The sequence below is a fragment of the Hydrogenophaga sp. ZJX-1 genome, from assembly GCF_048590325.1.
Classification (GTDB): Bacteria; Pseudomonadota; Gammaproteobacteria; order Burkholderiales; family Burkholderiaceae_C; genus Hydrogenophaga.
Map to the genome: position 1 here is coordinate 167,869 of NZ_JBMBRA010000008.1, position 54,290 is coordinate 222,158.

61 protein-coding genes and 2 tRNA genes (2 of these 63 only partly in view) are annotated in these 54,290 nt (G+C 62.5%); 40 read left to right on the forward strand and 23 right to left on the reverse strand.

All coding sequences use genetic code 11. The annotated features are described in order from the left end of the window. The 11 genes from ACN5W5_RS20770 to hisF form a co-directional block, all read left to right on the forward strand. Window positions 1–906, forward strand: the 3' portion of a protein-coding gene (locus ACN5W5_RS20770; RefSeq protein ID WP_420050341.1) for an ABC transporter ATP-binding protein. It extends 114 nt beyond the left edge of the window; 906 of the gene's 1,020 nt are visible here — the last part of the coding sequence; its start codon lies off the left edge, out of view; it ends in the stop codon at window positions 904–906. Further along, window positions 903–1,658: an ABC transporter permease gene (locus ACN5W5_RS20775; RefSeq protein WP_420050342.1), complete on the forward strand. Its 756-nt coding sequence runs from the start codon at window positions 903–905 to the stop codon at window positions 1,656–1,658. Before ACN5W5_RS20770 ends, ACN5W5_RS20775 begins: the two co-directional genes overlap by 4 nt. Window positions 1,659–1,672: 14 nt before the next feature. Beyond that, on the forward strand, window positions 1,673–1,909 hold the full coding sequence (locus tag ACN5W5_RS20780; RefSeq protein ID WP_420050343.1) for a BolA family protein: 237 nt from the start codon (window positions 1,673–1,675) through the stop codon (window positions 1,907–1,909). Window positions 1,910–2,039: 130 nt separating this feature from the next. Then, the gene (gene murA / locus ACN5W5_RS20785) at window positions 2,040–3,308 is read left to right on the forward strand and encodes a UDP-N-acetylglucosamine 1-carboxyvinyltransferase (protein ID WP_420050344.1); all 1,269 of its coding nucleotides are present in this window, start codon (window positions 2,040–2,042) and stop codon (window positions 3,306–3,308) included. After that, complete coding sequence (hisG, locus tag ACN5W5_RS20790) at window positions 3,305–3,958, forward strand: ATP phosphoribosyltransferase (RefSeq protein ID WP_420050345.1); 654 nt, start codon at window positions 3,305–3,307, stop codon at window positions 3,956–3,958. The genes murA and hisG overlap by 4 nt, the downstream gene beginning before the upstream one ends. Continuing rightward, window positions 3,955–5,298 carry a histidinol dehydrogenase gene (gene hisD, locus ACN5W5_RS20795; protein WP_420050346.1) on the forward strand — a complete coding sequence of 448 codons (1,344 nt, stop codon included), beginning with the start codon at window positions 3,955–3,957 and terminating at the stop codon, window positions 5,296–5,298. Before hisG ends, hisD begins: the two co-directional genes overlap by 4 nt. Beyond that, on the forward strand, window positions 5,295–6,395 hold the full coding sequence (gene hisC, locus ACN5W5_RS20800) for a histidinol-phosphate transaminase (protein WP_420050347.1): 1,101 nt from the start codon (window positions 5,295–5,297) through the stop codon (window positions 6,393–6,395). The genes hisD and hisC overlap by 4 nt, the downstream gene beginning before the upstream one ends. A gap of 5 nt (window positions 6,396–6,400) precedes the next feature. Then, entirely contained in the window at window positions 6,401–7,018 is a 618-nt protein-coding gene (gene hisB / locus ACN5W5_RS20805) for an imidazoleglycerol-phosphate dehydratase HisB (RefSeq protein ID WP_420050348.1), read from the forward strand. 22 nt (window positions 7,019–7,040) lie between these two features. Beyond that, a complete protein-coding gene (hisH, locus tag ACN5W5_RS20810; RefSeq protein WP_420050349.1) occupies window positions 7,041–7,703 on the forward strand; it encodes an imidazole glycerol phosphate synthase subunit HisH in 663 nt (220 codons plus the stop codon). 26 nt (window positions 7,704–7,729) lie between these two features. Then, a complete protein-coding gene (hisA, locus tag ACN5W5_RS20815; protein ID WP_420050350.1) occupies window positions 7,730–8,470 on the forward strand; it encodes a 1-(5-phosphoribosyl)-5-[(5-phosphoribosylamino)methylideneamino]imidazole-4-carboxamide isomerase in 741 nt (246 codons plus the stop codon). A 2-nt stretch (window positions 8,471–8,472) separates the two neighbouring features. Next, window positions 8,473–9,252: an imidazole glycerol phosphate synthase subunit HisF gene (gene hisF, locus ACN5W5_RS20820; RefSeq protein WP_420050351.1), complete on the forward strand. Its 780-nt coding sequence runs from the start codon at window positions 8,473–8,475 to the stop codon at window positions 9,250–9,252. 11 nt (window positions 9,253–9,263) lie between these two features. On the opposite strand, the gene ACN5W5_RS20825 is transcribed toward hisF, so the two are convergent. Next, entirely contained in the window at window positions 9,264–9,761 is a 498-nt protein-coding gene (locus ACN5W5_RS20825) for a lipopolysaccharide assembly protein LapA domain-containing protein (protein ID WP_420050352.1), read from the reverse strand. A gap of 109 nt (window positions 9,762–9,870) precedes the next feature. Here ACN5W5_RS20825 and hisI point away from each other — a divergent pair, with 109 nt between their 5' ends. The 7 genes from hisI (at window position 9,871) to tatC (ending at window position 13,166) form a co-directional block, all read left to right on the forward strand. Next, window positions 9,871–10,269 carry a phosphoribosyl-AMP cyclohydrolase gene (gene hisI, locus ACN5W5_RS20830; RefSeq protein WP_177133164.1) on the forward strand — a complete coding sequence of 133 codons (399 nt, stop codon included), beginning with the start codon at window positions 9,871–9,873 and terminating at the stop codon, window positions 10,267–10,269. Between the two features lie 5 nt (window positions 10,270–10,274). Beyond that, entirely contained in the window at window positions 10,275–10,646 is a 372-nt protein-coding gene (locus ACN5W5_RS20835; protein WP_420050353.1) for a phosphoribosyl-ATP diphosphatase, read from the forward strand. Window positions 10,647–10,656: 10 nt separating this feature from the next. Then, window positions 10,657–11,046: a DUF4870 family protein gene (locus ACN5W5_RS20840; protein WP_420050354.1), complete on the forward strand. Its 390-nt coding sequence runs from the start codon at window positions 10,657–10,659 to the stop codon at window positions 11,044–11,046. 12 nt (window positions 11,047–11,058) lie between these two features. After that, on the forward strand, window positions 11,059–11,421 hold the full coding sequence (locus tag ACN5W5_RS20845) for a histidine triad nucleotide-binding protein (protein WP_420050355.1): 363 nt from the start codon (window positions 11,059–11,061) through the stop codon (window positions 11,419–11,421). A 124-nt stretch (window positions 11,422–11,545) separates the two neighbouring features. Continuing rightward, window positions 11,546–11,788, forward strand: a complete 243-nt coding sequence (gene tatA, locus ACN5W5_RS20850) for a Sec-independent protein translocase subunit TatA (protein WP_420050356.1) — start codon at window positions 11,546–11,548, stop codon at window positions 11,786–11,788. A gap of 89 nt (window positions 11,789–11,877) precedes the next feature. Then, window positions 11,878–12,372, forward strand: a complete 495-nt coding sequence (gene tatB / locus ACN5W5_RS20855; protein WP_420050357.1) for a Sec-independent protein translocase protein TatB — start codon at window positions 11,878–11,880, stop codon at window positions 12,370–12,372. Then, the gene (tatC, locus tag ACN5W5_RS20860) at window positions 12,372–13,166 is read left to right on the forward strand and encodes a twin-arginine translocase subunit TatC (protein ID WP_420050358.1); all 795 of its coding nucleotides are present in this window, start codon (window positions 12,372–12,374) and stop codon (window positions 13,164–13,166) included. Before tatB ends, tatC begins: the two co-directional genes overlap by 1 nt. A gap of 57 nt (window positions 13,167–13,223) precedes the next feature. Here the strand turns inward: tatC and ACN5W5_RS20865 are convergent, their stop codons facing one another. Then, the gene (locus ACN5W5_RS20865) at window positions 13,224–14,369 is read right to left on the reverse strand and encodes a S1C family serine protease (RefSeq protein WP_420050359.1); all 1,146 of its coding nucleotides are present in this window, start codon (window positions 14,367–14,369) and stop codon (window positions 13,224–13,226) included. Window positions 14,370–14,550: 181 nt separating this feature from the next. On the opposite strand from ACN5W5_RS20865, the gene ACN5W5_RS20870 reads away from it, so the two are divergent. The 3 genes from ACN5W5_RS20870 (at window position 14,551) to pdxA (ending at window position 16,678) form a co-directional block, all read left to right on the forward strand. Beyond that, window positions 14,551–14,700, forward strand: coding sequence for a DUF3149 domain-containing protein (locus ACN5W5_RS20870; RefSeq protein ID WP_420050360.1), 150 nt, complete (start codon window positions 14,551–14,553; stop codon window positions 14,698–14,700). A gap of 125 nt (window positions 14,701–14,825) precedes the next feature. Next, window positions 14,826–15,602: a Nif3-like dinuclear metal center hexameric protein gene (locus ACN5W5_RS20875; RefSeq protein ID WP_420050361.1), complete on the forward strand. Its 777-nt coding sequence runs from the start codon at window positions 14,826–14,828 to the stop codon at window positions 15,600–15,602. A 14-nt stretch (window positions 15,603–15,616) separates the two neighbouring features. After that, window positions 15,617–16,678, forward strand: coding sequence for a 4-hydroxythreonine-4-phosphate dehydrogenase PdxA (gene pdxA, locus ACN5W5_RS20880; RefSeq protein WP_420050362.1), 1,062 nt, complete (start codon window positions 15,617–15,619; stop codon window positions 16,676–16,678). 59 nt (window positions 16,679–16,737) lie between these two features. On the opposite strand, the gene mscL is transcribed toward pdxA, so the two are convergent. Continuing rightward, window positions 16,738–17,166 carry a large conductance mechanosensitive channel protein MscL gene (gene mscL, locus ACN5W5_RS20885; RefSeq protein ID WP_420050363.1) on the reverse strand — a complete coding sequence of 143 codons (429 nt, stop codon included), beginning with the start codon at window positions 17,164–17,166 and terminating at the stop codon, window positions 16,738–16,740. 250 nt (window positions 17,167–17,416) lie between these two features. Between mscL and petA the strand changes: the two genes are divergently transcribed. From petA to ACN5W5_RS20915, 6 genes are all read left to right on the forward strand, one after another. Then, on the forward strand, window positions 17,417–18,022 hold the full coding sequence (gene petA, locus ACN5W5_RS20890) for a ubiquinol-cytochrome c reductase iron-sulfur subunit (protein ID WP_226465289.1): 606 nt from the start codon (window positions 17,417–17,419) through the stop codon (window positions 18,020–18,022). A 36-nt stretch (window positions 18,023–18,058) separates the two neighbouring features. Then, complete coding sequence (locus tag ACN5W5_RS20895) at window positions 18,059–19,468, forward strand: cytochrome b (RefSeq protein WP_420050364.1); 1,410 nt, start codon at window positions 18,059–18,061, stop codon at window positions 19,466–19,468. Between the two features lie 31 nt (window positions 19,469–19,499). Then, window positions 19,500–20,258 (forward strand): cytochrome c1, encoded by a 759-nt coding sequence (locus tag ACN5W5_RS20900; RefSeq protein ID WP_420050365.1) that lies wholly within the window; start codon window positions 19,500–19,502, stop codon window positions 20,256–20,258. Window positions 20,259–20,379: 121 nt separating this feature from the next. Further along, a complete protein-coding gene (locus tag ACN5W5_RS20905; RefSeq protein ID WP_177132899.1) occupies window positions 20,380–20,991 on the forward strand; it encodes a glutathione S-transferase N-terminal domain-containing protein in 612 nt (203 codons plus the stop codon). A gap of 56 nt (window positions 20,992–21,047) precedes the next feature. Beyond that, window positions 21,048–21,569, forward strand: coding sequence for a ClpXP protease specificity-enhancing factor (locus ACN5W5_RS20910; protein WP_420050366.1), 522 nt, complete (start codon window positions 21,048–21,050; stop codon window positions 21,567–21,569). A gap of 19 nt (window positions 21,570–21,588) precedes the next feature. Continuing rightward, window positions 21,589–21,664, forward strand: a tRNA-Thr gene (locus tag ACN5W5_RS20915). Window positions 21,665–21,720: 56 nt separating this feature from the next. On the opposite strand, the gene ACN5W5_RS20920 is transcribed toward ACN5W5_RS20915, so the two are convergent. Next, window positions 21,721–22,035, reverse strand: coding sequence for a hypothetical protein (locus tag ACN5W5_RS20920; protein ID WP_420050367.1), 315 nt, complete (start codon window positions 22,033–22,035; stop codon window positions 21,721–21,723). A 45-nt stretch (window positions 22,036–22,080) separates the two neighbouring features. Between ACN5W5_RS20920 and ACN5W5_RS20925 the strand changes: the two genes are divergently transcribed. The 5 genes from ACN5W5_RS20925 to ACN5W5_RS20945 all read left to right on the forward strand — a co-directional run bounded on the left by ACN5W5_RS20925 (window position 22,081) and on the right by ACN5W5_RS20945 (window position 28,798). Continuing rightward, entirely contained in the window at window positions 22,081–23,031 is a 951-nt protein-coding gene (locus ACN5W5_RS20925) for a M23 family metallopeptidase (RefSeq protein WP_420050368.1), read from the forward strand. A gap of 169 nt (window positions 23,032–23,200) precedes the next feature. Continuing rightward, window positions 23,201–25,960: a preprotein translocase subunit SecA gene (gene secA / locus ACN5W5_RS20930; protein WP_420050369.1), complete on the forward strand. Its 2,760-nt coding sequence runs from the start codon at window positions 23,201–23,203 to the stop codon at window positions 25,958–25,960. A gap of 126 nt (window positions 25,961–26,086) precedes the next feature. Beyond that, window positions 26,087–27,334 carry a bifunctional glutamate N-acetyltransferase/amino-acid acetyltransferase ArgJ gene (gene argJ, locus ACN5W5_RS20935; protein ID WP_420050370.1) on the forward strand — a complete coding sequence of 416 codons (1,248 nt, stop codon included), beginning with the start codon at window positions 26,087–26,089 and terminating at the stop codon, window positions 27,332–27,334. 109 nt (window positions 27,335–27,443) lie between these two features. Then, complete coding sequence (locus ACN5W5_RS20940; RefSeq protein WP_420050371.1) at window positions 27,444–28,349, forward strand: ATP-binding protein; 906 nt, start codon at window positions 27,444–27,446, stop codon at window positions 28,347–28,349. Beyond that, window positions 28,346–28,798: an NUDIX domain-containing protein gene (locus ACN5W5_RS20945; protein WP_420050372.1), complete on the forward strand. Its 453-nt coding sequence runs from the start codon at window positions 28,346–28,348 to the stop codon at window positions 28,796–28,798. Before ACN5W5_RS20940 ends, ACN5W5_RS20945 begins: the two co-directional genes overlap by 4 nt. 27 nt (window positions 28,799–28,825) lie before the next feature. Here ACN5W5_RS20945 and ACN5W5_RS20950 read toward each other — a convergent pair whose 3' ends face one another. The 8 genes from ACN5W5_RS20950 to ACN5W5_RS20985 all read right to left on the reverse strand — a co-directional run bounded on the left by ACN5W5_RS20950 (window position 28,826) and on the right by ACN5W5_RS20985 (window position 35,543). Continuing rightward, on the reverse strand, window positions 28,826–29,023 hold the full coding sequence (locus ACN5W5_RS20950) for a DNA gyrase inhibitor YacG (RefSeq protein ID WP_210826778.1): 198 nt from the start codon (window positions 29,021–29,023) through the stop codon (window positions 28,826–28,828). 7 nt (window positions 29,024–29,030) lie between these two features. Then, window positions 29,031–29,786: a cell division protein ZapD gene (gene zapD / locus ACN5W5_RS20955; RefSeq protein ID WP_420050373.1), complete on the reverse strand. Its 756-nt coding sequence runs from the start codon at window positions 29,784–29,786 to the stop codon at window positions 29,031–29,033. Between the two features lie 43 nt (window positions 29,787–29,829). Further along, entirely contained in the window at window positions 29,830–30,429 is a 600-nt protein-coding gene (gene coaE / locus ACN5W5_RS20960; RefSeq protein WP_420050412.1) for a dephospho-CoA kinase, read from the reverse strand. A gap of 11 nt (window positions 30,430–30,440) precedes the next feature. Beyond that, window positions 30,441–31,301 (reverse strand): prepilin peptidase, encoded by an 861-nt coding sequence (locus ACN5W5_RS20965; RefSeq protein WP_420050374.1) that lies wholly within the window; start codon window positions 31,299–31,301, stop codon window positions 30,441–30,443. Further along, complete coding sequence (locus tag ACN5W5_RS20970; protein ID WP_420050375.1) at window positions 31,301–32,518, reverse strand: type II secretion system F family protein; 1,218 nt, start codon at window positions 32,516–32,518, stop codon at window positions 31,301–31,303. The genes ACN5W5_RS20965 and ACN5W5_RS20970 overlap by 1 nt, the downstream gene beginning before the upstream one ends. Before the next feature lie 30 nt (window positions 32,519–32,548). Continuing rightward, window positions 32,549–34,288, reverse strand: coding sequence for a type IV-A pilus assembly ATPase PilB (gene pilB / locus ACN5W5_RS20975; RefSeq protein WP_420050376.1), 1,740 nt, complete (start codon window positions 34,286–34,288; stop codon window positions 32,549–32,551). A gap of 162 nt (window positions 34,289–34,450) precedes the next feature. Further along, a tRNA-Pro gene (locus ACN5W5_RS20980) sits at window positions 34,451–34,527 on the reverse strand. Window positions 34,528–34,580: 53 nt separating this feature from the next. Beyond that, a complete protein-coding gene (locus ACN5W5_RS20985; protein ID WP_420050377.1) occupies window positions 34,581–35,543 on the reverse strand; it encodes a polyprenyl synthetase family protein in 963 nt (320 codons plus the stop codon). A 237-nt stretch (window positions 35,544–35,780) separates the two neighbouring features. Here ACN5W5_RS20985 and rplU point away from each other — a divergent pair, with 237 nt between their 5' ends. The 4 genes from rplU to proB all read left to right on the forward strand — a co-directional run bounded on the left by rplU (window position 35,781) and on the right by proB (window position 38,762). Then, window positions 35,781–36,092: a 50S ribosomal protein L21 gene (gene rplU / locus ACN5W5_RS20990; RefSeq protein WP_177133160.1), complete on the forward strand. Its 312-nt coding sequence runs from the start codon at window positions 35,781–35,783 to the stop codon at window positions 36,090–36,092. Between the two features lie 13 nt (window positions 36,093–36,105). Further along, complete coding sequence (gene rpmA, locus ACN5W5_RS20995; RefSeq protein WP_420050378.1) at window positions 36,106–36,363, forward strand: 50S ribosomal protein L27; 258 nt, start codon at window positions 36,106–36,108, stop codon at window positions 36,361–36,363. A gap of 123 nt (window positions 36,364–36,486) precedes the next feature. Further along, a complete protein-coding gene (cgtA, locus tag ACN5W5_RS21000; RefSeq protein WP_420050379.1) occupies window positions 36,487–37,560 on the forward strand; it encodes an Obg family GTPase CgtA in 1,074 nt (357 codons plus the stop codon). A gap of 38 nt (window positions 37,561–37,598) precedes the next feature. Next, a complete protein-coding gene (proB, locus tag ACN5W5_RS21005; RefSeq protein WP_420050380.1) occupies window positions 37,599–38,762 on the forward strand; it encodes a glutamate 5-kinase in 1,164 nt (387 codons plus the stop codon). 22 nt (window positions 38,763–38,784) lie between these two features. Here the strand turns inward: proB and ACN5W5_RS21010 are convergent, their stop codons facing one another. Next, window positions 38,785–39,447 carry an RNA pyrophosphohydrolase gene (locus ACN5W5_RS21010; protein WP_420050381.1) on the reverse strand — a complete coding sequence of 221 codons (663 nt, stop codon included), beginning with the start codon at window positions 39,445–39,447 and terminating at the stop codon, window positions 38,785–38,787. Window positions 39,448–39,631: 184 nt separating this feature from the next. On the opposite strand from ACN5W5_RS21010, the gene ACN5W5_RS21015 reads away from it, so the two are divergent. Together ACN5W5_RS21015 and ACN5W5_RS21020 are read left to right on the forward strand one after the other, a co-directional pair. Continuing rightward, on the forward strand, window positions 39,632–41,377 hold the full coding sequence (locus tag ACN5W5_RS21015; RefSeq protein WP_420050382.1) for a proline--tRNA ligase: 1,746 nt from the start codon (window positions 39,632–39,634) through the stop codon (window positions 41,375–41,377). Further along, a complete protein-coding gene (locus ACN5W5_RS21020; protein WP_420050383.1) occupies window positions 41,374–42,051 on the forward strand; it encodes a lytic transglycosylase domain-containing protein in 678 nt (225 codons plus the stop codon). Before ACN5W5_RS21015 ends, ACN5W5_RS21020 begins: the two co-directional genes overlap by 4 nt. A 37-nt stretch (window positions 42,052–42,088) precedes the next feature. Here ACN5W5_RS21020 and ACN5W5_RS21025 read toward each other — a convergent pair whose 3' ends face one another. From ACN5W5_RS21025 to hemA, 5 genes are all read right to left on the reverse strand, one after another. Beyond that, the gene (locus ACN5W5_RS21025; protein WP_420050384.1) at window positions 42,089–43,093 is read right to left on the reverse strand and encodes an AAA family ATPase; all 1,005 of its coding nucleotides are present in this window, start codon (window positions 43,091–43,093) and stop codon (window positions 42,089–42,091) included. 179 nt (window positions 43,094–43,272) lie between these two features. Next, window positions 43,273–43,596 (reverse strand): Grx4 family monothiol glutaredoxin, encoded by a 324-nt coding sequence (gene grxD / locus ACN5W5_RS21030; protein ID WP_177132856.1) that lies wholly within the window; start codon window positions 43,594–43,596, stop codon window positions 43,273–43,275. Between the two features lie 53 nt (window positions 43,597–43,649). Next, complete coding sequence (gene prmC, locus ACN5W5_RS21035; RefSeq protein WP_420050385.1) at window positions 43,650–44,495, reverse strand: peptide chain release factor N(5)-glutamine methyltransferase; 846 nt, start codon at window positions 44,493–44,495, stop codon at window positions 43,650–43,652. Beyond that, window positions 44,492–45,580, reverse strand: coding sequence for a peptide chain release factor 1 (gene prfA / locus ACN5W5_RS21040; protein WP_420050386.1), 1,089 nt, complete (start codon window positions 45,578–45,580; stop codon window positions 44,492–44,494). The genes prmC and prfA overlap by 4 nt, the downstream gene beginning before the upstream one ends. A gap of 87 nt (window positions 45,581–45,667) precedes the next feature. Then, entirely contained in the window at window positions 45,668–46,960 is a 1,293-nt protein-coding gene (gene hemA / locus ACN5W5_RS21045; protein WP_420050387.1) for a glutamyl-tRNA reductase, read from the reverse strand. A gap of 48 nt (window positions 46,961–47,008) precedes the next feature. On the opposite strand from hemA, the gene ACN5W5_RS21050 reads away from it, so the two are divergent. Beyond that, window positions 47,009–47,278 (forward strand): hypothetical protein, encoded by a 270-nt coding sequence (locus tag ACN5W5_RS21050; RefSeq protein WP_177132848.1) that lies wholly within the window; start codon window positions 47,009–47,011, stop codon window positions 47,276–47,278. A 25-nt stretch (window positions 47,279–47,303) separates the two neighbouring features. Here the strand turns inward: ACN5W5_RS21050 and ugpQ are convergent, their stop codons facing one another. From ugpQ to ugpB, 5 genes are all read right to left on the reverse strand, one after another. Beyond that, window positions 47,304–48,092 (reverse strand): glycerophosphodiester phosphodiesterase, encoded by a 789-nt coding sequence (ugpQ, locus tag ACN5W5_RS21055; RefSeq protein WP_420050388.1) that lies wholly within the window; start codon window positions 48,090–48,092, stop codon window positions 47,304–47,306. Further along, the gene (gene ugpC, locus ACN5W5_RS21060; RefSeq protein ID WP_420050389.1) at window positions 48,089–49,102 is read right to left on the reverse strand and encodes a sn-glycerol-3-phosphate ABC transporter ATP-binding protein UgpC; all 1,014 of its coding nucleotides are present in this window, start codon (window positions 49,100–49,102) and stop codon (window positions 48,089–48,091) included. Before ugpC ends, ugpQ begins: the two co-directional genes overlap by 4 nt. A gap of 34 nt (window positions 49,103–49,136) precedes the next feature. Continuing rightward, entirely contained in the window at window positions 49,137–49,988 is an 852-nt protein-coding gene (gene ugpE, locus ACN5W5_RS21065; protein WP_420050390.1) for a sn-glycerol-3-phosphate ABC transporter permease UgpE, read from the reverse strand. 62 nt (window positions 49,989–50,050) lie between these two features. Then, window positions 50,051–50,947 (reverse strand): sn-glycerol-3-phosphate ABC transporter permease UgpA, encoded by an 897-nt coding sequence (ugpA, locus tag ACN5W5_RS21070; RefSeq protein WP_420050391.1) that lies wholly within the window; start codon window positions 50,945–50,947, stop codon window positions 50,051–50,053. A 76-nt stretch (window positions 50,948–51,023) separates the two neighbouring features. Then, on the reverse strand, window positions 51,024–52,334 hold the full coding sequence (gene ugpB, locus ACN5W5_RS21075) for a sn-glycerol-3-phosphate ABC transporter substrate-binding protein UgpB (protein WP_420050392.1): 1,311 nt from the start codon (window positions 52,332–52,334) through the stop codon (window positions 51,024–51,026). A gap of 176 nt (window positions 52,335–52,510) precedes the next feature. On the opposite strand from ugpB, the gene ACN5W5_RS21080 reads away from it, so the two are divergent. Next, window positions 52,511–54,290, forward strand: partial view of a DUF3683 domain-containing protein gene (locus ACN5W5_RS21080; protein WP_420050393.1) — the 5' portion only. 2,114 nt of this gene lie beyond the right edge of the window; only the first 1,780 of its 3,894 coding nucleotides appear in the window; the start codon lies at window positions 52,511–52,513; its stop codon lies off the right edge, out of view.

A 54,290-nucleotide genomic window follows, 5' to 3' on the forward strand; every position in this document is an offset into this window, starting at 1 on the left:
CTGGGCCCCAACGGAGCGGGGAAAACCACCCTCATCAGCATCCTCGCCGGGCTGGCCAGCGCCACCGGTGGGCGCGTGCTGGTGAAAGGACACGATGTTCGAACCGACTACCAGGCTGCGCGCCGTGCGCTCGGTGTGGTGCCGCAGGAACTGGTGTTTGATCCCTTTTTCAACGTGCGTGAAGCGCTGCGTTTCCAGTCCGGTTATTTCGGCATCCGCCACAACGACGCCTGGATCGACGAGTTGCTCGCGGGCCTGGGCCTGACCGACAAAGCCGGCGCCAACATGCGCCAGCTTTCTGGTGGCATGAAGCGCCGTGTCCTGGTGGCGCAGGCACTGGTGCACAAGCCGCCGGTGATCGTGCTTGACGAGCCCACCGCAGGCGTGGACGTGGAACTGCGCCAGACCCTGTGGCATTTCATTTCCCAGCTCAACAAACAAGGCAGCACGGTGCTGCTGACCACCCACTACCTGGAAGAAGCCGAAGCGCTGTGCAACCGCATCGCCATGCTCAACCGCGGCGAAGTGGTGGCGCTGGACCGCACCTCCGAACTGCTCAGGCGTGCGGCGTCGAACGTGCTGCGTTTCAAGACGGATGACACGCTGCCCGACGATCTTGCGGCGATGGCCCGGGTCACCGGGCGCGTGGTGCAACTGCCCGCCAACGACGCGCAAGTGGTCGAACGCATTCTGGCCAGCGTGCGCGAAGCCGGTGTGCATGTGGACGACATCGAGATTCGTAAAGCCGATCTGGAGGATGTGTTCATTGAGGTGATCGAAGGCAGCAACTTGGCGCACCGTGCGCAGGAGGGGGTTACGCCGCCGGGCCGTCCCAAGGCGGAAACCGCCCCCATGGGGGGCAGCGAGGACACGCCAGTGCCGAGCGTGGGGGCGAATTCACCATGACCGGCTGGCAAATGCTGTTCTACAAAGAGATCCTGCGCTTCTGGAAGGTGGGTTTCCAGACGGTGGCCGCCCCGGTGATCACCGCCATCCTGTACATGATGATCTTTGGACACGTGCTCGAAGACCGCGTTCAGGTCTACGAGTCGGTCAGCTACACCGCGTTCCTGTTGCCCGGTCTGGTGATGATGAGCGTGCTGCAGAACGCGTTCGCCAACAGCAGCAGCTCGTTGATCCAGAGCAAGGTCATGGGCAATCTGGTGTTTTTGCAGCTCACGCCGCTGTCGCACCGCGCCTGGTTCGTGGCCTATGTGGGCTCGTCCGTGGCGCGCGGCCTGGCCGTGGGCGCGGGAGTGATGCTGGCGACCTGGTGGTTTGCCCGGCCCACCCTCGAGGCGCCGCTGTGGATACTCGTCTTTGCATTCCTGGGGGCTGGCCTGTTGGGCGCGCTGGGGCTGATTGCCGGTCTGTGGGCGGAAAAGTTCGATCAGATGGCCGCGTTCCAGAACTTCATCATCGTGCCCATGACCTTCCTCTCGGGCGTGTTCTACTCCATCCATTCCCTGCCGGATTTCTGGCAAACCGTGAGCCACCTCAACCCGTTTTTCTACATGATCGACGGCTTCCGCTATGGGTTCTTTGGCGTCAGCGACGTCTCGCCCTGGTTGAGTCTGGGTCTGGTCGGGAGTGCGTTTGTTCTGGTCAGTGCCGTGGCGCTGCACCTGCTGCGCATCGGCTACAAAATCCGCCACTGATTCCATCGAACGCCATGACCGCTGACCAACTGCAACAACTGATCGCCGCGGGCATGCCCTGCGAGCACCTTGAAGTCACCGGCGATGGCCGCCACTGGGCGGCCGTGATCGTTTCCCCGGCTTTCGAGGGCCTGCGCGCCATTGCCCGGCACAAGCGGGTGTACGCCACGCTGGGTGAGCGCATCCAGAGCGATGAAGTGCACGCGCTGTCGATGAAGACCTACACCCCCGCCGAATGGGCGGCGAAATGACCCCCCCGGCGCCGCTTCGCGTCACCCCCCAGGGGCGTCACCTGCTGCCCGGCGAAGCCGGTTCTGCGGTGATCTGGACCCGCGCGGTGCAGTGGTGGTTGTCCGGCACTAACTGAAAGACTTCTCTCCCATGGACAAACTGCGCATCACCGGTGGACGCCCCCTCAATGGCGAAGTGACCATATCCGGAGCCAAAAACGCTGCCCTGCCTGAGCTGTGTGCCACCTTGCTCACCGCCGAGCCGGTGACGCTGACCAACGTGCCGCGTCTGCGTGATGTGGCCACCATGCGGCTGCTGCTGGACAACATGGGTGTGCAGTCCGAAACGCACGGCGAGCGCGGTGGCATGAGTTTCCGGGCGCCCGACTCGCTGACACCCGAAGCACCCTACGAGCTGGTCAAGACCATGCGTGCTTCGGTGCTGGTGCTGGGCCCGCTGCTGGCGCGGTTTGGCCACGCCAAGGTGTCGCTGCCGGGTGGCTGCGCCATCGGCTCGCGCCCGGTGGACCAGCACATCAAGGGCATGCAGGCCATGGGCGCCGAGATCCTGGTCGAACACGGCTACATGGTGGCGCAGCTGCCGGCGGGCAAGACGCGCCTGCACGGTGCGCGTATCGCCACCGACATGATCACTGTGACCGGCACCGAAAACTTCCTCATGGCCGCGGCACTGGCGGAGGGCGAAACCCTGCTGGAGAACGCCGCCCAGGAGCCCGAGATCACCGATCTGGCCGAGATGCTGATCGCCATGGGTGCCAAGATTGAAGGCCACGGCACCAGCCGCATCCACATCCAGGGTGTCGACCGTCTGCGCGGCTGCACCCACCAGGTGGTGGCCGACCGCATCGAGGCTGGCACCTTTTTGTGTGCGGTGGCCGCCACGGGCGGTGACGTGATCCTGCGCCACGCGCGGGCCGAACATCTGGACGCGGTGATCGACAAGCTGCACGACGCGGGCGCTGAAATCGAGGCCGGTGACGACTTCATCCGCGTTCGCGCCTCGGGCCGCCTGAAGGCGCAGAGCTTCCGCACCACCGAATACCCGGGTTTCCCGACCGACATGCAGGCCCAGTTCATGGCGCTCAATTGCATTGCCACGGGTTCCAGCAAGGTCACCGAAACCATCTTTGAAAACCGCTTCATGCACGTCAATGAGCTGGTGCGCCTGGGTGCGAAGATCCAGACCGATGGCAAGGTGGCGGTGGTCGAAGGCATTGACAAGCTGTCAGGCGCCATCGTCATGGCGACAGACCTGCGGGCCTCCGCCAGTCTGGTGATTGCCGGTCTGGTGGCCGAGGGCGAGACCATCGTTGACCGCATCTACCACCTGGACCGTGGTTACGACCAGATGGAAGCCAAGCTGCGCGGCATTGGCGCAGACATCGAGCGCATCAAATGATCACACTCGCCCTCTCCAAAGGCCGCATCTTTGACGAAACCTTGCCGCTGCTCGCTGCTGCGGGTATCGAGGTGCTCGAAGACCCGGAAAAGTCGCGCAAGCTGATCCTGCCGACCAACCAGCCCGGCGTGCGCGTGGTGCTGGTGCGGGCCACGGACGTGCCCACCTACGTCGAGTACGGCGGCGCCGATCTGGGCGTGACCGGCAAGGACACACTGATCGAACACGGTGGCCAGGGCCTGTACCAGCCGCTGGATCTGCAGATCGCCAAATGCCGCATGAGCGTGGCAGTGCGCAACGACTTTGACTACGCCTCGGCCATGCGCCAGGGCTCGCGCCTGAAGGTTGCAACCAAATACACCACGATTGCACGAGAGTTCTTCGCCAGCAAGGGCGTTCATGTGGACCTGATCAAGCTATACGGCAGCATGGAACTCGCGCCGCTCACCGGCCTGGCCGATGCCATCGTCGATCTGGTGTCCACCGGCAACACGCTCAAGGCCAACCATCTGGTCGAGGTCGAACGCATCATGGACATCAGCTCGCGCCTGGTGGTCAACCAGGCCGCTCTCAAGCTCAAGCAGGCCGCCATCCGGCCCATCCTCGACGCATTCTCCAACGCCATTCCAAAGAACGCCGTTCTGTCATGAGCCCCACCGCCGCGCCCCTCCGTCTGTCCACCACCTCGGCCGATTTCGAGGCGCAGTTCGCGGCCCGGCTGCATTGGTCGGCGGACACGGACAGCGCCATCGAGCAGCGCGTGGCGGACATCCTGGCCGATGTGCAGCAGCGCGGCGATGCGGCGGTGCTGGCGTACACGGCGCGTTTTGACGGCCTGAGCGTGGACAGCCTGAAGGCACTGGAGCTGACCCAGGCCGAACTGAAAGCCGCGTTTGACAGCCTGCCCGCCGTCCAGCGCGACGCGCTGGAGTCCGCCGCGCGCCGCGTGCGCAGCTACCACGAGGCGCAGAAACGTGCCAGTGGCGAGAGCTGGAGCTACCGCGATGAAGACGGCACCCTGCTGGGTCAGAAGGTCACACCACTGGACCGCGTGGGCATTTATGTGCCCGGTGGCAAGGCGGCTTATCCATCCAGTGTGCTGATGAACGCCATCCCGGCACATGTGGCGGGTGTGGCTGAAATCATCATGGTCGTGCCCACGCCGCGTGGCGAGAAGAACCCTCTGGTGCTCGCAGCGGCCTATGTGGCCGGTGTCACGCGCGCCTTCACCGTCGGCGGCGCGCAAGCCGTGGCCGCGCTGGCCTACGGCACGGCCACCGTGCCCAAAGTCGACAAGATCACCGGCCCGGGCAACGCCTACGTGGCCAGTGCCAAGAAGCGCGTTTTCGGCACCGTGGGCATCGACATGATCGCCGGACCGAGCGAAATCCTGGTGCTGGCCGATGGCAGCACACCGGCCGAGTGGGTTGCGATGGACCTGTTCTCTCAGGCAGAACACGATGAGCTGGCGCAGAGCATCCTGCTCTGTCCGGACGCGGCCTACATCGAAGCCGTGCAGGCCGCCATCGACCGCCTGCTGCCCACCATGCCGCGCGCGGCCATCATCGCCAGGAGCCTGAACGACCGCGGCGCGCTGATCCAGACGCGCAACATGGAAGAGGCCTGCGCCATCAGCAACCGCATCGCGCCGGAGCATTTGGAGGTGTCGAGCAGTGAGCCGCACCGCTGGGAGCCGCTGCTCAAACACGCCGGCGCCATTTTCCTGGGGGCCTACACCAGCGAAAGCCTGGGCGATTACTGCGCCGGTCCCAACCACGTGCTGCCCACCAGCGGCACGGCCCGTTTTTCCTCCCCGCTGGGTGTGTACGACTTCCAGAAACGCAGCAGCCTGATCGAGGTCAGCGCCTCGGGCGCCCAGACTCTGGGCCTTATCGCCGCCGAGCTGGCCTATGGCGAAGGCCTTCAGGCCCACGCTCGTGCTGCGGAGATGCGCCTGAACGAAGTTCCCCCCATGCGAGTCGCGAAATGAACGCCATGAACATCCCGAACCCGCTGCGTTTCATCCGCCAGGACATCCAGTCCATGCACGCCTACGCCATCCAGGAGTCGGCTGGCATGGTCAAGCTGGATGCGATGGAGAACCCATTTTCACTCTCCCCCGAACTGCAGCAGAAACTCGGTGAGCGCTTGGGTGCTGTGGCGATCAACCGCTACCCCGGCGGCCGCATCGACGAGCTGAAGCAGGCGCTGGCGCGCTACGTAGACCTGCCCGAAGGCTGTGCCCTGATGCTGGGCAACGGCTCGGACGAGCTGATTTCTCTGCTGGCCATGGCCTGCGACGTGCCCGGTGCGTCCATCCTGTCGCCCATGCCGGGTTTCGTCATGTACGCCATGGGCGCACAGCTGCAGGGCCTGGCATTCCACGGCGTGCCGCTCACGGCCGACTTCGAGCTCGACGAGGCCGCCATGCTGGCCGCCATGCGCGAGCACCAACCCGCCATCACCTACATTGCCTACCCGAACAACCCCACCGCCAATCTCTGGGACGCAGGAGTCATCCGCCGCCTGATTGCCGAGGCCGCCACGTTCGGTGGTCTGGTGGTGATGGACGAGGCCTACCAGCCCTTCTCCAGCCGCAGCTGGCTCGACGAGATCCGCGCCAACCCGGTGGCGAACGCCAACGTGCTGCTCATGCGCACGCTCTCCAAGTTCGGTCTCGCCGGTGTGCGCCTGGGCTACATGCTCGGGCCCCAGACGCTGATGCACGAGGTGGACAAGCTGCGCCCGCCCTACAACGTGAGTGTGCTCAACGCCGAATGCGCGCTGTTTGCGCTGGAGCACGCCGATGTGTTCGCCCAGCAAGCCGCGCAGATCCGCGAGCAGCGGGCGGTGCTGCTCGATGCGCTGACCCGGATGCCGGGCGTGACGCCGTTCCCAAGCGACGCCAACATGGTGCTGGCGCGTGTGCCCGATGCACAACGCTGCTTCGACGGGTTGAAGGCGCGCGGCATTCTGGTCAAGAATGTTTCTAAAATGCACCCATCGCTGGCCAACTGCCTGCGTCTCACGGTGGGGACACCCGCCGAGACCGCGTTGCTGATCAGCGCCCTGCAACAAACCCTATGACCGTCATGTCCTCCGTTTCCCCTGCCGCTGCCGCCGACCGCGTGGCCGAGGTCCAGCGCAACACCGCGGAAACGCAGATCAGCGTGTGCATCAACCTCGACGGTTCGGGTGCGGCGAAGCTGTCCACCGGCATCGGGTTCTTCGATCACATGCTCGACCAGATCGCCCGCCACGGGTTGATCGATCTGGACATCCAGGCCCAGGGCGACCTGCACATCGACGGCCACCACACGGTGGAAGACGTGGGCATCACGCTCGGCCAGGCCTTTGCCAAGGCCGTGGGCGACAAAAAGGGCATCCGCCGCTACGGCCACGCCTATGTGCCGCTCGACGAGGCGCTGTCGCGCGTGGTGGTCGATTTCTCGGGCCGTCCTGGCCTGCACATGCGCGTGCCGTTCAAGAGCGGCATGGTCGGCGGCTTCGACACGCAGCTCGCCTTCGAGTTTTTTCAGGGTTTCGTCAACCACGCCGGCGTGACACTGCACATCGACAACCTGCACGGCGAAAACGCCCACCACCAGGCCGAGACCGTGTTCAAGGCGTTTGCCCGCGCGCTGCGCATGGCGCTGGAGCGCGACGCGCGCCTGGGTGACGTGATTCCCTCGACCAAAGGCTCGCTCTGAGTTTTTCTGCTCCCTCGCTCCGATGAAATCCAAGACAGTCGCCGTGGTGGACTACGGCAGCGGTAATCTGCGCTCTGTGTCGCAGGCCGTGGTGCATGTGGCCGCGGGCAGCGGTCTGGAAGTGCTCGTCACGTCCGATCCCCAGGCGGTCTTCGACGCCGAACGCGTGGTGCTGCCCGGGCAGGGCCACATGGCCGACTGCATGAACGAACTGGCGGCTTCCGGTCTGAAAGAGGCCGTGTTGCACGCAGCAGCGAACAAACCGCTCTTTGGTGTCTGCGTGGGCATGCAGATGTTGCTCGACCGCAGCGAAGAAGGCCCGACCGATGGCCTGGGTCTGATTCCGGGCGAGGTCGTGCGCTTCCGTCTTGAAGGCCGCCTGCAGGCCGACGGCAGCCGGTTCAAGGTGCCGCAGATGGGCTGGAACCAGGTGTTCCACAATCTGGGCCGCGGAGCGGCACATCCGCTGTGGGCTGGCATCGATGACGGCGCCTATTTTTATTTTGTGCACAGCTATTACGCGCACCCGGCCAGTCTGCGGCATTGCGTGGGCGAGGCCGACTACGGCGGGCGGTTCGCTGCGGCGATCGCCCGTGACAATATTTTTGCGACCCAGTTTCACCCCGAAAAGAGCGCCGATCAGGGGCTGGCGCTCTACCGCAACTTCCTCCACTGGAATCCCTGAGTCCTTCCGCTTGTATTGACACCATCATGTTGCTGATTCCCGCCATTGATCTCAAAGACGGCCAGTGCGTTCGCCTCAAGCAGGGCGACATGGACCAGACCACCGTGTTCGGCGAAGACCCGGCCGCCGTGGCGCGGGGCTGGGTCGACAAGGGCGCACGCCGCGTGCACCTGGTAGACCTCAACGGTGCCTTTGCCGGCAAGCCGAAAAACGAGCAAGCCATTCGCGCCATCCTCAAGAACATCGGCTCTGAGGTGGACGTGCAATTGGGCGGCGGTATCCGCGATCTCGACACCATCGAGCGCTACCTTGACGCTGGTCTGCGCTACGTGATCATCGGCACCGCTGCGGTGAAGAACCCGGGGTTCCTGCAGGACGCCTGCACCGCCTTCGGCGGCCACATCATCGTGGGCCTGGACGCCAAGGACGGCAAGGTCGCCACCGATGGCTGGAGCAAGCTCACCGGCCACGAAGTGGTGGACCTGGGCAAGAAGTTCGAAGACTACGGTGTCGAATCCATCATCTACACCGACATCGGCCGCGACGGCATGCTTTCTGGCATCAACATCGAAGCCACCGTCAAGCTGGCGCAGGCGCTGTCCATCCCCGTGATCGCTTCGGGTGGTCTGTCCAACCTGGAAGACATCCGAAAACTCTGCGATGTCGAGGACGAGGGCGTCGAGGGCGTGATCTGTGGCCGCTCCATTTACAGCGGTGACCTCGATTTCGAAGCCGCGCAGAATCTTGCTGACGAGTTGAACGGCTGAGCATGCTCGCCAAACGCATCATTCCCTGCCTGGACGTGACCGGTGGCCGCGTGGTCAAGGGCGTCAACTTCGTCGAGCTGCGTGATGCCGGTGATCCGGTGGAGATCGCGGCACGCTACAACGAGCAGGGCGCCGACGAACTCACGTTTCTCGACATCACCGCCACCAGCGATGGGCGCGACCTGATCCTGCACATCATCGAGGCGGTGGCCTCGCAGGTGTTTATCCCGCTGACCGTTGGTGGCGGTGTGCGCACGGTGGAAGACGTGCGCCGCCTGCTCAACGCGGGCGCGGACAAGACCAGCTTCAACTCGGCAGCGATTGCCAACCCGCAGGTGATCCGCGACGCGTCAGACAAATACGGTGCGCAATGCATCGTGGTCGCCATCGATGCCAAGCGCCGCCACGGCGACGATCTGGCTGCTCGCGGAGCGGGGTGGGATGTCTACAGCCACGGAGGACGCAAGAACACCGGGCTGGACGCCATCGCCTGGGCGAAGCAGATGGCCGATTTCGGTGCTGGTGAAATCCTGCTCACCAGCATGGACCGCGACGGGACCAAATCAGGGTTTGACCTGGCACTCACCCGGGCCGTGGCCGATGCGGTGGATGTGCCGGTGATCGCCTCGGGCGGCGTGGGCAACCTCGACCACCTGGCCGATGGCGTGCAGCAGGGCGGGGCGGATGCCGTCCTGGCCGCCAGCATCTTCCACTATGGTGAATACACCGTGGCCCAGGCCAAAGCGCGTATGGCCGAGCGCGGCATACCGGTGCGGATCTGACCGCAAGCGATTCAGGTGTTGTGCGGAGGGGTGTTCTGCCACTGCCGCTCCATCCGGTCTTCCAGTTCACCGATGCTCGCCTCCAGACCGTTGCCGGATTGTTCGATGACCCGGGTCAGCGCAGCCTGTGATTGCTCCATCTTCTGCTGCACTTTTTCCGACAGTTCCAGTTCGCGCGCGGCCGCGGCCTGCATCTCGGTTTGCAGGTACTGGCGCAGTTCGGTGAAACGGGACGCTTCGGCCTTGTCGGCGAGATGGCGCTGTTCGGTTGCCTCTCGCGTGATGCGTCGCACTTCCATGAGATGGACCGTCTGGTAATAAACCAGCGCGAGCAGAAAAACCACCAACACCAAGGTCAGCATGCCCAGCAGCACCAGTCCCAGTGGGGCCTGTACCTGGGTGAATCCGAAGTTGAGCGCCGTGGGTTGCAGAACCTGTTCGACATTGAGGGCCACGAAGCCGGCGATCAGCAGAATGAACAGGATGAGGATGAGCGTTCGGATCTTCATATCGGGAGCCTGTTGGTGAACCCGTTCCCGGAGTGGAGCAGGTGTTGATAAAAAATCCATCCTACCGTCATTCGGCCTGCGCCTCTGTCGGGTGCCGCACACATGGTAGATTCCCGCTATGAAATGGTTGGACGAAGTGAAATGGGACGCCCAGGGGCTGGTCCCGGTGATCGCGCAGGAAGCGACCAGTGGCGATGTGCTGATGTTCGCCTGGATGAACCGCGAAGCGTTGCAGAAAACGGCCGAACTCGGCCGCGCGGTGTATTTCAGCCGCTCACGCAACAAGCTCTGGTTCAAGGGCGAAGAGTCGGGCCATGTGCAGACGGTGCACGACATCCGCCTCGACTGCGACAACGACGTGGTGCTGCTCAAGGTCACTCAACTCGGCCATGAACCGGGCATCGCCTGCCACACCGGGCGCCACAGCTGCTTCTACCAACGCCATGAAAACGGGCAATGGCACGCGGTCGACCCGGTGCTCAAAGATCCCGAATCCATTTACAAATGATCCCCATGTCTTCCACCGATGCCTTGGCGCGCCTGGCCGCCGTGATTGAAAGCCGAAAACCAGCGAATGGTGGTGATCCCGAAAAGAGCTACGTCGCGCGCCTGCTGCACAAAGGTCCTGACGCCTTCCTGAAGAAGATCGGCGAAGAGGCCACCGAAACCGTGATGGCCGCCAAGGACTGCGACCACGGTGGTGACGGCCAGAAGCTGGTCAATGAAGTGGCCGATCTCTGGTTTCACTGCATGATCGCGCTCGCGCACTATGGCAAGACGCCCGCTGACGTGGTGGACGAGCTCTCGCGGCGCGAGGGCCTGAGTGGCCTGGAAGAAAAAGCGCTGCGCAAGGCGGTGGCGCGCGAAGCCGAGTCCAAATCCTGAAAGGTCCAACATGGGCGACATCATCGACGTCAAAACCGTCGACAGCAAGAAAGCCGAGTCGCTCAAGACGATCGGCTGGGTCAGCTACCTGCTGCATCTGATCGTGGCTGTGGCCGCAGTCATTCCTGGAGCGCAAGTGGGCGCTGGACTGCTGATCGTTGCGTTGATCATCGACCTGGTGAAGAGGTCCGACGCCGAAGGCACCTGGCAGGCCAGCCATTTTTCATGGCGCATCCGCACCGTGATCTGGGCTGGCGTGCTCTACGTGGTGACTTTCCCGCTGTTTCTGTTGTTGTACCTGCCTGGTGCGATCGCCTGGGCCATCATTTCCATCTGGTTCCTCTACCGCATCGTCAAGGGCATGGTGCGCATGAACGCCAGCCAATCCCTGCCCGACTGACCATTCCTGCCCATGAGCACGCACGACCCGGACTGCATTTTCTGCAAGATCATCGCTGGCCAGATCCCCTCGAAGAGGGTGTACGAAGACGAGGACTTGCTCGTTTTCCATGACATCCATCCGTGGGCGCCGGTTCATTTTCTGATGGTGCCCAAAACGCACATCGCTTCGATGGCTCAGCTCACACCCGAGCACGAGCGTCTGATGGGGCGCATGATGGTGCTTGCACCGAAACTCGCTCTGGAGCAAGGGTGCAATCCGTATCCCGATGGCGGATTCCGCATGGTGTGCAACACCGGCACCGAAGGTGGACAGGAAGTGCGGCATCTGCATGTGCACATCATGGGCGGACCACGTCCCTGGTTGCGGGGCTGACAACGGCCGGGGGGGTATTTGGCGGAGGCGCGGGAATTCCCTTTGAGGGACTTCTGAACTCTGACCCGGGCTTAGAATCCCACCCACAGCGTCCAACGCTCTATTTCAATATCTGGAGAAAATTATGGGTTCCTTCTCGATTTGGCACTGGCTGATCGTGCTGCTGATCGTCGTGATGGTGTTCGGGACAAAAAAGCTCAAGAACATCGGCTCCGACTTGGGTGGTGCCGTCAAGGGATTTAAAGACGGCATAAAGGAGGGCGGCCAGAGCGCGAACGACGCCGCCTCGACGCCTCCCGGCCAAGTGACGCAAGACACTCGGACCGACAAGAACACCATCGACGTCGAAGCCAAGCAAAAAAGCTGAAGTTGTGACACCCGCGGTTGTTCTCTGAACCGCTGTGACCTTGGCGCGGGGCATACCCGCGCCAGCCTTGATTTCCGGATGACCGATACATGATTGATCTGGGCATTTCCAAGCTCGCCCTCATCGGGGCGGTGGCGCTGATCGTCATCGGTCCTGAGAAGTTGCCCCGCGTGGCGCGCACCGTGGGCGCCCTGCTGGGCAAGGCCCAGCGTTACGTTTCGGACGTCAAGGCGGAGGTGAGCCGCTCGATGGAGCTTGAAGAGCTCAAGAAAATGAAGGAGTCGGTCGAGAGCGCGGCCCGCGATGTCGAATCGTCGGTGCAGACGGGTGCCGGTGATTTCGAAAAATCGTGGTCCGAAGCCACCGCCGGCCTGGACGGCAGTACGGCCTCTTACGACGATGCGCTGGGCTCCATCGGCTCCGACCTGCACCCGGTCTACAAGCACCCCAAGAAGAACTGGCGCATCAAGCAGAAGGCCATGCCCCAGTGGTACAAGGCCCGCACGGGCATCCGTACCCGCACCCAGTCGGGTGCCGCGCGCGTGGCGCGCTTCCGTCCTCGCTCCACTACCGCTCCCCGTTGATGTCCGACCCCAAAGATTCCACCGACGAACTCGCCGGTTCCGAGCAGCCTTTTGTCCAGCATCTGATGGAGCTGCGTGATCGGCTGCTCTACGGCATTGTGGGATTGGCCATCTGCATGGCGCTGCTGGCCTTCTGGCCGGGCCCCAGTGGGCTGATCGACCTGATCGCGACGCCGATCAGGGCCCACATGCCCCCGGGTGCCAAGCTGATCGCGGTGGGCGTGTTTTCCCCGTTTTTCGTGCCCATCAAGGTGCTGGCCATGGCGGCCCTGCTGCTGTCGTTGCCGTGGTGGATGTACCAGATCTGGGCCTTTGTGGCTCCGGGCCTTTACAGCCATGAAAAGCGCTTTGCCATCCCACTGATCGTGCTGGGCAGCCTGCTGGCCTACGTGGGCATTGCCTTTGTGCAGTTGTTCGTGCTTGACAAAATGTTTGGCTTCATCCAGCAGTTCACCCCCGCCAGCGTCGCGGCCACGCCCGACATTGCGTCGTACGTGGAAGCCATTCTGTCGCTTTACCTGGCCTTCGGTCTGGCGTTCCAGGTACCTATCGTGGTGGTGTTGCTGGTGAAGACAAACATGGTGACGGTGCAGAAGCTCAAGGCGTTCCGCGGCTATTTCATCGTCGTCGCATTTGTCATCGCCGCTGTGGTGACGCCGCCCGATGTCATTTCACAGCTCGCTCTGGCGGTGCCCATGTGCCTGCTGTATGAAGTGGGCATCTGGGGCGCGCAGTGGTTCATCAAGAACACCGCTGCGCCTGAAACGCCAGCTGAAGATGCACCGGCCAAGTGATTTGATTTTCTGCTTGGTGGCCCAGTCTGATCAGTGAGGCCAGTGCCAAGCTGGAATTCACTCAACCTGTCGGGGTGGCGGGGTGCGCTTTCCAGGGGTGATGTCAATGCTGCTTTTTCCGTCTTTGCGCACGACATCCAGCGTGGCCGGCGTGCCCGGCTGAAGCGAGGCGACGGCAGACAGCAATTGCGCCACATTGGTGACACTGCGACCCGCGACGCCCACGATCACGTCCCCAGGCCGGATGCCAGCCTGTGCAGCCGGCCCATTCTGCAACACGCCGGTGATGATGACGCCCGTGCCTGATGCCAAGCCAAAGCTCTCGGCCAGTTCCGGCGTCAGGTCCTGCGGCTCCACGCCGATCCAGCCGCGAGTGACCTGACCATCGCGCACGATGGCGTCCAGCACGCTGCGCGCGGTCGACGTCGGGATGGCAAAACCGATGCCCATGGAGCCACCTGAGCGCGAGTAGATGGCGGTGTTGATCCCCATCAGGTGGCCATTGGTGTCCACCAGCGCACCGCCCGAGTTGCCCGGGTTGATGGCCGCATCGGTCTGGATGAAGTTCTCAAAGGTGTTGATGCCGAGCTGTGTGCGTCCCAGCGCGCTGACGATGCCGCTGGTCACGGTTTGGCCCACACCGAAAGGGTTGCCGATGGCCAGCACCTGATCCCCAATGGCAAGGGCGTCGGAATCGCCCAGCGTGATCACTGGCAGATCCTTAAGGTCGACCTTCAGAATCGCCAGATCGGTTTCGGGATCTGTGCCGATTACTTGAGCTGCACTTTTGCGACCATCGTTGAGGATGACCTCGATCTGGTCGGCTTCTTCGATCACGTGATTGTTCGTCAGGATGTAGCCTGCGGGGCTGACAATCACTCCGGAACCCAGACCCGCCTGGGGCTGAGCTTTCCCCTGTTCGCCGAAAAAGAAGCGGAACCAAGGGTCTGCATTCTGGCTCCCGGCTTCCGCGGCTTTGCTGGTGTTGATGCTGACCACCGCAGGTGAGGCCGCGCGTGCGGCAGCGCTGAAACTGTTGGTCGCTGGGAGGGCATTTCTCGGTGCGGGGGCTTCCAGCACAGGGACCACCGAGGTGAAGGTGGGTTTGCGGTTCAGCCACTCGGGCTTCAGCGTGGCGACTACAAAAAAGGCCGCCAGCAACACGGTCACGGATTGGGCAAAAACCAGCCAGAGTCGTTTCATTTCGGATCAGGGAGTTCAGGTCTAGGGTTGCGGCCACTGGGGAGCGGATGAGGCCGCTTGACCTCATTGTGCTGCATATGGCATCTTGTGTTCAGAGTTCAACCCGCTTGATGCACGTCAATGCGGGTGATGCCCACACCGGTTGCAATGGCGGTCTATCAAGCAAGGAATGGAATACCCAATGAAAGCCATGACGGATCTTTTTTCAACCGATTACGGCCTGTTCAGCATTGCCGGCATCCTTTTCATGATCGGTATGGCGATCTGGTTTTACCGCTTTTTCATGCGAAAGATGGCTGAATCCGAGCGCGCCCAAGGCGCTCAGCGCTGAGTTTTGCGCTCTGGAGTGGGCCCGCATCAGGGTGCCGCTTGACACAGGGGCTGTCAGAATAAGGCCAGTACTTGGCAGGCGTATCGTGCGTTTGTCAGACAGGTACCTTTGTTGGCTCCTTGCTCATGAACTCCCCAGAATCTCACGTCACTCGCACGACCCTGCTGTCATCCTTTGACGAGTTGTTGCAGCCCGCATTGTTTCGCGACCATGGTCCCAATGGACTGCAGGTGGAGGGGCGGGACGAAGTGAGGAAGCTGGTTTCCGGTGTCACCGCGAGCTTGGCTTTGATCGATGCCGCCATCGCGGAGAACGCCGATGCCATCCTGGTCCACCATGGTCTTTTCTGGCGAGGGCAGGATGGGCGGGTCACCGGATGGATGAAGCAACGCCTGGCGCGCTTGCTGGCGCACGACATCAACTTGTTTGCCTACCATCTGCCGCTTGATGCCCACCCCGCGCTGGGCAACAACGCGCAGTTGGCCCGACACTTGGGCATTGAACTGCATGCGGGCCCCGAGAGCCGGTTCGGTGAGCAGTCTCTGGGCTTTCTGGGGCGGCACTCCATGGCTTCTGCGTCCGCGCTGGCTGAGCATGTCGCCCAGGCGCTGGGTCGGCCGGTGACCATGGTGGCCGAGCCGGACCGGCCCATTGAACGAATCGCCCTGTGCACTGGCGGTGCTCAAGGGTATTTCGAATCAGCCATCGCGGCAGGCGCCGACGTCTTCATTACCGGCGAAATCTCAGAACCACAAGCCCACTATGCCCGGGAATGCGGCGTGGCTTATATCGCCTGCGGGCACCATGCCTCCGAACGTTACGGCGCACCGGCAGTGGCAGGCCATGTGGCCGCAGAGCTGGGTCTGCAACACGTCTTTATCGACATTCCCAATCCAGCCTGAGCCATGGTGGCGGTATGAATGCATCGGAGCAAGTGTCAACCACGCCGCACATTCCTGTGCTGGTGACCATGGGCGATCCGGCGGGCGTTGGCCCCGAGATCATTGCAAGAGCTTTGCGCGAGCGGCCAGAGCTGCAGCGTCAACTGGTGGTGGTGGGCGACATGGCGACGCTGGAACGCGCGGCGCTGGCAACCGATGCGAATGATGATCGTGCGACGCTGGGTTTTGTCCAAATTCCCGACCTCTCGCACTGGGGTGAAATGACTGAGAATCATGTGTCTGTCATTCAGGCCTGCGAGTTGAAGCAGCCCGTAGCCTGGGGGCGGATAGACGCACTGGCGGGCAGGGCAGCGGCTGATTGCATCCGGTTTGCTGCCGAAGCGGCGCTCAAGGGAGAGGCCAGGGCGGTGGTGACCGCGCCCATCCACAAGGAGGCGCTGGCCGCGGCTGGGGTCTCGCACCCGGGCCACACAGAGTTCCTTCAGGCGCAGGCTGCCGCGCACCAGGGGGTGTCCGTTGACGCCTTGCCAGTGCGCATGATGCTGAGTTGCCCCGGGCTGAGCACGGTGCTCGTGAGCATTCATGTTTCTCTGCGGCAGGCGCTGGAGGCGGTGACGGTTGAGCGCATCTTGCAGACGCTGAGAATCACGAGTGCGCATTTCCACCGGTGTGGCCTGCCACTCGCGCGCATCGCTGTGGCGGGGCTCAATCCGCACGCGGGTGAAGGCGGACTGTTTGGGCGGGAAGAGCTGGACATCATCTCGCCGGCCGTGCAACAAGCGGTGCAAGAAGGAATGCAGGCCAGCGGGCCGCACGCACCCGACACGGTGTTTATGCGGGCTCGTCAAGGCGATTTTGATGTGGTGGTGGCCATGTACCACGACCAGGGACTCATTCCGGTGAAGTTGCTGGGGCTGGAGCACGGGGTGAACACCACTTTGGGTCTGCCGTTTGTGCGCACCAGTCCCGACCACGGCACGGCCTTCGATCTGGCCGGAACCGGGCGTGCAAGTGCCGCCAGCCTGTTGGCAGCGATCGACGCCGCGCTGCAGATGACTGCGTCAAGTTCCACATGAAAAAAGGAGAGAAGCCGCGCCAACGCGGCTTCTCTCCTTTTGCGCTTACCCGCGGCCGTTTACTTGCGCAGGCTGTCGCGGATCTCGCGCAGCAACACCACATCTTCAGGGGTGGGTGCAGGTGCTGCTGGAGCAGTTGGTTCGTTGCGCTTCAAGCGGTTGATCTGTTTGACCATCATGAAAATGATGAACGCAAGAATCAAGAAGTTGATGGCGACGGTGATGAAGTTGCCGTAGGCCAGGGTAGGCACGCCCGCCTCCTTGAGCGCAGCCAGCGTGGGTGCTGTGCCTTCAGGGACAGTGCCCAGGGCGACGTAGAGGTTGGTGAAATCCAGTTTGCCGAAGATGGATCCCACGATGGGCATGATCACGTCCTCCACCAGAGAGCCGACGATCTTGCCAAACGCGCTACCAATGATCACGCCGACCGCCAAGTCGATCACGTTGCCTTTGACGGCAAATTCCCTGAATTCCTGCATCATGCCCATGCCGCTACCTCTGAAGATGGTTGAACAACTGCCTGGCCGCTTCCTGCGCCAGCGAAACCATTTTCCCATGGGCGCGTAGGTACGGGTCTTTCAATTCCAACCACTGACTCAGGTCAACAGCCGGGTTCCGGCGCCAAGCCACAATACGGCGCGAAGTGCCACGGGCAACCAAAAATGGCCTTGTTACGCTCCGGTACAATGCAGGGTTGCCCCTAGTATTTCCGTCACGAACCGTCATTGAAAGATCCTCATGAGTGAAGCAACCGTTGATGCGACTGTGGACAACAGCCGCCGCACGTGGCTGATCACATCCTGCGCCATGGGTGGTGTGGGAGCAGCTGCCGTCGCCGTTCCTTTTGTGAGCACGTTTCAGCCTTCCGAACGAGCCAAGGCGGCAGGGGCGGCTGTTGAAGTGGATATTTCCGGCCTGTTGCCCGGCACCAAGATGGTGGCCGAATGGCGCGGCAAGCCTGTCTGGATCATGCGCCGCAGCGAACAGCAGCTGGCCGATCTGGAGAAAATCGAGCCGCAGCTGGCCGATCCCAATTCGGAGCGCAAGTCGGTTCCGACGCCTGCGTACGCGCTGAACCGCCACCGCTCTATCAAGCCCGAGGTCTTTGTCGGCGTCGGTATCTGCACCCACCTGGGCTGCTCGCCCGGCGACAAGTTCACGCCCGGCCCGCAGCCATCGCTGCCGGATGACTGGGTTGGCGGCTTCCTGTGTGCCTGTCATGGTTCCACTTTCGACGTTGCTGGTCGCGTGTTCAAGAACAAGCCGGCTCCTGACAACCTGGAAGTGCCGCCCCACTACTACCTTTCAGACACAACGCTGCTGATTGGCGAAGAAAAGGCCTGACCGGCACCCGCAGGCAACCGACCACAGAGGCAATCCATGGCTGAATTCAAAGAAATTTCCCCCGACGCCCCGCTGGGCCAGAAAGCACTGAACTGGGTCGATAACCGGTTCCCGCTGTCCAAGCTCTTCAATGAGCACATGGCCGAGTACTACGCACCAAAAAACTTCAACTGGTGGTACATCTTCGGCTCGCTGGCCCTGCTGGTGCTGGTGATCCAGATCGTCACCGGCATCTTCCTGGTGATGCACTACAAGCCCGACGCCAACCTCGCATTCGCCTCGGTCGAGTACATCATGCGCGACGTGCCTTGGGGCTGGTTGATCCGCTACATGCACTCCACAGGTGCGTCGGCGTTCTTCATCGTGGTCTACCTGCACATGTACCGGGGCCTGATTTACGGCTCGTACCGCAAGCCACGTGAACTGGTGTGGGTGTTCGGTTGCGCCATCTTCCTGGTGCTGATGGCTGAAGCGTTCATGGGCTACCTGCTGCCCTGGGGTCAGATGTCCTACTGGGGTGCCCAGGTGATCGTGAATCTGTTCTCGGCCATTCCCTTTGTTGGTCCTGATCTGGCTTTGCTGATCCGCGGTGACTTTGTGGTCGGTGATGCCACGCTCAACCGCTTCTTCAGCTTCCACGTGATCGCTGTGCCGCTGGTGCTGCTGGGCTTGGTGGTGGCGCACATCATCGCGCTGCACGAAGTGGGATCCAACAACCCGGACGGCGTAGAGATCAAGGGCCCCGGCGCACCGAGAGACGCCCATGGCCATCCGGTCGACGGCATTCCCTTCCACCCCTATTACAGCGTGCACGACATCTTTGGCGTGTCGTTGTTCCTGATGGTGTTCTCGGCGATCGTGTTCTTTGCGCCCGAGTTCGGCGGCTACTTCCTGGAGTTCAACAACTTCATCCCCGCCGATCCGCTGGTGACACCGCTGCACATTGCGCCGGTCTGGTACTTCACGCCGTTCTACTCGATGCTGCGTGCAATCACCAGTGAAATGATGTATGCCCTGATTGCCTGCGTGTTGCTCGGCGCGTTGCTGGGCGTGGCCAAAGCCAAACTCAGCCTCGTCATGAAGGGCGCAGTGGTGGGCGGTGCCGTTGTGCTCGTGGCGCTGATGATGGCCATTGACGCCAAGTTCTGGGGTGTGGTCGCCATGGGTGGCGCCGTGATCATCCTGTTCTTCTTGCCTTGGTTGGACAACAGCCCCGTCAAGTCGATCCGCTACCGCCCGAACTGGAACAAGTGGTTGTATGCCGTGTTTGTCGTCAACTTCCTGATCCTGGGCTATTTGGGTGTGTTGCCACCGTCGCCCGTGGGTGAACGTGTTTCGCAGGTCGGTACCCTGTTCTACTTTGGCTTCTTCCTGCTGATGCCTTGGTGGAGTCGGCTCGGCGAGTTCAAGCCGGTGCCGAACCGCATCAACTTCAAGCCTCACTGAGACACACCAGCACAAGCGGAGAATCAAGCAAATGAAAAAAATCCTTCTGGGCTTTGCACTGGCTCTGGGGCTTTCGGCCAGCGCACTGGCTGCAGGCGGTTTTGGCGTACCAATTGAAAAGGCGCCCAACCGAACCAACGACGTGGCGGCCCTGCAAAACGGCGCCAAGATCTTTGTCAACTACTGCCTGAGCTGCCATTCGGCATCCTTCATGCGCTACAACCGTTTGCGCGACATTGGCCTGACCGACAAGCAGATCGCGGAGAACCTGACTTTTGCCACCGACAAGATCGGTGACACGATGAAGGCCTCGATCAATCCCCGCCAGGCGAAAGAGTGGTTCGGTGCCAATCCGCCCGACCTGACCGTGATCGCGCGCTCGCGTTCCGGTGCTGGTTATTCGGGTGCGGACTACCTCTACACCTTGCTGCGCAGCTATTACCGCGACGAAACCAAGCCGACCGGCTGGAACAACCTGGTGTTTCCGAACATCGGCATGCCCCATCCGTTGTGGGAGCTCCAAGGCGAGCGCAAGCCCGTCATGGAAAAAGTGAGCAGCCATGGCCACGAAGTGGACGTCCTCAAGGGCTGGGAGCAAGGCAAAGCGGGTCGTTTGAGCGCAGCTGAATACGATCAGAACGTGGGTGACCTGGTGGCCTACCTGCAATGGATGGGCGAACCAGCCCAAAATACCCGGGTGCGCTTGGGCGTCTGGGTGATGCTTTTTCTGGCGCTGTTCACCCTTGTGACATGGCGTCTGAATGCCTCTTTCTGGAAAGACGTCAAGTAACTCACGCACCGCTTCGGGCTTCCGGTTTGATCCGAATGGCCTGAAAATCCACAGTGGTTGGCCTGTTGCCGTACACGAGCGGTCAGGTCGGCCACTGTTTTTGCATTAAGGAGACTCCTCTATGATGGTTTTGTATTCGGGAACGACTTGTCCCTATTCCCACCGCTGCCGCTTCGTCCTGTTTGAGAAGGGCATGGATTTCGAGATCCGCGATGTGGACCTGTACAACAAGCCCGAAGACATCAGCGTCATGAACCCTTATGGCCAGGTGCCCATTCTGGTTGAGCGTGACCTGATCCTGTACGAATCGAACATCATCAATGAGTACATTGATGAGCGCTTCCCCCACCCCCAGCTGATGCCCGGTGACCCCGTGGACCGTGCACGCGTGCGGCTGTTTTTGCTGAACTTCGAGAAGGAGCTGTTTGCCCACGTGTCCGTGCTGGAATCTCGCAGCACGAAAGGCAATGACAAGGCACTGGAAAAGGCACGGGCCCACATCCGTGACCGCCTGACCCAACTCGCGCCGGTGTTCCTGAAGAACAAGTTCATGCTGGGTGACAACTTCTCAATGCTCGATGTGGCCATCGCGCCGTTGCTCTGGCGTCTGGACTTCTATGGCATCGAACTGAGCAAGAACGCAGCGCCGCTGCTCAAGTACTCCGAGCGGATTTTTTCGCGTCCAGCCTACATTGAAGCACTGACGCCTTCTGAAAAAGTCATGCGCAAGTGATGGGTCGTGGCGGCTTTGCCATGACCTGTTGACGAGACACAGACCTTCATACATCCATGAGCCTCCCTGATCAGGACACCCCTTCCACCCGTCCTTACCTCATCCGCGCGTTGCACGAGTGGTGTGTCGACAACGGATTGTCGCCCTACATCGCCGTCCAGGTGGATGGGTCTGTGAAGGTGCCTTTGGAGTTTGTGAAGAATGGCGAAATCGTCCTCAATGTGAGTTTTGACGCGACCAGTTCGTTGCACTTGGGCAATGAGTTCATCGAGTTCAAGGCCCGGTTTGGTGGCGTTGCTCGGGAGATCGTGGTCCCCATCGATCACGTTGTTGCGATCTATGCGCGCGAAAATGGACAAGGCATGGCGTTTCCGGCACCTGCTGCGGGTAGCTTTGCCGGCCTCTCGTCTTCGGATGCGGTGTTGGCGCCTGTTCGAGCCGACGACGCCGAGCGGGCCAATCTGCGCGCAGTGCCCAGTGATCAAACGGCAGAGGCCAAGTCTGCGGCGACGGATGAACCGCCACCCCGTGGTCCGAACCAGGGTGGTGGGCGTCCAACGCTCAAACGGGTCAAGTAAAATCAAACGTTAGCTATCCGCCGCTTTAGCTCAGTTGGTAGAGCACTCGCCTTGTAAGCGATAGGTCGTCTGTTCGAGTCAGACAAGCGGCACCATTTGATGGATGTTCGGGTTGCAGTGTTTGGGGGCAGGGCTACTCTCTGCGCACGATTCAGCGTTGAGGTGTCTGTACCTTGATGCGAATATTGCTGACGCGTGCGCCTTGGTGCGTGAGGGTTTGCTGCAGGGCGGGAAGCAACTGACGCAATTTGGTTGAGGCGGCGGCGCTGCTGACCAGCAGGCACCATTCGGTTTCATGTATGGGGCCGGCCTGAACCTGACGCCGCAGAGCAGCCGGAATCAGGTGCTGGATCTGTTCCAGGCACCGTTGGGATTCGCGGATTCGTTCACGCAACGCGGCCAGCGTGGGGGCGGCACTGGCAGCCTGTTCCAGGCTGAACTGGGTCTGATATCGGTGTTCGGGCATGGGGTGTCTCGGGGCTGACCCGTTACCGTCAGAAAGGTTTGAAACGTGCACATCATTATCACGGATGCCTGGCTCGCCAAGAGTCGGGCGTTGCATCTGAACGGTATCAGACTCGTTGCCATGGGAGCGTTCGCGTCGCTCTTGATGATGTTGGGCGCGGTGGCTGCTTACCACTGGGTCTTTCTGGAAGGTGTTCGCCAGGGTTGGCCCGGTTTTGGTTCTGTGGCCCGTCTGGTGACGCAAGGCGAACTCGACTCCAAGGAGCTCTACATGCGCGAGAACCTGGATGCGATGGCTCGCAAGCTGGGCGAGATGCAAGGTCGCATGGTGCAAATTGAATCGCTTGGCGAGCGTGTGGCGGGATTGGCAGGCATCAATCCCCAGGAATTCAAGATTCCCGCGGGTTCCGGCGGTGCGCTGGTGGGCGGGCGAGATCTGACGGTCGATGAACTGATGGCTGCCATGGACCAACTCGACCGCAACACCGGTTCGAGAGTCGATTGGTTGACGGTGGTGGAATCTCGCCTGTTTGATCAGAAGATCCTGCGCACCATGGTGCCCACCGAGGAGCCTGTGCAGGGGGTCCGGGTGGGTTCTCCTTTCGGTTTCCGCATTGATCCCATCACCGGGCGTTCGGCCATGCACACGGGACTGGATTTTCCCGCGGACACGGGAACCCCGATCCTCGCTGCCGCAGGCGGTGTGGTGGTGGTGCAGGAGGTCCACCCTGCCTATGGGAACATGGTGGAAATCGATCACGGCAACGATCTGATCACCCGCTACGCACATTCCTCCCGCGTGCTGGTCAGGAAGGGCGATATCGTCAAGCGGGGGCAGAAGATCGCAGAGGTTGGCTCTACCGGGCGATCGACAGGACCTCATTTGCATTTTGAGGTCTGGGTATCAGGGGTTGTGCAAGATCCCAGGCGTTTCCTGGACGCGGGCGAAAACCTCGCGGCAGCGCAGCTGGCACCGAGAGGTCCGCGCAGGCAGTGAGTGCGCCTTGGTGCGCCAGTTAAAATCCCCACTTTGCTCTTGAAAGAGCAGCATTTGCAGGCACATCAGGGGTTTACCGCCTTTGTGCAGCAACCGCTGGCAAGAGCCCTCCGATTCCCTTTTGCCTGTCCGGCACGTCTTGGCACGTTGTCGGTGCAGGCCCGCATGTATGGCCACAAACATTCTCACCAAAATATTTGGTAGTCGCAACGACCGCTTGCTCAAGACCTATCGCAAAACGGTGGAGCGGATCAATGGCCTTGAACCGCAGTTCGAAAAACTCAGTGACGAAGACATCAAGGCCCAGACCGAAGTTTTCAAGCGCCGCATAGCGGATGGTGAGGCGCTGGAGTCGGTGTTGCCGGAGGCGTTTGCGTTGGTGCGTGAAGCCAGCAAGCGTGTGATGAAGATGCGCCATTTCGATGTGCAACTGGTCGGTGGCCTGGCATTGCACCATGGCAAGGTGGCTGAAATGCGCACGGGTGAGGGCAAAACGCTGACTGCCACGCTGCCGGTGTATCTGAACGCGCTCACCGGCAAAGGTGTGCACGTGGTGACGGTCAACGACTACCTGGCCAGCCGCGATGCCCAGTGGATGGGCCGGCTCTACACCTTTCTCGGACTCACAGTGGGTATCAACCTGCCGCAGGCGCCGCGCGAAGAGAAGCAAGCTGCCTACCGCGCCGACATCACCTACGGCACCAACAACGAGTATGGGTTCGACTACCTGCGCGACAACATGGTCTACGAGGCCGGTGATCGCGTGCAACGGGGGCTCAACTACGCCATCGTGGACGAGGTGGACTCGATCCTGATCGACGAGGCCCGCACGCCGCTGATCATCAGCGGCCAGGCGGAAGATCAGACGCAGGTTTACATGGCGATCAAGCAATTGATTCCGCACCTGACCCGCCAGGAGGGCGAGGCCGACCCGCGCACCGGTGAGGGCGTGACCAAGCCGGGTGACTTCACGGTTGATGAAAAATCGCACGCGATCCACATGACCGAACAGGGCCACGAGAACGCCGAGCGCCTGCTCAGCCAGGCCGGCCTGCTGCCCGAGGGCGCATCGCTCTACGACCCGGCCAACATCGCCCTGATGCACCACCTGGTGACTTCGCTGAAAGCACACCACCTCTATCACCGGGACCAGCACTATGTGAACCAGGGTGGCGAGATCGTTATCGTGGACGAGTTCACCGGGCGACTGATGTCGGGCCGCCGCTGGAGCGATGGCCTGCACCAGGCGGTGGAGGCGAAGGAGGGCGTCGCGATCCAGCCGGAAAACCAGACGCTGGCGTCCATCACGTTCCAGAACTATTTCCGTCTGTACGGCAAGCTCTCGGGCATGACCGGTACGGCCGACACCGAAGCCTACGAGTTCCAGGAAATCTACGGCCTGGAAACGGTGGTGATTCCACCCAACCGCGTCAGCAAACGCACCGACCAGCTCGACCGCGTGTACAAGACGACACCGGAAAAATACGCCGCAGCCATCGAAGACATCCGCGAGTGCCATGAGCGTGGCCAGCCGGTGCTGGTGGGGACTTCGTCGATCGAAAACTCGGAAATCATTGCCGCGCTGCTGGTGAAGGAAAACCTGCCTCACGAGGTGCTCAACGCCAAGCAGCACGCCCGCGAGGCCGACATCATTGTCCAGGCCGGGCGCCCCGGTGCCATCACCATCGCCACCAACATGGCGGGTCGCGGCACCGATATCGTGCTCGGCGGCAACCTGGAGAAGATGACCGCAGCCATTGAGGGCGACGAGTCGCTCGACGAAGCGACCAAGGTCTCGCGTATCGAAGCTCTGCGCCAGCAGTGGCAGCTGGACCACGAAAAGGTCAAGGCGCTGGGTGGTCTTCGCATCATCGCCACCGAGCGCCACGAGAGCCGCCGCATCGACAACCAGTTGCGCGGGCGTTCGGGCCGCCAGGGTGACCCGGGCTCATCGCGCTTCTACCTGAGCCTTGACGATTCGCTGATGCGGATCTTCGCTGGTGACAAGGTGCGCGCCATCATGGAGCGCCTGAAGATGCCTGAGGGGGAGGCGATCGAGGCCGGTATCGTAACGCGCAGCATCGAAAGCGCGCAGCGCAAGGTTGAGGCGCGCAACTTCGATATCCGCAAGCAGCTGCTCGAATACGACGACGTGTCGAACGACCAGCGCAAAGTGATCTACCAGCAGCGCAACGACATCCTCGACGCGGAAAGCCTGCGCGCCCAGATCGATTCGCTGCGCGATGGCTGCTTCACCGACCTGGTGCGCGAATACGTGCCCGAAGGCAGTGTGGAAGAGCAGTGGGATCTGCCAGGCCTGGAGCGCGTTTTGCGCGAGCAATGGTCGGTCGATGCGCCGGTGGCTTCGTGGGTTTCTGATGCCGAGTCCATCGATGCCGAAGAAATTGTCGAGCGTGTGCTGGTCGCGGCCAAGGGGGTGTTTGATCAGAAGGTCGGCATGGTGGGTGAGGAGAACTTCACTCAGTTCGAGCGCATGGTGCTGCTGCAGACCATCGACAGCCAGTGGCGCGAACACCTGTCTGCGCTGGACTATCTGCGTCAGGGCATTCATCTGCGCGGCTATGCGCAGAAGCAGCCAAAACAGGAATACAAGCGCGAAGCCTTTGTGCTGTTTGGTCAGTTGCTCGACAGCGTGAAGAACGATGTCAGTCGCATTCTTATGAACGTGCGTGTGCAGTCGGCAGAGCAGATCACCGAAGAAGCCGAGCAGATGGAAGCACGGGGTGAACAGATTGCCAATGTGACCTACACCGCGCCCACCGAAACGGGCGAGGTCGAGAGCCGGTCGGGCGCCGGTGATACAGGTCTTGCAGGCAGTGATCCCGCCGTGGCGCGTGTTGGGCGCAACGACCCATGTCCGTGTGGCAGTGGGAAAAAATACAAGCACTGCCACGGTTTGCTCACTTGATCCTCCTTGCGCCGCTGACGCCGCCTCTCAGGGGGGCAGCGCCCGCGGCCTGACCAAGCCAGTTCCTTGGAGTTGTGGCTTGAATGCCCTTCGATCTTTGCGTTTCTCAATCTGGAGTCTGTTGCCATGGCTGTGAACTACACCGCGCCCCAAGCCGAGGATCTGTTATCGGTTGCCGGTGTGCGCATTGGCGTGGCCGAAGCGGGGATCCGCAAGACCAATCGCAAAGACCTGACCGTGTTTCTTCTTGATGAAGGATCTGCAGTTGGGGCTGTTTTCACGCAAAACCGCTACGCAGCGGCGCCAGTCCAGGTGTGTCGGGATCACTTGGCGGCGGGGCAGGGCATCCGTGCCATGGTCATCAACACGGGCAACGCCAATGCCGGGACGGGGGAGCCGGGGCTGCAGAACGCGCGCCAGACCACCAACGCCCTGGCGCTGGCTCTGGGCGTGCAGCACGAGCAGGTGCTGCCGTTTTCCACTGGCGTGATCATGGAGCCCTTGCCCCTGGACCGTCTGCTGGCCGGCCTGCCTGCTGCGTTGTCAGATGCTGGTGGCGCGGAGGGTGCCACCGGTTCGCAATGGCTCAAGGCGGCGGAGGGGATCATGACCACCGACACCCTGCCCAAAGCCATCAGCCGCCAGGCTGTGGTGGGTGGCAAGACCGTGACGGTGAGCGGCATTGCCAAGGGTGCGGGCATGATCCGACCCAACATGGCGACCATGCTGGGCTACATGGCCACCGACGCAGCCGTGGCGCCTGCCTTGATGAACTCGCTGGCCAAGCGCTTGGCCGACAGTTCGTTCAATCGCGTGACGGTGGATGGAGACACCTCCACCAACGATTCCTTCGTGGTGGTGGCCACGGGCCAGGCCGGCAATGCCTTGGTGACTTCGCTGGACAGCCCCGAGGGGCAGGCCTTGCTGGTGGCAATGACCCAGGTGGCCCAGTTTCTGGCCCACGCCATCGTGCGAGATGGCGAAGGTGCAACCAAGTTCATCACCGTGCGGGTGGAAGGTGGGGGCTCATCGGCCGAATGTTTGCAGGTCGCTTATGCGGTGGCCCATTCGCCGTTGGTCAAAACGGCCTTTTTTGCCAGCGATCCGAATCTTGGCCGCATCCTGGCGGCGGTCGGGTACGCCGGCATTGCCGATCTGGATGCCACCCGGATCGAGTTGCATCTGGGTGACGTGCACGTGGTCACGGCGGGCGGCCGCCATCCGGACTACCGCGAGGAAGACGGCCAGCGTGTGATGAAGGATGCCGAGATCCTGGTCCGCATTGGTCTCGGCCGTGGGACGGCGGTGGAGACGGTCTGGACTTGCGACTTCAGCCACGACTACGTGACGATCAACGCCGACTACAGATCTTGACCCCTTCCGCCGCGCCGTGCGCGGCCCCCTCCGGGGGCGACGTCTGCAGCCTGGCAAGGCCGGTTCTGCGATGTCTCCGGAAGGTTTCCTTGTGCGCTGAGGGCTTGCGATGAACGAAAAATTTGAACGACTGATCGAACGGGCCGAACAGCTGATCACCCGCATCGAAACGGTACTGCCCCAACCGCTGGGTGCGCCGGACTGGAAGGCATCGGTGGCCTACCGCTACCGCAAACGCAGCAGTGGCCATGGTGTGCTGGAGCCGGTGCGGCATGTGGCCCACATGCGCCTGGACGATCTCCAGGAAATTGACGGCCAGAAAGACAAGATTCAGCGAAACACCCTGCAATTCGTGAAAGGCCTGCCGGCCAACAACGTGCTGCTGACCGGGGCACGTGGCACCGGCAAGTCGTCGCTGGTCAAGGCCTGTCTCAATGAGTATGCGGGTCAGGGCCTTCGACTGATCGAGGTGGACAAAGCCGATCTGGTGGATCTGCCCGATATCGTCGATGTGGTGGCCGATTGTCCCGAGCGCTTCATCGTGTTTTGCGATGACCTCAGTTTCGAAGATGGGGAGCCCGGCTACAAGGCGCTCAAGTCGATTCTGGATGGCTCGGTATCTGCCGCCGGGCAGAACGTCCTGATCTACGCCACCAGCAACCGACGCCACCTGCTGCCCGAGTACATGAAGGAAAACCTCAGCTACACGCACACACCCGACGGGGAAGTGCATCCGGGCGAGGTGGTGGAAGAAAAGATTTCTCTGTCGGAGCGCTTTGGTCTCTGGGTGAGCTTCTACCCGTTCAGTCAGGACGAGTACCTGAGCATCGTGTCTCAGTGGCTCGCAGCGTTCGGCATTTCGTCCAGTGACACTGAGGCGGCACGGCCTCAAGCGCTGGTCTGGGCATTGGAGCGCGGGTCCCGCAGTGGCCGCGTGGCGTACCAGTTTGCCCGCGACTATGCGGGCACCCATGCCGCAGGAAATGCCCGACCTGTGCCCGGGCTAAAACCATGAACGATCCGGTGCTGGTGGTGGATGCGGAACACACGCGCGACACGTCGCCCGAACGTCCGATCGTTGATGTGGCTGTCGGGGTGTTGATTGCGCCCGGCGGTGAGTTTCTTCTCACGAGTCGCCCAGAAGGCAAGGTGTACGCAGGGTATTGGGAGTTTCCGGGCGGCAAGCTGGAGGCAGGGGAAACGGTGGAGCAGGCCTTGCGCCGCGAGTTGATCGAAGAGATTGGTTTGACGATCGGCGCCGCATTGCCCTGGCGCGAAAAACTGGTTGACTATCCCCATGCCCTGGTGCGGCTGCACTTCTGCAAGGTGCATGACTGGTCGGGTGAGTTGCAGATGCACGAGGGACAGACGTTTGCCTGGGAGCGTCTGCCCGTTCGCTGCTCACCGGTGCTGCCCGGCACGGTACCGGTGCTGGAATGGCTGATGGAAGAGCAGGTCACCTGAGTCGGTCAGACGCGGCGTCAGCCCAGGTCAGCTCTGCTCAAAATCGGGATCTGTGTTGGGGGTTTGTTCAGGCAGTTTGAAGCGTTCGCTGGCCCAGGCTCCGAGGTCCAGGTTCTTGCAGCGCTCACTGCAGAACGGTCGGTAGATGTTGCTGGGAGCGTAGATGCTGGGACCTTTGCAGGCCGGGCATGCAACGGTTTTCACGGTGAATTCGGGTTCCGGCATCAATGCTTCAGGCGCAGAGCGTCAACTCGAAAGATGCATCTTCTTGGGCCAGATGCAGGCGTTCGTCGTCGCCCTGGCGCATCAATCGAACCGACAGCAACAGCCGGTTGCCGCTGATTTCCGGAATCAACCCGAATGAGGGATTGATGCCGAGACGCAGCAGCTGAAAAGTTCGACCCTGGGGCAGATTCTGTTGAAATTGACCACCCGGAGCCACCACCTTTTGTGGTGAACCTGAATCGCGCAGCATCTTCAGCAGCAGCACAACCGCTTCTGCCAGGGGGGCCAGTGTCTGGACCCAACGCTGCAGATCGGCTTGACGCTGTTCGACGCTGTGGTGTTGCCAGTGGAAGTAGGCTGGGAGGTCGAATTCGCAAGTGCCACCGGGGATGCCGATGCGGCTTCTGATGCTCATCAACCAGTCGTTTTCGGTCAGGGACAGACCGGTTTTCCCCGGCAGGTTGTTGAGCTGGGCGAAGCAGGTGTCGAGCTGCGCAATGACTTCGTTCAGAGCGCGCTCAGAGATCGCCGGGTTGCCTCGGTAGCTATTGAGCTGCTGTTTGTGCCGTTCGATGTCTTTGAGCACATCCGACTTCATGTCGACCCGGGAGGCGACATCCATGATCTCGAAAATGGTCTGGATGGCAAAGTGATGGTCCAGTGCGTGCGTGCGGGGCAGCAGTTCCGCCAGTCGCCGGAACAGGTGCTCCAGCCGCAAATAGGTGCGAATGCGTTCGTTGAAAGGATATTCGTACAGGATCACGGCGGCAAGGGTTCGCAGAGGGCGTTGGTATGCAGGCCTTTCATCATAGCCCGATCTGGTCAGCGAGCTGCCCGACGATTCGTCGCAAAGGCTGTATCTCATTGCCATTGTTGAAGATCACCAAGTCTGCCGCGGCGAGTCGCTTATGCCGCGGACTCTGACTGTTGATGATGCCTTCGATCGCCGTCCGGTCCAGGCCGCTGCGCGAAGTCACCCGCCGAATCTGCGTCGCTGTCTCGCAATCCACCACGAGCACGAGGTCCAGCTGGGGCCTCCAGCGAGGCGATTCCACAAGCAACGGCACGTCAAACACCAGGCCGTGGGCTGTGGCGGTCTTCGCCTGGCGCTGGATTTCCTGGGCGACCAGCGGGTGCACGATGGACTCCAGCAACCTTCGGGCATCCGGATTCGTGAAGACATGGTCACGCATGCGTTGGCGGTCCAGTGAACCGTCTTGCGCTATGAAGGCTGGGCCGAACGATTGCGCCACGGCGGGCATGGCGCTGCCTCCGGGTTGGGTGCACGCTCGTGAGATGGCATCGGCATCGATGACAGTGGCGCCGCGTTCACGCAACAGCTGTGCCACTGTGCTCTTTCCGCTGCCGATACCGCCCGTCAGCCCGAGTCGCAGCGCTGGACGCATGGCCGCCATGGTCAAAGTCCGATGGTGGCGAGAATGGACGAGGGGCCGAAAATCATGGCCGTCAGCCCGGCAAGCGCCAGAAAGGGACCGAACGGAACGTAGCCACCCTCGCGCAGCTGGCTGGACACTTTGAGTGCGATCCCGATGGCTGCGCCGATGAGCGATGCCATCAGGATGACGGGGATCAGCGCCTGCCAGCCAAACCACGCGCCGAGCGCGGCAAACAACTTGAAGTCGCCATAGCCCATGCCTTCTTTGCCCGTGGCCAGTTTGAAGGCCCAATACACCATCCACAGGGAGAGGTAGCCAGCCACCGAACCCCAGAGTGCATCGGTCAGGGTGGTGCCGCTCAACCCCAACGCTGCCGCGCAAAGACCGGCCCACAGCAAGGGCAGGGTGATGTCGTCTGGCAACAGGGTTGTGTCCCAGTCGATGCAGGCCAGCGCCAAAACGGCCGCTGCAAAACCACTCCAAGCCAGCGCGGTCCAGCCCAGCCCCCAGCGCCAGCCACACCAGGCAAACAGTGCTGCGTTGAGCAATTCGATCAGGGGGTACCGTGGGCTGATACGGGCTTCGCAGCTGGCGCATCGACCACGCAAGGCGATGTAGCTCAGGACCGGGATGTTCTCGAACCAGCGGATCTGGTGTCCGCAGTGCGGGCAGCGCGAACGGGGCACCATCAGGTTGAAGCGCGGCGGCGCTTCCGCCGTCGGAGGTGCCTCGGATGAATGGCCTTGAAGCCCGGCACATTCGGCCGCCCACCGCAGCTCCATCATTTTGGGCAGACGGTGGATCACCACGTTCAAAAAACTGCCCACGAGAAGCCCGAGCGTGCCCAGCGCCAATGCGTCGAGCGCCTCCACCATCGGCATCAAATCACTTGACCCAGTTTGAAAATCGGCAGGTACATCGCCACCACGATGCCTCCGATGATAGTGCCCAGGATGACGATGATGATGGGCTCCATCAGGCTGGACAGTCCTGCGACCATGTCGTCCACTTCCGCCTCATAGAAGTCGGCTGCCTTGCCCAACATGTGGTCGATGGAGCCGGACTCTTCACCAATGGCGCACATCTGCAGGACCATGGAGGGAAAGATGTTGGCGTTGGTCATGGCGTTCGTCAGACTGGTGCCGGTGGAAACTTCCTGCTGGATCCTTTCGGTGGCAATCGCATAGACCGAGTTCCCCGATGCACCGCCCACCGAATCGAGCGCTTCGACCAGCGGGACGCCAGCCGCAAACATGGTGGACAGGGTGCGTGTCCATCGGGCGATCACGGATTTTTCGACCAAGGTCCCGAAAATCGGCATTTTGAGCATCAACCGATCCATGAAACGCTGCACCTTTTCATTGCGTCGCCAAGCTTGCATGAAAAAATAGAAGCCGCCACCCAGACCGCCAAAAATCAGCCACCAGTACTCGGTGAAGAACTCGCTCATGGCGATGACGACCAGCGTAGGCCCCGGCAGATCGGCGCCAAAGGAAGAAAAGACATCCTTGAATGCCGGGATCACGAAGATCATGATCACGGCCACGACCACAAAGGCGACGATGACCACCGAAATGGGGTACATCAATGCCGACTTGATCTTGGACTTGATGGCCTCGGTTTTTTCCATGTAGACCGCCAACCGATCCAGCAACTCTTCCAGAATACCGGCAGCTTCGCCCGCTTCGACCAGGTTGCAATACAGGCTGTCGAAATAGAGCGGGTTTTTCCGAAATGCCGCGCTCAGTGATGTACCGGTTTCGACGTCGGACCGGATGTCATTGAGCAACTTCGAGACACTGGGGTTGGGGTTGCCCCGGCCGACGATATCGAAGGCTTGCAACAGGGGAACACCCGCTTTCATCATTGTGGCCAGTTGCCGGGTGAAGACGGCTATGTCTTTGGGCTTGATGCGCTTGCCGGAGCTCATCCGCCGCTTTTTGATCTTGCCGGGGACAATGCCTTGCCGCCGCAACGCAGCAAGAACCTGGTTTTCACCCACGGCTCTGGTTTCTCCCCGCACCTGCTTGCCGTTGCGGTCCTTGCCTTCCCATTCAAAAACAAAGTCCTTGACGCTTTTGGATGCTGCGGTTGCCATGTGGTCCTCGGATTGTGGGTCTGTACTGGCTTATTCGTTGGTGACGCTCAAGACTTCTTCCAGAGAAGTCATGCCTTGCCGTACCTTGAGCAACCCCGATTCACGCAGGGTACGCACACCTTCTTTGCCTGCTTGCTGCGCGATATCAAGTGCACTGCCACCCTTGAGGATGATGCGCTGGATTTCCTCAGAGATGGGCATGACCTGGTAGATGCCCACCCGACCTTTGTAGCCGTTGTTGCAGGCAGAGCAGCCTACAGGCTTGTAGGGTGTCCAGGTGCCATCCAGGTCTTCCGGCTTGAACCCCGCATCGATCAGCGCCTTGCGTGGCACGTCGAGCGGCGCTTTGCATGTCGGGCAGAGCCGGCGGGCCAGACGCTGCGCCGTGATCAGGATCACGCTGGAGGCAATGTTGAACGTGGGGATGCCCATGTTCATCATGCGAGTGAGTGTGGTCGGGGCATCGTTGGTGTGCAGGGTCGAAAGCACCATGTGACCCGTTTGCGCAGCCTTGATGGAGATGTCCGCCGTTTCCAGGTCTCGGATCTCACCAACCATGATCACATCAGGATCCTGTCGCAAGAAGGCCTTCAGCGCTGCAGCAAACGTCAGGCCTGCTTTTTCGTTGACGTTGACCTGGTTGACGCCTGGCAGGTTGATTTCCGATGGGTCTTCCGCCGTGGAAATGTTGATGCCCGGCTTGTTCAGGATGTTCAGGCAGGTGTAGAGCGACACGGTCTTGCCCGAGCCGGTCGGACCGGTGACCAGGACCATGCCGTAGGGTCGACCGATCGCCTCCATCAGGCGCTTTTTTTCTTCTGGTTCGTAACCCAAGGCGTCGATGCCCACCTTGGCGCTGCTGGGATCCAGGATACGGATCACGATCTTTTCACCAAACAGGGTCGGCAAGGAGCTGACCCGGAAATCGATCACCCGATCAGGACCGACCTTGAGCTTCATCCGCCCATCCTGAGGCACACGCTTCTCGGATATGTCCATGCGGGAAATCACCTTGATGCGCGAAGCCAGCTTGTCTTTGATGGCAATGGGCGGTGAAGCAATCTCCCTGAGCTCTCCATCGATGCGAAATCGCACCCGATAGTTGTGCTCATAGGGTTCAAAGTGCAGATCGGAGGCGCGCATGTTGAATGCGTCCAGCAGCATCTTGTGAAGAAATTTAACAACGGGGGCGTCATCGACTTCAGACGACAGGGTCTTGTCGCTGGCTTCGGTGACAGCCGCATCGGCTGTCATCTCGTCGAACTCGAAATCACCGCCGATGATGTTGTCCATGGCCTCGTTGGCCGTGGTCGACTGGGATTCCACCAGTTTGCTGAGCTTGTCAAATTCGGCAATCACCCAGTCGACACCCATCTGGGTGGCAAACTTGATTTTTTCGGCCGCCTGTTGATCTGCTGGGTCGGCGGTGGCCACCATGAGGCGGTTGTTGCGCTTGCTGAGCACAACGATGCGAAAGTCCGCACAAATTTTGGCGTCCAGCAAGTCCTTGGGCAGGCGCTGCACGTCAATGGCGTCCAGATCCAGCAGCGGGGCCGCAAACGCAGTCGACATGGTGTGCGCCAGATCGTAGGCAGACACCGCACCAGAACCGGTCAGTTCAGCAATGAACGTGGTTCGGCCACTTTGCGCTTTCTTGTAAAGGTCTTCAGCAGCCTTTTGCCCCAGCTTTCCTGCGGACACCAAGGCGCGCCCCAAGCCTGGCAAAGCCATGGTGGAGGTATCCTGGATCACTGTATCAACAGACGCCATAGAGCCGTAATCTATCGTAAATCAATGACTTGGCGGCCAATATTGACGCAACTTGTGCTGAATTCGCCGATTCAGGCATTGTGGTCGTTGTATCCAGGTTGCGAAACGGCCAGCAGCGACCCTTGAGGAGGTTGCTGTGGCGGTTGGTGCCGATACCGAATGTGGTCGGGGTGAGAGGATTCGAACCTCCGGCCTCTACGTCCCGAACGTAGCGCTCTACCTGGCTAAGCTACACCCCGATGGACCTGTCAGGTCAATCTTCCGGCGGCTGCGATACCGCCGTTCGCTGTGATCAGGAGCGTCGCTCCATCAAGCCAGCGGGCAATTGTAGCAAAGCCGCACTGTAGTCATTGACGGGCAGCATGCGCGCCGCGTCCATGGCTCTCTGGGCTTCAATCATGGCGCTTTGGCGCGCGGATTCCAGGGCGCCGTTTTTCTCGATGATGGTCAAAATATCAGTGAGGTGGGTGAGGTCGCCCTCTTCGATCGCCTTGCGGAGCACCGCTTTCTCGGCAGTGCTCGCTGTACGCAAGGCGCAGATGATGGGCAACGTGACTTTGCCCTCGCGCAGATCGTCGCCAAGGTTTTTGCCCAGCTGGTCTGCGCTGCCTTCGTAGTCCAGGACATCGTCAATGACCTGAAAAGCAGTGCCCAGTGCTTGTCCATAGGTGGCGCACAACGCCTCGACCCGGGCATCCGAGCTTGCGAGAATGGGTGCGAGTCGCGCGCTGGCTTCGAAAAGTTTGGCTGTCTTTGATCGGATGACGCGCAGGTAGGCTGCCTCGTCCAAGGAGGCATCGCGCATGTTCACCAGTTGCAGCACCTCCCCCTCGGCAATCACGTTGGTGGCATCCGAGAGCACTTGCATCACGCGCATGTCGTTGACATCCACCATCATCTGAAAGGCGCGTGAGTACAGGAAGTCGCCCACGAGCACGCTGGGGGCATTGCCGAAGCGTTCGTTGGCCGTTGCTCGACCACGCCGCAGGGTGGATTCGTCCACCACATCGTCGTGCAGCAAGGTTGCGGTATGGATGAATTCCACGACGGCCGCCAGTGTGTGGCGATGGGGGTGCTGACTGCCCAAGGCGCCGCTGATCAACAGCAGTAGCGCGGGACGCAGGCGCTTTCCTCCCGCTGAAATGATGTACTGGGCGACTTCCCTGACCAAGGGCACTTCGGTTGTCAAGCGTTCGCCAATCACCTGGTCGACCCGTTGCATGTCTCCCTGGATGATGTCCAGCGGATTTTTCATGGAGATTTCAGAGTGGGTCAAGATATGAGCGGGCAGTGATCTGGGTGCGGGATGGCGGTGGCAGGGATTATAGGAACCGAGCAGGGGCTGTTTCTCGTGTTTGAGGACGTCATGATCGCCGTGCGTCCGTTCTGGCTGGAGCCGCTTGATTGAGTGGGCTGGTCATGCTAAAATATTTGGCTTGGTGGAATTTCGTCTACCAAGATTCCATTCGTGGAAATTTTTCAAGAGGTTCATATGTACGCGGTCATAAAAACCGGTGGCAAACAGTATCGTGTTGCTGCTGGCGAAAAAATTAAAGTAGAACAGATTGCTGCGGATGTGGGTCAAGAGATCGTGTTTGATCAGGTTCTGGCAGTCGGCAACGGCAGCGAGATCAAGGTTGGCACTCCCTTGGTTTCCGGCGCAACGGTCACAGTCACGGTTCTGGCTCACGGCAGGCACGACAAGGTTCACATCTTCAAGATGCGCCGTCGCAAGCACTACCAGAAGCGCCAGGGTCACCGTCAGAATTTCACCGAACTGCAGATCTCGTCGATCGCAGCCTGAGGAGTAGGTCAGCATGGCACAGAAAAAAGGCGGCGGCTCAACGCGAAACGGGCGCGATTCCAAGCCCAAGATGCTCGGCGTGAAAGCGTTTGGCGGGGAACTGGTCAGTGCCGGTTCCATCATCGTGCGTCAGCGCGGTACCAAGTTCCACCCCGGTGTGAACGTGGGCGTGGGCAAAGACCACACCCTGTTTGCCACGGCAGACGGTCATGTCAGCTTTGCCATCAAGGGCGAGTTGAACCGTCACGTGGTGAGCATCACGCCCGTCTGAGGCGGGGTGTCCTGGTGCTGCCGGATTGATTCCAGGCGGTGCTCCAGGCGCAGGTGATGTCCTGATTGCAGAAGGCCCGCCCATGCGGGCCTTTTGTGTTTGTTTATCGCAGGAATACAGATCATGAAATTTGTGGACGAAGCCACGATCGAAGTCGCCGCCGGTGATGGCGGCAACGGCTGCGCGTCGTTCCGGCATGAGAAGTACAAAGAATTTGGCGGCCCCGACGGCGGTGATGGCGGCCGCGGCGGCCACCTGCTGGCGGTTGCCGATGCCAGTCTCAACACCCTGGTCGATTTCCGCTACACGCGCCGCTTTGAAGCCGGGCGGGGTGAACACGGCAAGGGTTCGGACATGTTCGGCGTCAAGGGCGACGACATCGTGCTCAAGATGCCGGTGGGCACCATCATTGCGGATGCCGAAACCGGCGAGGTGCTGCACGAGTTGCTGGTGCCGGGTGAGGTGATCACGATTGCCAAAGGCGGCGACGGTGGTTTCGGTAACATGCACTACAAAAGCTCGACCAACCGTTCGCCGCGCCAGAAGACGCCGGGTTGGGCCGGTGAACGCAAGGTCCTGAAGCTGGAGCTCAAGGTGCTGGCCGATGTGGGGCTGCTCGGCATGCCCAACGCGGGCAAATCGACCTTGATCGCAGCGATCTCGAACGCGCGCCCCAAGATTGCCGACTATCCGTTCACCACGCTCTATCCCAATCTGGGGGTGGTGCGTGTGGCGCCCGAGAAGAGTTTTGTTGTCGCCGACGTGCCCGGTTTGATCGAAGGCGCTTCAGAGGGAGCAGGTCTCGGTCACCAGTTCCTGCGCCATTTGCAGCGCACGCGCTTGCTGCTGCACATTCTCGACGTGGCACCGTTTGACGCCGGCGTCGATCCGGTGGTGCAGGCCAAGGCCATCGTCGCCGAACTCAAGAAGTTCGATCCCAAGCTGCATGCCAAGCCGCGCTGGCTGGTGCTCAACAAGCTCGACATGGTGCCCACGGACCAGCGCGAAGCCTTGGTTAAGGACATCGTCAAGCGCCTCAAGTACAAAGGCCCGGTGTTCGAGATTTCTGCGCTGACGCGTGAGGGATGCGAGCGCCTGATTCAGGGTGTCTACGAGTACCTGGCCAAGGAATTCCAGTCACACCAGGCACCGGTGGACGTGGATCCCCGATTCGTTGAAGATCCCCGCGGTCTTTGAGACCGCGCCTCCGCCACAGCAATGGATGAAGCGAGCCCATGGCAGCAGTTGAAACCCGTTTGAACCCCAGTCTCGATCAGTCCGGGGTCTTCAAGTCCGCCCGGCGCATCGTCGTCAAGGTGGGCTCCAGTCTGGTCACCAACGAAGGCCGGGGCCTGGACGAAGAGGCCATTGGCCAGTGGAGCGACCAACTGGCTGCCTTGGTGCAGCAAGGCCTTGAGCTGATCATGGTCAGCAGTGGCGCTGTGGCCGAAGGCATGAAACGTCTGGGCTGGAGCGAGCGCCCGAGGGAGATCAACGAATTACAGGCGGCAGCCGCCGTGGGCCAGATGGGCCTGGTGCAGATGTACGAGAGCAAGCTCAGCGCCTGCGGCGTGGGCAGTGCCCAGGTGCTGTTGACACACGCCGATCTGGCCGACCGTGAGCGTTACCTCAACGCCCGTTCAACCTTGCTGACCCTGCTGCAGCTCGGTGTGGTGCCGGTGATCAATGAAAACGACACCGTCGTCAACGACGAAATCAAGTTCGGCGACAACGACACCCTGGGAGCGTTGGTCGCCAATCTGGTCGAGGCCGATGTGCTGGTGATCCTCACCGACCAGAAGGGGCTCTACACGGCCGACCCTCGGCGCGATCCGAGCGCGCGGTTCGTCGATCTGGCTCGGGCTGGTGACCCCGAACTCGAAACCATGGCCGGTGGCGCGGGTTCCGGCATCGGCAAAGGCGGCATGATCACCAAGATCCTGGCCGCCAAGCGCGCTGCCGGATCTGGCGCATCCACGGTCATTGCCTGGGGACGTGAACCGCAGGTGTTGCTGCGTCTTTGCGCCGGTGAAGCCATCGGCACCTGCCTGGTGGCCGGGACACCCAAGAACCAGGCGCGCAAGCGCTGGATGGCCGACCACTTGCAGCTGCGCGGCTCGGTGCGGGTCGACGACGGCGCTGTGCAAAAGATCCTGGGTGAAGGCAAGAGTCTGTTGCCGATCGGCATGACGGCCGTCGAGGGCGAATTCTCCCGCGGTGATGTGATCGCGGTGCGCGACGGCGCGGGCCAGGAAATCGCGCGCGGCCTCGCCAACTATGCGAGCTCGGAAGCGCGCCTGTTGTGCCGCAAGTCTTCAAATGACTTTGAGCGTTTGCTGGGGTATGTGGCGGAATCCGAGATGATTCATCGCGACAACCTGGTCCTGTCGCGCAGCTGACCCAGCGCGACGCCGCTGCGTTTCACAGCGGTCGTGGCATGTCGACGTTGTTCGAATCGCCTGTGCGCAGATCGCCCTGTGGATCGGGGTCGAAGCTTGCCCCCGGGGGCAACTCCATGCACGGTGGCGCTCCGCTCGAATACGCTGCATGAGGCCCGTCATCCATGCCCCGCTGGCGCCCGGCGCCCCGCAGGTAGCGGTTGCGGTGTTCGTTCCTGGGCAGGTAGCGCGCGAGTTCGGTCAGCGCCATTTCGTAGACGCCGCGCTTGAACTCCACCACCACGTCCAGCGGCACCCAGTAGTCGTGCCAGCGCCAGGCGTCGAACTCAGGGTGGCTGGTGGCACGCAGGTTGAGATGCCAGTCCTGTGCGACCAGACGCAGCAGGTACCAGATCTGCTTCTGACCCTTGTAATGACCGCGCGCATCGCGGCGGATGAATCGGTCCGGCACCTCGTAGCGCAACCAGTCCCGCGTGCGGGCGACGATGCTCACGTGCTCGGGCATGAGACCCACTTCTTCGTGCAGCTCGCGGTACATCGCCTGTTCGGGCGTTTCGCCCCGGTCGATGCCACCCTGCGGAAACTGCCAGGAGTGGGAGCGAATCCTCTTGCCCCAGAACACCTGGTTTCTCTGGTTGAGCAGAATGATGCCGACATTGGGCCTGAAGCCTTCTCTGTCAAGCATAATCAACCCCAAATTTTTTGAACTGTCTGGATTATGCATCGCCCCTTGCGGCTTGCGAAGTGATTGCCCACCCGTTGCATCGCAATGAGGGGTAAATCCCGATGCCCGACGGGCATCGCCGACGCTGATCCGGCCCCACCGATTCCGTTTGAACGACCCACACTGCCCCACGGCAGCCGTACCCATGAAAGCCTCCCAGTTCTTTATTTCCACCCTCAAGGAAGCCCCGGCCGATGCGGAGGTGGTCAGCCACCAGCTCATGACCCGCGCCGGCATGATCAAAAAACTGGGCGCAGGCATCTACAGCTACATGCCCATGGGCTTGCGGGTGATCCAGAAGGTGGAAGCCATCGTGCGCGAAGAGATGAACCGTGCTGGAGCGGTCGAGCTGACCATGCCGGTGGTGCAGCCGGCCGAGCTCTGGCAGGAAACCGGGCGCTTTGACAAGATGGGGCCCGAGCTGCTGCGCATCAAGGACCGCCACGGCCGGGACTACGTGGTGCAGCCCACCAGTGAAGAGGTGGTGACCGATATCGCTCGACAGGAGCTGCGCAGCTACAAGCAGTTGCCGAAAAATTTCTACCAGATCCAGACCAAGTTCCGCGACGAGCGCCGGCCGCGTTTTGGCTTGATGCGCGGTCGCGAGTTCATCATGAAGGACGCTTACAGCTTTGATCGCGACGAAGCCGCCGCCAAGGCGAGCTACCAGGTCATGGCCGCGGCCTACCGCCGTATCTTCGACCGTTTTGGCTTGCGCTACCGCGCGGTGGCGGCCGACAGCGGTGCCATTGGCGGCGACCTGAGCGAAGAGTTCCAGGTGATCGCCACCACGGGTGAAGACGCCATCGTCTATTGCCCCACCAGCGATTACGCGGCCAACATGGAGAAAGCCGAAGCGCTGGCGCCTGCCGGACCACGCGCGACCGCGGCCAATCCGATGGTCAAGACGCCGACGCCGGGCAAGAGCACCTGCGCCGACGTGGCCGAGTTGCTGGGTGTGCCGCTGGCCACGACCGTGAAGTCGCTGGTGCTGGCGACCGACACGCTCAACGAGGCCGGTGAGATCGTGAAGAGCCAGGTCTGGCTGCTGCTGCTGCGCGGCGACCACGACATGAACGAGGTCAAGGTCGGCAAGGTGCCGGGCCTGGACGCCGGGTTCCGTTTCGCCACCATCCCCGAGATAGAGGCGCATTTTGGTTGCCAGCCCGGCTACCTCGGGCCCATTGGCCTGAAGCTGCCCGTGAAGCTGGTGGTGGACCGCGAGGTGGCGGTGATGGCCGACTGGATCTGCGGCGCCAACGAGCTCGATTTCCACATGACCGGCGTGAACTGGGGGCGCGACCTGTCCGAACCCGAACTGGTGGCCGACCTGCGCAATGTGGTGGAGGGCGATGCTTCGCCGGATGGCCAAGGCGTCCTGGCCATTGAGCGCGGTATCGAAGTGGGCCACGTTTTCTACCTTGGCACCAAGTACAGCAAGGGGATGGGCGCCACGTTCCTCGGGGAAGACGGCAAGCCCGCGCATTTCGAGATGGGTTGCTACGGCATCGGCATCACGCGCCTGCCGGCGGCGGCCATCGAGCAGAACCACGACGAACGCGGCATCATCTGGCCCGATGCGATCGCCCCGTTCACCGTGGTGGTCTGTCCCATCGGCATGGACCGCAGCCCCGACGTGAAAGCCGCTGCCGAGCAGTTGCACGAGCAACTGGTGGCCGCGGGCGTGGATGTGTTGCTGGACGATCGAGGCGAACGCCCGGGCGCGATGTTTGCAGACTGGGAGCTGATTGGTGTGCCGCACCGCGTGACCATCGGCGACCGTGGCATCAAGGAAGGCCAGATCGAATACCAGCACCGCCGCGATCCGGCCGCCACCAAGGTGGCCGTGGCCGAGGTACTCGACTTCCTGAAGGGCCGGATCGCCGCATGAAGGCCCGGGCGGTCGTCGCGATGGATGGTCTCGATGGCCATGCATTGACACGCCGCAACTGTTTGAGCGCGGTCAGCGCCTTCGGGTTGGGCAGCCTCGGATGGCTGGCCGCGTCGGAGCCTGCGTGGGCCGGCCGCCAGGTCGAGGAGCCCCTGGCCGACTCGGTGCGTTCGGTGCTCAGCGCGGCCATCGCCAACAGCGCGCCCCCGGTGCCGGATTTCAGCGATACCGAAAAGCGGCTGTCGCACCTACGCTGGCTCGGTGCCATGAGTGACCGGCTCAAGAAGCGCAAGCCCGACTTCCAGACCCGCATCGAGTTTCTGCAGACCGTCTGGTACGAAACGCGCCGCGCCGGGCTGGACACCACCATGGTGCTGGGGCTGATACAGGTCGAGAGTGCGTTCCGCAAATTCGCCATTTCGCGTGTCGGCGCACGTGGCTACATGCAGATCATGCCGTTCTGGTCACGCCTGATCGGCGACGGGGATCCGTCCCGGTTGTTCAACATGCAGACCAACCTGCGCTTTGGCTGCGTGATCCTGCGCCACTACCTGGACCGCGAGCGCGGTGACACCTACCTGGCGCTGGGCCGCTACAACGGCAGCCGTGGCCGGCCGGAGTACCCGAACGCGGTGTATGCCGCCGCCCGCAACTGGATCCACCCGGACGCCTGAGTCCGGACCTCCGTGTGGGCTGGTTCGCTGTTGGCGCCTACTGCAGGAACCCGATCCGCGACTTGCCGTTGCCCGCCTTCGGCAGGTCGTCTGCCGCCACGCTGTAGCGGTTGTCCAGCCGGGCATTGCCAAAGGCGGTGACGAGGGCCCGGCGCATCTCGCGGGGCGCCAGGCAGGCCAACTGGTCGAGCACATCGTCCGACGGCTCCGGGTCGAAGCGTTGGCCCCAGTCGTGTTCGCCCAGGATGCTGCGGTACAGGTGGGCCGCGATCTTGCGTGCCGCTTCGGGTGAGGGCGCTTCGATCTCGAACACGTTCATGCGGTTGAGGATCGGCTCCGGAATCGCGCGCTCGTCGTTGGCGGTGGTGATCCAGATCACCTGGCTGGCGTCGATCGGCACTTCGGCGAACTCGTCCACGAAGTTCTGTGCCGTGTCGTGCTCCAGCAGGCTGTAGAGCGCGCCCAATGGGTCGTACTGCGCATCGGCGCTGGCCTTGTCGATTTCGTCGACCACGATCACCGGGTTGGCGTATTGGCCGTCGACCAGAGCCTCGAACACCTTGCCGGGTTTGGCGCCTTTCCACTGCGACGAAGACCCCGACAGCAGCCAGCCGGCCGTCATCGAGCTCATCGGGACCAGGCTCATGCTGGTGCCCAGCAGGTCGGCGATCTGTTTGGCGAAATGGGTCTTGCCCACGCCGGGCGGCCCGAGCAGCAGGATCGGGGTCACCTCCAGGCTGTCGCGGCTGTCCTGGCTGAGGGCCACGTGGCGCTTCACGTCGTCCAGCACCTCACCAAAATTGGGCAGCAGGTCGTAAAGCGGTGCCATGTCGGGCACGCCCGATGGCTTGACGGCAAAGCGTTGGGGCCCGCGTTCGAGCATGCGTTGCCAGGTGTTGCGCAGGCCCTCGTAGTCGCGCTCGTTGCCGCTGGCCTGCAGGTGAGCCAGCTTGCGCTCGACCTCGTCGGCGCTGAACACGCTGCGCATCCGGGCGATGGGCAGTCCGAGGGAGGGTGAAGCGACCAGGCTGCGCGAGCTCATGCGGTTCTCCTGTGGGGTTCGGCGACGCTTTCATTCAAGCACAAGACATGCCAGAGCTCAATGCAGGAAAAGCCGTAATACAGCCCGCTGTGTGAGGTTTCGGGCATCAGCGTGTCAAAAGACGCAGGCCAGAAAGCACAAAGCCACCCGGAGGTGGCTGGGCAGGGGGCGGAGCGGCTTCAGGCCTGGCCGTTGATGACCTGCTGCAGTTCGCCCGACTCGTACATCTCCATCATGATGTCCGAACCGCCGATGAACTCGCCCTTGACGTAGAGCTGCGGGATGGTGGGCCAGCTGCTGTAGGTCTTGATGCCCTGGCGGATGCCTTCATCTTCCAGCACGTTGACGGTCTTCACCGTCTTGGTGTCAACGCCGCAGGCTTTCAGGATCTGGATGGCTCGGCCGGAGAAGCCGCACATGGGGAAACTGGCATTGCCCTTCATGAAGAGCACGATGTCGTTGGATTTGACCAACTGGTCGATTTGGGTCTGGGCGTCGCTCATGGCAAATAACTCCTGATCTGGGCGGGCCGGACGCGGCCCGAAAACAGCCCGGATTATCGCTGTTGCGGCCAGATCCCGCCGCTGCACCGTTCAATGCCCGCGAGGTCGCAGCGGCTGGCGACTTGCCCGAACCCTTGCTGCACCAGCAGGGCGCGCACGGCGGCGGCCTGATCGTGCCCATGCTCCAGCAGCAGCCAGCCGCCCGGGGCCAGCGCCGTGGGTGCGCTGGCGATCAGCGTACGGATGTCGTCCAGCCCGTCGCTGCCCGAGGTGAGTGCGCTGAGCGGTTCGTGGCCGAGGGCTGCGAGGTGCGGGTCGCCTTCGGCGATGTAGGGCGGGTTGCTGGCGATCACGTCGAAGCGCTGGCCGGGCACCGCCTGCAGCCAGGAACCCGCATGGAAGTCCACCGCCAGGCCCAGGCGTTCCGCGTTGGCGCAGGCCACGGCCAGGGCATCGGCGCTGGCATCGGTGGCGGAAACCGCCACATCGGGGCGCTGTGATTTCACCGCCAGGGCGATGGCGCCGCTGCCGGTGCCGAGGTCCAGAAAGCGCGGGAGAGCGGGCGGCGGGGCCAGCACGTCCAGCACCCAATGCACCAGGGTTTCGGTGTCGGGCCGGGGCACGAGCACGCGTGGGTCCACCTGCAATTGGAGGCCGAAAAAGGCCTTTTCACCCGCCAGGTAGGCGACCGGCTCGCCGGCCAGGCGGCGGCGCACCCGTTCGGCGTAGCGGGCTGCGGCGTCGGCGGGCATGGGATCGGTGTCGTGCGCCAGTAACCAGGCGCGGTGATTCATGTCACGGCCCAGCGCCAGCAGCAGCAGCATCTGGGCGTCCAGCCGGTCCAGGCCCTTTTGCTGGGCTTGTGTCAAAGCGTCTCGAAGGTTCAACGCGGTACTCACAAGCTGTTGCGCTGCTCTAGTTCCGCCAGCAGCTCGGTGCCGCGCGCCACCTGCAGGGCGTGAATCACGTCGCCCAGGTCGCCCTCCATCACCTGCAGCAGCTTGTAGAGCGTGAGGTTGATGCGGTGGTCGGTCAGGCGGCCTTGCGGAAAGTTGTAGGTGCGGATGCGGTCGCTGCGGTCGCCGCTGCCGATCAGGCCCTTGCGGGTGGCGGCTTCTTTGGCGGCGCGTTCGCTGCGGTCTTTTTCCTGCAGGCGCGCGGTCAGCACCTGCAGCGCCTTGGCCTTGTTGCTGTGCTGGCTGCGGCCGTCCTGGCATTCAGCGGTGATGCCGGTGGGCAGGTGGGTCACACGCACGGCCGAGTCGGTCTTGTTGATGTGTTGTCCGCCGGCGCCGCTGGCGCGGTAGGTGTCGATGCGCAGCTCGCTCGGGTTGAGTTTGATGGCCTCGGTCTCGTCGGGTTCGGGCATCACGGCCACGGTGGCGGCGCTGGTGTGGATGCGGCCCTGGGTTTCGGTGACCGGCACGCGCTGCACACGGTGGCCACCCGACTCGAAGCGCAGCTTGCCGTAGGCGCCGTGGCCCACGATACGCAGCACCACCTCTTTGTAGCCGCCGAGTTCGCTCGGCGATTCGCTCACCACCTCGACCGTCCAGCGCTGGGCTTCGGCGTAGCGGGTGTACAGGCGCGCCAGATCGCCAGCGAACAGGGCCGACTCGTCGCCGCCGGTGCCGGCGCGAATTTCCATGAAGGCGTTGCGCTCGTCGTCCGGGTCCTTGGGCAGCAACAGTTGCTGCAGTTCCACGTCCAGCGTTTCCATATCGGCACGGGCGCTCTGAATTTCTTCTTCGGCCATCTCGGCCATGTCCGGGTCTTGCAGCAGCTCGGTGGCCGAAGTTTGATCGGCTTCGCGCTGCAGGTAGCGGTTGAACACTTCAACCACGGCGCCCACCTCGGCGTGTTCCCGGCTGAGTGCGCGAAAGCGGTCCATGCTGTCCACCACGTCGGGTGCGGCCAGCAGGGCGTCCAGCTCGTGGAGCCGGGCGCGTTGCCGCATCAGGGTGTCGCGGACGAAGGGTTTCATGGAGCGGGCAAAGGGGTTCGGGAGGCGTCGCGTGAGCGGCGGGGTGGCTGACGCGCCGGGGCGGACCAGCGCGCTGGGGCAAGGGCGCTAGGAATTGCGCGGCGGCTTGACGGGGTCGTCGCGCAGAAAGAGGCGTGAGACGGTCTGCGCGGTGGCGGCGCGCGTGTCGGCATCGCCCGCGCGCAGTTCGGCCAGCGTGCCGTGCAGCATCTTTTGCGTGAGGCCGCGCGACATCGCCTCCAGCACCGCGTCGACCGGTTCGCCCCGGGCCAGCAGTTTTTTGGCGCGCGCCATTTCGGCACTGCGCCAGGCGTCGGCCTGGGCGTGGATCTGCTGGATCAGCGGCACCATGCCGTTGGCCGGGTCGCGCTGTTCCATCCAGTGCATGAAGCTGAGAACGCCAGCGTCGATGATGGCTTCGGCCTGGGCCACGGCGGCCTGGCGGTTGTCCTTGCCGGTCTGCACCACGGTGGCGAGGTCGTCCACCGTGTAGAGGTAGACGTCGCTCAGGCCTTTGACCTCGATCTCGATGTCGCGGGGCACGGCGAGATCGACCATGAACATGGGGCGGTGCTTGCGCTTCTTGAGCGCGCGTTCGACGGCACCGAGCCCGATGATGGGCAGCGTGCTGGCGGTGCAACTGACCACGGCGTCGAACTCGTGCAGGCGGTCGGGAATGTCGGCCAGGCGCATCACCTCGGCGCCGAAGCGGCCGGCCAGCTTTTCACCGCGTTCCAGCGAGCGGTTGGCGATCGCCATGGCCTTGGGCGTCTTGGCCGCAAAGTGCGTGGCGGCGAGTTCGATCATCTCGCCGGCGCCGACAAACAGCACCTTGATGTCTTTCAGGTCTTCGAACAGCTGCGACGCCAGCCGCACCGCAGCCGCGGTCATGCTGATGGAGTGGGCGCCGATCTCGGTCGAAGTGCGCACCTGTTTGGCGACCGCGAACGAGCGCTGGAACAGCTGGTGCAGCGTGGTGCCCAGGGCGCCGGCCTCGTCTGCGGCGCGCACCGCGTCCTTCATCTGACCCAGGATCTGGGCCTCGCCCAGCACCATGCTGTCGAGCCCGCTGGCGACGCGGAAGGCGTGTCGCGCGGCCTGGTCTTCGCGCAGCACATAGGCGTGGTCACGCAGCACGTGGGTGCTCACGCCGCCGGTGTGGGCGAGCCATTCCAGCGTGGGTTCCACGGCGGCCTGATCGCCCGCGCCATAGAGCTCGGTGCGGTTGCAGGTGGAGAGCAGGGTGGCCTCGGGTTGGCGCGCCAGACTCTGGCGGTAGCCGTTCAGCGTGGGCTGGATCTGGTCGAGCGCGAAGGCAAACCGGCCCCGCAAATCGAGCGGAGCCGTGTGATGGTTGATGCCGAGGGCCCAGACAGACATGGCCCGATTATAAAATTGCCGGCTCTTTGACGTTCCGGCATGCCCAACATGACATTTTTCGCCCTGCTTGGGCACCTGGCCAACTTCGTCGCGCCGGCCCTGGTGATGGCCGCCCTGCTGTGGCTCGGGCCGCGCATCGGTCGCGGCAAACGCGCGGTGCGCTGGCGGCCGGCGGTCGAGGTGGGTGTGCTGGCCGGGGCGGGTGTGCTCGTGCTGCTGGGGGGGCTGATCCTGTTTGGCCGCGACGGCAAGATGTTCACCTACGCCGCGCTGGTGCTGGCCCAGGGCACGCTGGCCTGGTGGATGCGGGCCAGGTAGCTGAAACACCCAACGCCGCCGCGTTTCAGGTGGGCGGGAAGGCATCCACCCGGTCGGTGATCAGGCCGTCGATACCCAGCGCCAGCAGCCGCTGCACCGAGCTTGCTTCGTTGACCGTGTAGGCCAGGGTGCGCAAACCCGCCTGGTGCACCTGGGCCACGTTGCTGGCCTCCCACAGGTCCTGTTCACAGACCACCGCCTGGCAACCGAGCTCGACGGCGGTTGTCAGCCAGCCTGACCACAAGGTTTCCAGCAGCAGGCCACGCGGCAGTTCGGGCTGGGTCTCGCGCGCACCCTGCAAGGCATCGGGTTCAAACGAGGTGAGCAGGGGTGGGATGGCCTCGGGGCGCTGCGCCCACAGGCGGGCGGCCTCTTGCGCCACCACCCGGCCTGTCTCCCGCGCCAGACCTGTCGTGGGCTTGATCTCGATGTTGAGCAACCCACCGTTGGCCAGGCAGAAACGCGCCACGGCTTCGAGTGTGGGCAGCGGCTCGCCCGCATAGGCTGGCGAGTGCCAACCGCCGGCGTCAAGCCGGCTCAGCGCCACCCAGGCCTGGTCGCCGCCCAGGCCCTGGCCATTGGTGGTGCGGTCCAGCGTGTCGTCGTGCAGCAGGAACACCACGCCGTCGGCGCTGAGCTTGGCGTCGCATTCGGCCATGCGGAAACCGTGGGAGGCGCCGAGGCGAAAGGCAGCGAGGGTGTTTTCGGGGGCCAGCTTGCCGGCGCCGCGGTGGGCGATCCAGCGCGGGTAGGGCCAGGGCGACCTTGCCGCTGGGTGGCTCTCGTCGGGGGACGGGGTGTGGGGCGTCGTCATGCCCCGGATTGTCGCTGGCCGGTCTGCGCGTCGAACCAGTGCATGCGGTCTTCGCGCGGCCGGGCTTGGATGGTGCTGCCGATGGCCGGCGCGCCCTGGTCTTCGTGGGTGCGGATGATGAGCATTTCGTCGCCCAGGCGCGCGTGCACCAGGCGTTCGGCCCCCAGCAGTTCGACCGTTTCCACCTGGAGCGCCCAGCCGTTGTCGCCGATGTCGATGTGTTCGGGGCGGATGCCGAGCAGGCTGCCGGGGCGTCCGCCCGGCGCGTGCTGGAGCAGGTTCATGGGTGGCGACCCGATGAAACTGGCCACGAAGGTGGTGGCCGGGCGGGTGTAGACCTCTTCGGGGGTGCCGAACTGTTCCATCTTGCCGGCGTTCATCACGATCATGCGCTGTGCCAGCGTCATGGCTTCGACCTGGTCGTGGGTCACGAACAGCGATGTGATACCGAGCTCGCGGTGCAGTTTCTGGATCTCCAGCCGGGTCTGGGCGCGCAGCTTGGCGTCCAGGTTGGAAAGCGGCTCGTCGAACAGAAAGACCTGGGGTTGGCGCACGATGGCACGGCCCATGGCCACGCGCTGGCGCTGACCACCCGAGAGCTCGCGCGGTTTGCGCGTCAGCAGGTGACCGAGTTCGAGGATGCCGGCGGCCTTGTCCACGCGCTGCTTGATCTCGGCGATCGGCACTTTCTTGATCTTCAGGCCATAGGCCATGTTGTCGAACACCGTCATGTGCGGATAGAGCGCGTAGTTCTGGAACACCATGGCGATGTCGCGCTCGGCCGGCTCCAGCGTGTTGACCACACGCTCGCCAATGCAGATGTCGCCACTGCTGATCTCTTCCAGGCCGGCCACCATGCGCAGCAGCGTGGACTTGCCGCAGCCCGATGGGCCGACGATGACGATGAACTCGCGGTCGGCGATCTCGGCGTTCACACCGTGGATCACTTGCAGCTCGGTCTTGCCGGTGCGGTAGCGCTTGACCACGTTGTGCAGGGAAATGGAGGCCATGGAAATCTCTGTTCTTGTACGTTGATGCGGGGGCTTATTTCTCGGTGTCCACCAGGCCCTTGACGAACCAGCGCTGCATGAGCATCACCACCAGCGCGGGCGGGATCATGGCCAGCACGGCGGTGGCCATGACGATATTCCAGTCGGTGGCGGCGTCGCCGCCGCTGATCATGCGTTTAATGCCGATCACCACCGGGTACATGCTCTCTTCGGTCGTCACCAGCAGCGGCCAGAGGTACTGGTTCCAGCCGTAGATGAACTGGATCACGAACAGCGCGGCGATCGAGGTCGTGGACAGCGGCAACAGCACGTCTTTGAAGAAGCGCATCGGGCCCGCGCCGTCCATGCGCGCCGCCTCCACCAGTTCGTCGGGCACGGTCAGGAAAAACTGGCGAAACAGGAAGGTGGCGGTGGCCGAGGCGATCAGCGGCACCGTGAGGCCTGCGTAGGTGTTGAGAAGCCCCAGGCTGGCCACCACCGAGTAGGTGGGCCCGATGCGCACTTCCACTGGCAGCATCAATGTCACGAAGATGGCCCAGAAGAAAAACATCCGGAACGGGAAGCGGAAGTAGACGATGGCAAAGGCCGACAGCAGCGAAATCGCGATCTTGCCGATGGCGATGACCAGGGCCGTGATCAGGCTGACCATCATCATCCGGCCCACGGGTGCATTTGACGCCGCGCCCATGCCGGTGCCCTGCAACGCCGCCGTGTAATTCTCGATCAGATGGCTTCCTGGCCACATCGACATGGGCGCATGCAGGATTTCGGAGGCGGTCTGCGTGGAGGCGACAAAGGTCACGTACAGGGGGAAGGCGATCAGGAACACGCCCAGGATCAGTACCGCGTGCGAGAGCACGCGCAGCAGGGGGTTGCGTTCGACCATTCAGCGGCCCCCGTTAGGCTTGCAGCGCAGGCGCCGGGGTTGGGACGTGTGACACCACATCATCAGTACTGCACTTTCTTCTCGACGAAGCGGAACTGGATGATCGTCAAGACGATGACGATCACCATCAGCACCACGGACTGGGCGGCCGAACCGCCCAGGTCGAGGGCCTTGAAACCGTCGTAGTAGACCTTGTAGACCAGGATGGCGGTGTCCCGCCCTGGCCCGCCCTCGGTGGCCGCGTCCACGATGGCGAAGGTGTCGAAGAAGGCGTAGACCACGTTGATCACAAACAGGAAGAAGGTGGTGGGTGACAGCAACGGAAACTGGATGGTCCAGAAGCGGCGCCACGGCCGCGCGCCATCGATGGCCGCTGCTTCAATCAGCGACTTGGGAATGCTTTGCAGACCGGCCAGGAAGAAGAGAAAGTTGTAGGAAATCTGTTTCCAGACCGCGGCGATCACGATCAAGGCCATGGCGTGGTCGCTGTCGAGCAGGTGATTCCACTCGAAGCCCAGGCCGCGCAACGCGTGGGAGACGATGCCGATGGACGGTGCGAACATGAACAACCACAGCACGCCGGCCACGGCGGGTGCCACGGCGTAGGGCCAGATCAGCAGCGTGCGGTAGACCAGCGTTGCCTTGACCACCCGGTCGGCGAACACCGCGAGCAGCAGCGAGATGCCGATCCCCAGGCTCGCGACCAGCACCGAGAAGACTGCGGTGATCTTGAACGAGGCCAGGTAGGTGGGGTCGTCCAGCAGGTTGGCGAAATTCTGCAGGCCCACCCATTCGGTGGACAGGCCGAAGGCGTCGGATTGCTGAAACGACTGCAACAGCGCCTGGGCGGCCGGCCAGAAAAAGAAGATGGCGATCACCGCCACCTGGGGAGCCAGCAGGATCCAGGGCAGCCAGGTCGAGCGGAAGACGACGCGTTTTTCAGAAGCCACGGTTTTCATCAAAAATCCCCCGCCCGGGTGACTGGACGAGGGAGACGAGAAGGCTAGGACGGGCCGAGGTCCGCCCGGATCGAACTCAGTTGGCTTTCTGGAAGCGTTCCAGTTGTTCGTTGCCGCGGCTGACGATGGCGTCCAGGGCTTCCTTGGCCGACTTTTTGCCGGCCCAGACCTGCTCCAGTTCCTCGTCTTCGATGGCGCGCACCTGGATGAAGTTGCCCAGGCGGATGCCGCGCGATTTGTCCGTGGTTTTGCGGATCATCTGGTTGACGGCGACATCGGTACCGGGATTCTGCTTGTAGAAGCCCGACTGTTCGGTCAGCGCGAACGATGCCAGCGTGATGGGCAGGTAACCCGTGCGCTGGTGGCTCTTGGCCTGGATCTCGGCATTCGTCAGGTAATTGAAGAAAGTCGCCACGCCTTTGTATTCCGCAGGCTTCTTGCCTCCCATCACCCACAGCGACGCGCCGCCAATCACGGTGTTTTGCGGCGCACCGGCCACGTCCGGGTAGTAGGGCAGGGGCGCGATGCCGAAGTCGAATTTGGCGTTTTTCTTGATGCTCGCGTAGGTCGACGACGAGGCCGTGGCCATGGCGCATTCACCGGAATAGAAGGATGCGTCGGCCTTGTTGCCGCGGCCGCGGTAGACGAAGAGGCCTTGTTTGGCCATGTTCGAGAGGTTCTCGATGTGGCGCACGTGCAGCGGGCTGTTCACGGTCAGGCGCGAACTGGTGCCGCCAAAGCCATTGCCCTTGCTGGCGAACTCGGTGTTGTGCCAGGTCGAGAAGCTCTCCAGCTGGGTCCAGCCCTGCCAGCTGGTGGTAAAGGGACAGCTCACGCCAGAGGCCTTGAGTTTGGCCGCTGCGAGCACCACCTCGGGCCAGGTCCTGGGGGGCTGGTTGGGGTCGAGACCAGCCTTCTTGAACAGGTCCTTGTTGTAGTTGAAGACAGTGGTTGAGCTGTTGAACGGGAAGCTCAGCATCTGGCCGTTGGCGGCCGTGTAGTAGCCCACCACGGCTGGGATGTAGACCTTGGGGTCGAACTTGTAGCCCGCGTCGGCGAGCACCTTGCCAACAGGCACCACGGCGCCCTTGGCGGCCATCATGGTCGCGGTGCCGACTTCGAACACCTGCAGGATGTGTGGCGCATTGCCCGCGCGGAAGGCCGCCACGGCGGCCGGCATGGTTTCGTCGTAAGTGCCCTTGTACGTGGGCACGATCTTGTATTCCTTCTGGCTGGCGTTGAAGCCGTTGGAGAGGTCCAGCACCCAGTCGTTGAGGCCGCCGGTCATGGAGTGCCACCACTGGATTTCGGTCTGCGCGTGGGCCGGACCGCTCATGAGGGTGGCGAGGGCCAGCAGGCCGGAGAGGGGGATGAAGGGCTTGCGCATGAATGACTCCTTTTGGGACGTACGGAAAGCCGCAGGGTATCGGCCCCATGTGACAAAACCATTGCACATGCGTTTCCAGGGTGTGACAACAGGGGTTTCCACGAGGGAGGTGGGTGTATGTTGCGCTGCGGTACCATCTTGGGTTCTGTACTGTCATGCTGGCGACTGCCACACACATGAACGCTCCCACGCCGCTTTCGCTCCTCGTTACCGCTGCCGACGACGCGCCACGCCTGCGCGAGATTCCGTACAACTACACCTCCTTTTCGGACCGGGAAATCGTGTTGCGGTTGTTGGGCGAGCGGGCCTGGGGCCTGCTGGACGAGTTGCGCGCCGAGCGCCGCACCGGCCGTTCCGCGCGCATGTTGTACGAGGTGCTGGGCGACATCTGGGTCGTGCAGCGCAACCCCTACCTGCAGGACGACTTGCTCGACAACCCCAAGCGCCGCGCCGCGCTGGTGGATGCCCTGCACCACCGCCTGGGCGAGGTGCAGAAGCGCCGCACGCCGCAGGACGATGCCGCGCGCGACACGCTGGTGGCCGAGCTGCTGACGGCGGCCCGTGGGGCGGTGGACAGCTTTGCCCGCTCGTTCGAAGAGATGGCCGCGCTTCGCCAGCGCGCCACCAAGGCGCTGCGCCGCCTGACCGCCAAGGACAACATCAAGTTCGATGGCCTCTCGCGCGTGTCGCACGTGACCGACGCCACCGACTGGCGCGTGGAATACCCGTTCGTGGTGCTGACGCCCGACACTGAAACCGAGATGGCCGAGCTGGTGCGCGGCTGCTTCGAGCTGGGTCTGACCATCGTGCCGCGCGGCGGCGGCACCGGCTACACCGGCGGCGCCATCCCGCTGACCTGGAAGAGCGCGGTGATCAACACCGAAAAGCTCGAAGCCATGACCGAGGTAGAGTTCGTGGCCGTGCCCGGCCACGCCGAGCCGCTGCCCACGATCTGGACCGAAGCCGGCGTGGTGACGCAGCGCGTGGCCGATGCGGCAGAGCGCGCCGGCCATGTGTTCGCGGTGGACCCTACTTCCGCAGAAGCCTCGTGCGTGGGCGGCAACATCGCTATGAACGCCGGTGGCAAGAAGGCAGTGCTCTGGGGCACGGCGCTGGACAACCTGGTGAGCTGGCGCATGGTGACGCCGCAGGCGCAGTGGCTCGAAGTCACGCGCCTGGACCACAACCGCGGCAAGATCCACGACGCCGAAGTCGCCACCTTCGAGCTCAAGTACTTTGAAGCCAACGGCAAGACGCACGTCCGCACCGAACAGCTGGTGATCCCCGGCTCGACCTTCCGCAAGGAAGGCCTGGGCAAGGACGTGACCGACAAGTTCCTGGCCGGCCTGCCCGGCATCCAGAAAGAGGGCTGCGACGGCCTGATCACCAGCGCGCGCTGGCTGGTGCACCGCATGCCCGAGCACGTGCGGACCGTGTGTCTGGAGTTCTTCGGCAATCCCAAGGACTGCGTGCCGTCCATCGTGGACATCAAGGACTTCATGTTCGCCGAGATGAAGCGCCCCGGCGGCGCCATTTTGGCTGGCTTGGAGCACCTGGACGACCGTTACCTGAAGGCGGTCGGCTACGCCACCAAGAGCAAGCGCGGCACCTTGCCCAAGATGGTGCTGGTGGGTGACATCGTGGGCGACGATGCCGACGCCGTGGCCCGCGCCACGAGCGAGGTGATCCGCCTGGCCAACGGCCGCAGCGGAGAAGGCTTCGTGGCCATCAGCGCCGAGGCGCGCAAGAAATTCTGGCTCGACCGCAAGCGCACCGCGGCCATCAGCAAACACACCAACGCCTTCAAGGTGAACGAAGACGTGGTGATTCCGCTGCCGCGCATGGGCGAGTACACCGAGGGCATCGAGCGCATCAACATCGAGCTCTCGCTGCGCAACAAGCTCAAGCTCTGCGAAGCACTGGAAGCTTTCTTCACCCGCGGCCAGCTGCCGCTGG

Coding starts and splice junctions, on each gene's coding strand:
- ACN5W5_RS20775 (WP_420050342.1), top strand. CDS start 903: ATGACCGGCTGGCAAATGCTGTTCTACAAAGAGATCCTGCGCTTCTGG.
- ACN5W5_RS20780 (WP_420050343.1), top strand. CDS start 1,673: ATGACCGCTGACCAACTGCAACAACTGATCGCCGCGGGCATGCCCTGC.
- murA (WP_420050344.1), top strand. CDS start 2,040: ATGGACAAACTGCGCATCACCGGTGGACGCCCCCTCAATGGCGAAGTG.
- hisG (WP_420050345.1), top strand. CDS start 3,305: ATGATCACACTCGCCCTCTCCAAAGGCCGCATCTTTGACGAAACCTTG.
- hisD (WP_420050346.1), top strand. CDS start 3,955: ATGAGCCCCACCGCCGCGCCCCTCCGTCTGTCCACCACCTCGGCCGAT.
- hisC (WP_420050347.1), top strand. CDS start 5,295: ATGAACGCCATGAACATCCCGAACCCGCTGCGTTTCATCCGCCAGGAC.
- hisB (WP_420050348.1), top strand. CDS start 6,401: ATGTCCTCCGTTTCCCCTGCCGCTGCCGCCGACCGCGTGGCCGAGGTC.
- hisH (WP_420050349.1), top strand. CDS start 7,041: ATGAAATCCAAGACAGTCGCCGTGGTGGACTACGGCAGCGGTAATCTG.
- hisA (WP_420050350.1), top strand. CDS start 7,730: ATGTTGCTGATTCCCGCCATTGATCTCAAAGACGGCCAGTGCGTTCGC.
- hisF (WP_420050351.1), top strand. CDS start 8,473: ATGCTCGCCAAACGCATCATTCCCTGCCTGGACGTGACCGGTGGCCGC.
- ACN5W5_RS20825 (WP_420050352.1), bottom strand. CDS start 9,761: ATGAAGATCCGAACGCTCATCCTCATCCTGTTCATTCTGCTGATCGCC.
- ACN5W5_RS20835 (WP_420050353.1), top strand. CDS start 10,275: ATGTCTTCCACCGATGCCTTGGCGCGCCTGGCCGCCGTGATTGAAAGC.
- ACN5W5_RS20840 (WP_420050354.1), top strand. CDS start 10,657: ATGGGCGACATCATCGACGTCAAAACCGTCGACAGCAAGAAAGCCGAG.
- ACN5W5_RS20845 (WP_420050355.1), top strand. CDS start 11,059: ATGAGCACGCACGACCCGGACTGCATTTTCTGCAAGATCATCGCTGGC.
- tatA (WP_420050356.1), top strand. CDS start 11,546: ATGGGTTCCTTCTCGATTTGGCACTGGCTGATCGTGCTGCTGATCGTC.
- tatB (WP_420050357.1), top strand. CDS start 11,878: ATGATTGATCTGGGCATTTCCAAGCTCGCCCTCATCGGGGCGGTGGCG.
- tatC (WP_420050358.1), top strand. CDS start 12,372: ATGTCCGACCCCAAAGATTCCACCGACGAACTCGCCGGTTCCGAGCAG.
- ACN5W5_RS20865 (WP_420050359.1), bottom strand. CDS start 14,369: ATGAAACGACTCTGGCTGGTTTTTGCCCAATCCGTGACCGTGTTGCTG.
- ACN5W5_RS20870 (WP_420050360.1), top strand. CDS start 14,551: ATGAAAGCCATGACGGATCTTTTTTCAACCGATTACGGCCTGTTCAGC.
- ACN5W5_RS20875 (WP_420050361.1), top strand. CDS start 14,826: ATGAACTCCCCAGAATCTCACGTCACTCGCACGACCCTGCTGTCATCC.
- pdxA (WP_420050362.1), top strand. CDS start 15,617: ATGAATGCATCGGAGCAAGTGTCAACCACGCCGCACATTCCTGTGCTG.
- mscL (WP_420050363.1), bottom strand. CDS start 17,166: ATGGGCATGATGCAGGAATTCAGGGAATTTGCCGTCAAAGGCAACGTG.
- petA (WP_226465289.1), top strand. CDS start 17,417: ATGAGTGAAGCAACCGTTGATGCGACTGTGGACAACAGCCGCCGCACG.
- ACN5W5_RS20895 (WP_420050364.1), top strand. CDS start 18,059: ATGGCTGAATTCAAAGAAATTTCCCCCGACGCCCCGCTGGGCCAGAAA.
- ACN5W5_RS20900 (WP_420050365.1), top strand. CDS start 19,500: ATGAAAAAAATCCTTCTGGGCTTTGCACTGGCTCTGGGGCTTTCGGCC.
- ACN5W5_RS20905 (WP_177132899.1), top strand. CDS start 20,380: ATGATGGTTTTGTATTCGGGAACGACTTGTCCCTATTCCCACCGCTGC.
- ACN5W5_RS20910 (WP_420050366.1), top strand. CDS start 21,048: ATGAGCCTCCCTGATCAGGACACCCCTTCCACCCGTCCTTACCTCATC.
- ACN5W5_RS20920 (WP_420050367.1), bottom strand. CDS start 22,035: ATGCCCGAACACCGATATCAGACCCAGTTCAGCCTGGAACAGGCTGCC.
- secA (WP_420050369.1), top strand. CDS start 23,201: ATGGCCACAAACATTCTCACCAAAATATTTGGTAGTCGCAACGACCGC.
- argJ (WP_420050370.1), top strand. CDS start 26,087: ATGGCTGTGAACTACACCGCGCCCCAAGCCGAGGATCTGTTATCGGTT.
- ACN5W5_RS20940 (WP_420050371.1), top strand. CDS start 27,444: ATGAACGAAAAATTTGAACGACTGATCGAACGGGCCGAACAGCTGATC.
- ACN5W5_RS20945 (WP_420050372.1), top strand. CDS start 28,346: ATGAACGATCCGGTGCTGGTGGTGGATGCGGAACACACGCGCGACACG.
- ACN5W5_RS20950 (WP_210826778.1), bottom strand. CDS start 29,023: ATGCCGGAACCCGAATTCACCGTGAAAACCGTTGCATGCCCGGCCTGC.
- coaE (WP_420050412.1), bottom strand. CDS start 30,429: ATGCGTCCAGCGCTGCGACTCGGGCTGACGGGCGGTATCGGCAGCGGA.
- ACN5W5_RS20965 (WP_420050374.1), bottom strand. CDS start 31,301: ATGCCGATGGTGGAGGCGCTCGACGCATTGGCGCTGGGCACGCTCGGG.
- ACN5W5_RS20970 (WP_420050375.1), bottom strand. CDS start 32,518: ATGGCAACCGCAGCATCCAAAAGCGTCAAGGACTTTGTTTTTGAATGG.
- pilB (WP_420050376.1), bottom strand. CDS start 34,288: ATGGCGTCTGTTGATACAGTGATCCAGGATACCTCCACCATGGCTTTG.
- ACN5W5_RS20985 (WP_420050377.1), bottom strand. CDS start 35,543: ATGAAAAATCCGCTGGACATCATCCAGGGAGACATGCAACGGGTCGAC.
- rplU (WP_177133160.1), top strand. CDS start 35,781: ATGTACGCGGTCATAAAAACCGGTGGCAAACAGTATCGTGTTGCTGCT.
- rpmA (WP_420050378.1), top strand. CDS start 36,106: ATGGCACAGAAAAAAGGCGGCGGCTCAACGCGAAACGGGCGCGATTCC.
- cgtA (WP_420050379.1), top strand. CDS start 36,487: ATGAAATTTGTGGACGAAGCCACGATCGAAGTCGCCGCCGGTGATGGC.
- proB (WP_420050380.1), top strand. CDS start 37,599: ATGGCAGCAGTTGAAACCCGTTTGAACCCCAGTCTCGATCAGTCCGGG.
- ACN5W5_RS21010 (WP_420050381.1), bottom strand. CDS start 39,447: ATGCTTGACAGAGAAGGCTTCAGGCCCAATGTCGGCATCATTCTGCTC.
- ACN5W5_RS21015 (WP_420050382.1), top strand. CDS start 39,632: ATGAAAGCCTCCCAGTTCTTTATTTCCACCCTCAAGGAAGCCCCGGCC.
- ACN5W5_RS21020 (WP_420050383.1), top strand. CDS start 41,374: ATGAAGGCCCGGGCGGTCGTCGCGATGGATGGTCTCGATGGCCATGCA.
- ACN5W5_RS21025 (WP_420050384.1), bottom strand. CDS start 43,093: ATGAGCTCGCGCAGCCTGGTCGCTTCACCCTCCCTCGGACTGCCCATC.
- grxD (WP_177132856.1), bottom strand. CDS start 43,596: ATGAGCGACGCCCAGACCCAAATCGACCAGTTGGTCAAATCCAACGAC.
- prfA (WP_420050386.1), bottom strand. CDS start 45,580: ATGAAACCCTTCGTCCGCGACACCCTGATGCGGCAACGCGCCCGGCTC.
- hemA (WP_420050387.1), bottom strand. CDS start 46,960: ATGTCTGTCTGGGCCCTCGGCATCAACCATCACACGGCTCCGCTCGAT.
- ACN5W5_RS21050 (WP_177132848.1), top strand. CDS start 47,009: ATGACATTTTTCGCCCTGCTTGGGCACCTGGCCAACTTCGTCGCGCCG.
- ugpQ (WP_420050388.1), bottom strand. CDS start 48,092: ATGACGACGCCCCACACCCCGTCCCCCGACGAGAGCCACCCAGCGGCA.
- ugpC (WP_420050389.1), bottom strand. CDS start 49,102: ATGGCCTCCATTTCCCTGCACAACGTGGTCAAGCGCTACCGCACCGGC.
- ugpE (WP_420050390.1), bottom strand. CDS start 49,988: ATGGTCGAACGCAACCCCCTGCTGCGCGTGCTCTCGCACGCGGTACTG.
- ugpA (WP_420050391.1), bottom strand. CDS start 50,947: ATGAAAACCGTGGCTTCTGAAAAACGCGTCGTCTTCCGCTCGACCTGG.
- ugpB (WP_420050392.1), bottom strand. CDS start 52,334: ATGCGCAAGCCCTTCATCCCCCTCTCCGGCCTGCTGGCCCTCGCCACC.